55 protein-coding genes, 1 pseudogene and 1 riboswitch (1 of these 57 cut by a window edge) are annotated in these 57,397 nt (G+C 53.6%); of the genes and pseudogenes, 30 read left to right on the top strand and 26 right to left on the bottom strand.

Annotated features, from left to right (window positions below):
• Positions 1-393, bottom strand: partial view of a Na+/H+ antiporter NhaA gene (locus RJ38_RS00425; RefSeq protein WP_039016930.1) — the 5' portion only. Its footprint begins 924 nt before the window's first position; the window shows 393 of its 1,317 coding nt (coding positions 1-393); the start codon lies at positions 391-393; its stop codon lies off the left edge, out of view.
• Between the two features lie 439 nt (positions 394-832).
• On the opposite strand from RJ38_RS00425, the gene RJ38_RS00420 reads away from it, so the two are divergent.
• From RJ38_RS00420 to RJ38_RS00410, 3 genes are read left to right on the top strand one after another with little or no spacing between them, the layout of a single operon-like run.
• On the top strand, positions 833-1,432 hold the full coding sequence (locus tag RJ38_RS00420; RefSeq protein ID WP_052245095.1) for a uracil-DNA glycosylase family protein: 600 nt from the start codon (positions 833-835) through the stop codon (positions 1,430-1,432).
• A 37-nt stretch (positions 1,433-1,469) separates the two neighbouring features.
• The gene (locus tag RJ38_RS00415; protein ID WP_052245094.1) at positions 1,470-2,306 is read left to right on the top strand and encodes an SseB family protein; all 837 of its coding nucleotides are present in this window, start codon (positions 1,470-1,472) and stop codon (positions 2,304-2,306) included.
• Positions 2,307-2,366: 60 nt separating this feature from the next.
• Entirely contained in the window at positions 2,367-2,855 is a 489-nt protein-coding gene (locus tag RJ38_RS00410) for a hypothetical protein (RefSeq protein WP_238321610.1), read from the top strand.
• Between the two features lie 6 nt (positions 2,856-2,861).
• Here the strand turns inward: RJ38_RS00410 and RJ38_RS00405 are convergent, their stop codons facing one another.
• The 6 genes from RJ38_RS00405 to RJ38_RS00380 all read right to left on the bottom strand — a co-directional run bounded on the left by RJ38_RS00405 (position 2,862) and on the right by RJ38_RS00380 (position 9,445).
• Positions 2,862-3,806 (bottom strand): 2-hydroxyacid dehydrogenase, encoded by a 945-nt coding sequence (locus RJ38_RS00405; protein WP_039016928.1) that lies wholly within the window; start codon positions 3,804-3,806, stop codon positions 2,862-2,864.
• A gap of 18 nt (positions 3,807-3,824) precedes the next feature.
• Positions 3,825-4,964 (bottom strand): rod shape-determining protein RodA, encoded by a 1,140-nt coding sequence (gene rodA, locus RJ38_RS00400; RefSeq protein ID WP_039016927.1) that lies wholly within the window; start codon positions 4,962-4,964, stop codon positions 3,825-3,827.
• Complete coding sequence (mrdA, locus tag RJ38_RS00395) at positions 4,961-6,880, bottom strand: penicillin-binding protein 2 (protein WP_039016926.1); 1,920 nt, start codon at positions 6,878-6,880, stop codon at positions 4,961-4,963. Before mrdA ends, rodA begins: the two co-directional genes overlap by 4 nt.
• Positions 6,880-7,416: a hypothetical protein gene (locus RJ38_RS00390; RefSeq protein ID WP_039016925.1), complete on the bottom strand. Its 537-nt coding sequence runs from the start codon at positions 7,414-7,416 to the stop codon at positions 6,880-6,882. Before RJ38_RS00390 ends, mrdA begins: the two co-directional genes overlap by 1 nt.
• The gene (gene mreC, locus RJ38_RS00385) at positions 7,409-8,335 is read right to left on the bottom strand and encodes a rod shape-determining protein MreC (RefSeq protein ID WP_039016924.1); all 927 of its coding nucleotides are present in this window, start codon (positions 8,333-8,335) and stop codon (positions 7,409-7,411) included. Before mreC ends, RJ38_RS00390 begins: the two co-directional genes overlap by 8 nt.
• Before the next feature lie 72 nt (positions 8,336-8,407).
• Positions 8,408-9,445, bottom strand: a complete 1,038-nt coding sequence (locus tag RJ38_RS00380; RefSeq protein ID WP_039016923.1) for a rod shape-determining protein — start codon at positions 9,443-9,445, stop codon at positions 8,408-8,410.
• Between the two features lie 268 nt (positions 9,446-9,713).
• On the opposite strand from RJ38_RS00380, the gene RJ38_RS00375 reads away from it, so the two are divergent.
• Both RJ38_RS00375 and RJ38_RS00370 read left to right on the top strand, forming a co-directional pair.
• Positions 9,714-10,625: a sterol desaturase family protein gene (locus RJ38_RS00375; RefSeq protein WP_052245093.1), complete on the top strand. Its 912-nt coding sequence runs from the start codon at positions 9,714-9,716 to the stop codon at positions 10,623-10,625.
• Between the two features lie 2 nt (positions 10,626-10,627).
• Entirely contained in the window at positions 10,628-11,122 is a 495-nt protein-coding gene (locus RJ38_RS00370; protein WP_039016922.1) for a DUF2141 domain-containing protein, read from the top strand.
• 95 nt (positions 11,123-11,217) lie between these two features.
• Here RJ38_RS00370 and RJ38_RS00365 read toward each other — a convergent pair whose 3' ends face one another.
• Positions 11,218-12,795, bottom strand: a complete 1,578-nt coding sequence (locus tag RJ38_RS00365; RefSeq protein ID WP_039016921.1) for a 2-isopropylmalate synthase — start codon at positions 12,793-12,795, stop codon at positions 11,218-11,220.
• A 278-nt stretch (positions 12,796-13,073) separates the two neighbouring features.
• Positions 13,074-14,648: a hypothetical protein gene (locus tag RJ38_RS00360; protein WP_052245092.1), complete on the bottom strand. Its 1,575-nt coding sequence runs from the start codon at positions 14,646-14,648 to the stop codon at positions 13,074-13,076.
• Positions 14,649-14,855: 207 nt separating this feature from the next.
• On the opposite strand from RJ38_RS00360, the gene RJ38_RS00355 reads away from it, so the two are divergent.
• On the top strand, positions 14,856-16,514 hold the full coding sequence (locus RJ38_RS00355; RefSeq protein ID WP_039016947.1) for an NAD+ synthase: 1,659 nt from the start codon (positions 14,856-14,858) through the stop codon (positions 16,512-16,514).
• Here the strand turns inward: RJ38_RS00355 and soxR are convergent, their stop codons facing one another.
• Positions 16,515-16,976, bottom strand: coding sequence for a redox-sensitive transcriptional activator SoxR (gene soxR, locus RJ38_RS00350; protein ID WP_039016920.1), 462 nt, complete (start codon positions 16,974-16,976; stop codon positions 16,515-16,517).
• Positions 16,977-17,066: 90 nt separating this feature from the next.
• Between soxR and RJ38_RS00345 the strand changes: the two genes are divergently transcribed.
• From RJ38_RS00345 to RJ38_RS00330, 4 genes are all read left to right on the top strand, one after another.
• Positions 17,067-17,450: a VOC family protein gene (locus RJ38_RS00345; protein WP_039016946.1), complete on the top strand. Its 384-nt coding sequence runs from the start codon at positions 17,067-17,069 to the stop codon at positions 17,448-17,450.
• 118 nt (positions 17,451-17,568) lie between these two features.
• Entirely contained in the window at positions 17,569-18,897 is a 1,329-nt protein-coding gene (gene gltX / locus RJ38_RS00340) for a glutamate--tRNA ligase (protein WP_039016919.1), read from the top strand.
• The gene (locus tag RJ38_RS00335; protein WP_039016918.1) at positions 18,890-19,141 is read left to right on the top strand and encodes a CBU_0592 family membrane protein; all 252 of its coding nucleotides are present in this window, start codon (positions 18,890-18,892) and stop codon (positions 19,139-19,141) included. The genes gltX and RJ38_RS00335 overlap by 8 nt, the downstream gene beginning before the upstream one ends.
• A 115-nt stretch (positions 19,142-19,256) precedes the next feature.
• Positions 19,257-20,666: an MATE family efflux transporter gene (locus tag RJ38_RS00330; RefSeq protein ID WP_039016917.1), complete on the top strand. Its 1,410-nt coding sequence runs from the start codon at positions 19,257-19,259 to the stop codon at positions 20,664-20,666.
• On the opposite strand, the gene RJ38_RS00325 is transcribed toward RJ38_RS00330, so the two are convergent.
• The 8 genes and pseudogenes from RJ38_RS00325 to RJ38_RS00290 all read right to left on the bottom strand — a co-directional run bounded on the left by RJ38_RS00325 (position 20,667) and on the right by RJ38_RS00290 (position 28,887).
• Positions 20,667-21,257 carry a gamma-glutamylcyclotransferase family protein gene (locus tag RJ38_RS00325; RefSeq protein WP_039016916.1) on the bottom strand — a complete coding sequence of 197 codons (591 nt, stop codon included), beginning with the start codon at positions 21,255-21,257 and terminating at the stop codon, positions 20,667-20,669.
• Entirely contained in the window at positions 21,254-21,979 is a 726-nt protein-coding gene (locus RJ38_RS00320; RefSeq protein WP_052245091.1) for a type 1 glutamine amidotransferase, read from the bottom strand. The genes RJ38_RS00325 and RJ38_RS00320 overlap by 4 nt, the downstream gene beginning before the upstream one ends.
• A gap of 14 nt (positions 21,980-21,993) precedes the next feature.
• Positions 21,994-23,361, bottom strand: a complete 1,368-nt coding sequence (locus RJ38_RS00315; protein ID WP_238321609.1) for an NAD(P)/FAD-dependent oxidoreductase — start codon at positions 23,359-23,361, stop codon at positions 21,994-21,996.
• The gene (locus RJ38_RS00310) at positions 23,348-24,688 is read right to left on the bottom strand and encodes a type I glutamate--ammonia ligase (RefSeq protein WP_039016944.1); all 1,341 of its coding nucleotides are present in this window, start codon (positions 24,686-24,688) and stop codon (positions 23,348-23,350) included. The genes RJ38_RS00315 and RJ38_RS00310 overlap by 14 nt, the downstream gene beginning before the upstream one ends.
• A 12-nt stretch (positions 24,689-24,700) precedes the next feature.
• Positions 24,701-25,498 (bottom strand): annotated as a pseudogene (locus RJ38_RS00305) (ABC transporter permease); the annotation flags it as partial.
• A complete protein-coding gene (locus tag RJ38_RS00300) occupies positions 25,495-26,610 on the bottom strand; it encodes an ABC transporter permease subunit (protein ID WP_238321608.1) in 1,116 nt (371 codons plus the stop codon). The pseudogene RJ38_RS00305 and the gene RJ38_RS00300, both read right to left, overlap by 4 nt.
• Before the next feature lie 2 nt (positions 26,611-26,612).
• Positions 26,613-27,740: an ABC transporter ATP-binding protein gene (locus RJ38_RS00295; protein ID WP_039016914.1), complete on the bottom strand. Its 1,128-nt coding sequence runs from the start codon at positions 27,738-27,740 to the stop codon at positions 26,613-26,615.
• Between the two features lie 67 nt (positions 27,741-27,807).
• Positions 27,808-28,887, bottom strand: coding sequence for a polyamine ABC transporter substrate-binding protein (locus RJ38_RS00290; RefSeq protein ID WP_039016913.1), 1,080 nt, complete (start codon positions 28,885-28,887; stop codon positions 27,808-27,810).
• A gap of 175 nt (positions 28,888-29,062) precedes the next feature.
• Between RJ38_RS00290 and RJ38_RS00285 the strand changes: the two genes are divergently transcribed.
• From RJ38_RS00285 to RJ38_RS00270, 4 genes are all read left to right on the top strand, one after another.
• On the top strand, positions 29,063-29,722 hold the full coding sequence (locus tag RJ38_RS00285) for a GntR family transcriptional regulator (protein ID WP_039016912.1): 660 nt from the start codon (positions 29,063-29,065) through the stop codon (positions 29,720-29,722).
• Between the two features lie 95 nt (positions 29,723-29,817).
• The gene (locus RJ38_RS00280) at positions 29,818-31,212 is read left to right on the top strand and encodes a glutamine synthetase family protein (RefSeq protein WP_052245090.1); all 1,395 of its coding nucleotides are present in this window, start codon (positions 29,818-29,820) and stop codon (positions 31,210-31,212) included.
• Between the two features lie 55 nt (positions 31,213-31,267).
• Positions 31,268-32,665, top strand: a complete 1,398-nt coding sequence (locus RJ38_RS00275; RefSeq protein WP_039016911.1) for an aspartate aminotransferase family protein — start codon at positions 31,268-31,270, stop codon at positions 32,663-32,665.
• A 5-nt stretch (positions 32,666-32,670) separates the two neighbouring features.
• Positions 32,671-33,966, top strand: coding sequence for an NAD(P)/FAD-dependent oxidoreductase (locus RJ38_RS00270; RefSeq protein ID WP_039016940.1), 1,296 nt, complete (start codon positions 32,671-32,673; stop codon positions 33,964-33,966).
• A gap of 281 nt (positions 33,967-34,247) precedes the next feature.
• Here RJ38_RS00270 and metG read toward each other — a convergent pair whose 3' ends face one another.
• Both metG and RJ38_RS00260 read right to left on the bottom strand, forming a co-directional pair.
• A complete protein-coding gene (gene metG, locus RJ38_RS00265; RefSeq protein ID WP_039016910.1) occupies positions 34,248-35,978 on the bottom strand; it encodes a methionine--tRNA ligase in 1,731 nt (576 codons plus the stop codon).
• 75 nt (positions 35,979-36,053) lie between these two features.
• A complete protein-coding gene (locus tag RJ38_RS00260) occupies positions 36,054-37,283 on the bottom strand; it encodes an MFS transporter (protein ID WP_039016909.1) in 1,230 nt (409 codons plus the stop codon).
• 293 nt (positions 37,284-37,576) lie between these two features.
• Here RJ38_RS00260 and RJ38_RS00255 point away from each other — a divergent pair, with 293 nt between their 5' ends.
• The 7 genes from RJ38_RS00255 to RJ38_RS00225 all read left to right on the top strand — a co-directional run bounded on the left by RJ38_RS00255 (position 37,577) and on the right by RJ38_RS00225 (position 43,930).
• Positions 37,577-38,620 carry an aldo/keto reductase gene (locus RJ38_RS00255; protein ID WP_039016939.1) on the top strand — a complete coding sequence of 348 codons (1,044 nt, stop codon included), beginning with the start codon at positions 37,577-37,579 and terminating at the stop codon, positions 38,618-38,620.
• A 57-nt stretch (positions 38,621-38,677) separates the two neighbouring features.
• The gene (locus tag RJ38_RS00250) at positions 38,678-39,586 is read left to right on the top strand and encodes a beta-keto acid cleavage family enzyme (RefSeq protein ID WP_039016908.1); all 909 of its coding nucleotides are present in this window, start codon (positions 38,678-38,680) and stop codon (positions 39,584-39,586) included.
• A gap of 22 nt (positions 39,587-39,608) precedes the next feature.
• A complete protein-coding gene (locus RJ38_RS17875) occupies positions 39,609-39,950 on the top strand; it encodes a hypothetical protein (protein ID WP_052245089.1) in 342 nt (113 codons plus the stop codon).
• An 18-nt stretch (positions 39,951-39,968) separates the two neighbouring features.
• Entirely contained in the window at positions 39,969-40,307 is a 339-nt protein-coding gene (locus RJ38_RS00240; protein WP_039016907.1) for a hypothetical protein, read from the top strand.
• A 24-nt stretch (positions 40,308-40,331) separates the two neighbouring features.
• On the top strand, positions 40,332-41,774 hold the full coding sequence (locus tag RJ38_RS00235) for a carnitine 3-dehydrogenase (protein ID WP_039016906.1): 1,443 nt from the start codon (positions 40,332-40,334) through the stop codon (positions 41,772-41,774).
• Entirely contained in the window at positions 41,774-42,544 is a 771-nt protein-coding gene (locus tag RJ38_RS00230; RefSeq protein ID WP_039016937.1) for an SDR family oxidoreductase, read from the top strand. The genes RJ38_RS00235 and RJ38_RS00230 overlap by 1 nt, the downstream gene beginning before the upstream one ends.
• A 75-nt stretch (positions 42,545-42,619) precedes the next feature.
• Entirely contained in the window at positions 42,620-43,930 is a 1,311-nt protein-coding gene (locus RJ38_RS00225) for a replication-associated recombination protein A (RefSeq protein ID WP_039016905.1), read from the top strand.
• Here RJ38_RS00225 and RJ38_RS00220 read toward each other — a convergent pair.
• The 4 genes from RJ38_RS00220 to fabA all read right to left on the bottom strand — a co-directional run bounded on the left by RJ38_RS00220 (position 43,927) and on the right by fabA (position 47,504).
• Positions 43,927-44,832, bottom strand: a complete 906-nt coding sequence (locus RJ38_RS00220) for a serine hydrolase domain-containing protein (protein ID WP_039016904.1) — start codon at positions 44,830-44,832, stop codon at positions 43,927-43,929. The genes RJ38_RS00225 and RJ38_RS00220 overlap by 4 nt on opposite strands.
• A 62-nt stretch (positions 44,833-44,894) precedes the next feature.
• Entirely contained in the window at positions 44,895-45,683 is a 789-nt protein-coding gene (locus RJ38_RS00215; protein ID WP_039016903.1) for an enoyl-ACP reductase FabI, read from the bottom strand.
• Between the two features lie 6 nt (positions 45,684-45,689).
• Positions 45,690-46,916, bottom strand: coding sequence for a beta-ketoacyl-ACP synthase I (fabB, locus tag RJ38_RS00210; protein WP_039016902.1), 1,227 nt, complete (start codon positions 46,914-46,916; stop codon positions 45,690-45,692).
• 78 nt (positions 46,917-46,994) lie between these two features.
• Positions 46,995-47,504: a bifunctional 3-hydroxydecanoyl-ACP dehydratase/trans-2-decenoyl-ACP isomerase gene (gene fabA, locus RJ38_RS00205; protein ID WP_039016901.1), complete on the bottom strand. Its 510-nt coding sequence runs from the start codon at positions 47,502-47,504 to the stop codon at positions 46,995-46,997.
• A 164-nt stretch (positions 47,505-47,668) separates the two neighbouring features.
• On the opposite strand from fabA, the gene irrA reads away from it, so the two are divergent.
• The 3 genes from irrA to RJ38_RS00190 all read left to right on the top strand — a co-directional run bounded on the left by irrA (position 47,669) and on the right by RJ38_RS00190 (position 49,289).
• Positions 47,669-48,109 carry an iron response transcriptional regulator IrrA gene (irrA, locus tag RJ38_RS00200; protein WP_039016936.1) on the top strand — a complete coding sequence of 147 codons (441 nt, stop codon included), beginning with the start codon at positions 47,669-47,671 and terminating at the stop codon, positions 48,107-48,109.
• 78 nt (positions 48,110-48,187) lie between these two features.
• Positions 48,188-48,718: a GNAT family N-acetyltransferase gene (locus tag RJ38_RS00195; RefSeq protein WP_039016900.1), complete on the top strand. Its 531-nt coding sequence runs from the start codon at positions 48,188-48,190 to the stop codon at positions 48,716-48,718.
• 97 nt (positions 48,719-48,815) lie between these two features.
• Complete coding sequence (locus tag RJ38_RS00190) at positions 48,816-49,289, top strand: tRNA (cytidine(34)-2'-O)-methyltransferase (protein WP_039016899.1); 474 nt, start codon at positions 48,816-48,818, stop codon at positions 49,287-49,289.
• Here RJ38_RS00190 and RJ38_RS00185 read toward each other — a convergent pair.
• Both RJ38_RS00185 and RJ38_RS00180 read right to left on the bottom strand, forming a co-directional pair.
• Positions 49,286-50,704: an MFS transporter gene (locus RJ38_RS00185; protein ID WP_039016898.1), complete on the bottom strand. Its 1,419-nt coding sequence runs from the start codon at positions 50,702-50,704 to the stop codon at positions 49,286-49,288. The two genes, RJ38_RS00190 and RJ38_RS00185, sit on opposite strands and share 4 nt — an antisense overlap.
• 75 nt (positions 50,705-50,779) lie before the next feature.
• Positions 50,780-51,652 (bottom strand): glycosyltransferase family 2 protein, encoded by an 873-nt coding sequence (locus RJ38_RS00180; protein WP_039016897.1) that lies wholly within the window; start codon positions 51,650-51,652, stop codon positions 50,780-50,782.
• A 97-nt stretch (positions 51,653-51,749) separates the two neighbouring features.
• Between RJ38_RS00180 and miaB the strand changes: the two genes are divergently transcribed.
• From miaB to RJ38_RS19365, 6 genes are all read left to right on the top strand, one after another.
• Entirely contained in the window at positions 51,750-53,072 is a 1,323-nt protein-coding gene (miaB, locus tag RJ38_RS00175) for a tRNA (N6-isopentenyl adenosine(37)-C2)-methylthiotransferase MiaB (protein WP_039016896.1), read from the top strand.
• A gap of 137 nt (positions 53,073-53,209) precedes the next feature.
• A complete protein-coding gene (locus tag RJ38_RS00170; RefSeq protein WP_238321606.1) occupies positions 53,210-54,277 on the top strand; it encodes a PhoH family protein in 1,068 nt (355 codons plus the stop codon).
• The gene (gene ybeY / locus RJ38_RS00165) at positions 54,274-54,762 is read left to right on the top strand and encodes an rRNA maturation RNase YbeY (protein WP_039016895.1); all 489 of its coding nucleotides are present in this window, start codon (positions 54,274-54,276) and stop codon (positions 54,760-54,762) included. Before RJ38_RS00170 ends, ybeY begins: the two co-directional genes overlap by 4 nt.
• 40 nt (positions 54,763-54,802) lie before the next feature.
• Positions 54,803-55,687, top strand: a complete 885-nt coding sequence (locus tag RJ38_RS00160) for a hemolysin family protein (RefSeq protein ID WP_039016894.1) — start codon at positions 54,803-54,805, stop codon at positions 55,685-55,687.
• 66 nt (positions 55,688-55,753) lie between these two features.
• A complete protein-coding gene (gene lnt, locus RJ38_RS00155; RefSeq protein ID WP_082005575.1) occupies positions 55,754-57,238 on the top strand; it encodes an apolipoprotein N-acyltransferase in 1,485 nt (494 codons plus the stop codon).
• A gap of 33 nt (positions 57,239-57,271) precedes the next feature.
• Positions 57,272-57,321: riboswitch (SAM-SAH riboswitch) on the top strand.
• Between the two features lie 7 nt (positions 57,322-57,328).
• A partial coding sequence (locus tag RJ38_RS19365; protein ID WP_156121673.1) for an S-adenosylmethionine synthetase N-terminal domain-containing protein occupies positions 57,329-57,397 on the top strand: 69 nt, incomplete at its 3' end.

Raw genomic sequence — 57,397 nt, 5'->3', positions numbered from 1 at the left:
AAGGTAGACCGCGATGGGGCCAAGCATGCCGCCGAGCGTTGCAAACAAAGGTGTTGCCGCTTTTTTGCCACGTAGCGAACCATTCTTAAGGATCACCGCTTCCCAAACTTCTTTGGCCGCAATCGCGAAGAAGAAGGCCATAAGCACGTCGTTAACCAAGTAATGGAACGTTAGAACGCGAGACACGTCACCGATCTCTGTGATGTGGAAGTCTTCACCATATTTATAGACCCATTTGCTGGCGTCCGTACCGACCCAATCGTTGAACCAAATCGGATATTCGACCACATGGTGGTAGCTGTGTGGATCGATATTGGCCCAAACCAAAGCGATCAGTGCGCCCAAAATGAGAAGGACGGAGTAATTGATGACGAAATTCCAAACACGATACATGTGAGCCGCGATCCCTGATGTTTTTGTTTCACAGGATGTAATTGAAATTGACGTTCGGAACAAGAGAAAGCCAATGAAAGACGCATTGATTTTACAATTTTGTAAGCAATTGTTAATGAATTAACGCGCAATCCGAAGCAACAAGATATCGTGAAGATACTAGAAATGCAGGTTGCTAGGGCTAACAGATTCGCCGGAATTCATTGTGAACATGTTCTGATTGTTGGATGAGCGCGACCATTCACCATGATCAACCCCGCGCAATTTGAAACACTGATTTTCAGGGATCTGCGGGGGGCGTTTCATCGTTTGTTGCAAATAAATGTAAGAGAATTCGCCTTATTCTATGATTGTTAAATACACCGGGGCTTCGATCACTATTGCGTTCCTTCTGGCGAAAATGGCTGGGCCTATGGGGGCAGGCTTGTATAGTTGAGGCATGACCGAAACATGCTCTGACCTAATGACCGACCTGCAATCCTGCACAATCTGTGTCGACCGATTCGCGAAAACCCATAGTGCCCATACGCCACGTCCTGTTACTTGGTTTAATCCGGCAGCGCGGATTTTAATTGCGGGTCAGGCACCGGGAATGCGGGTGCATAAATCTGGCCGCCCGTTTAGTGATCCATCCGGCGACAGATTGCGTGATTGGATGGGCGTAGATGAAACGGTATTTTACGACCAAAATCGCATTGCGATTGTGCCCATGGCGTTTTGTTTTCCAGGATATAACGCTGCGGGATCTGATCTTGCGCCGCCAAAAATATGTGCGCAAACATGGCGTGACCGCGTTCTGGCGCAACTGGTAAGCATTGACCTTGTTTTATTGATCGGTGGATACGCGCAAAAACACCATTTGAAAAAGGCGGCATCAGGTGGTGTGACACGCACGGTAGAGGCGTGGCGCGACCATGCGCCTGCGATCTTTCCCTTGCCTCATCCGTCTTGGCGCAATACCGGTTGGTTGAAAAAACACCCTTGGTTTGAGACAGAACTTCTGCCAGTTCTGCGCCAAAATATTAACGATCGGCTGTGAATGCCGCACACGCCAGTGAAAATCAGTGAAAGCCAGTATGATGACCGAAACGCCCCCCGTGCCAGAAGTAGACCTGACTTCTTTGGATTTGGCCTATCATGCGATGCAATCCGCACCAGATGATGAGAAAGCCCGTCTCAGGTTTTATGCCGAATTCGCGGACACGCCTTTGACCTTGCTGCTGACCGAACCCGCAGGTGACGACAGCATTTCGCCGCAGATGTTTGAAACCGAAGAGGGATCATTCGTCTTGGCCTTCGACACGGAAGATCGGCTGGCAGATTTCGCCCGGTCCCTAGATGGGGCAGCTGCGGAATATGCACAGATCCCCGGCCGTGGCTTGGCGTCAATGCTGGTTGGTCAAGGCGTGGGGATCGCGCTTAACCCAGGCGTGGCCCCGTCGGAATTTTTATGCACGCCTGAGGCAATAGAGTGGCTGGTTGCAACTGTGTCGCAGGCCCCCATTCAGGAGGAGGCCCAACCTGGTGACATTGGTGCCCCGGGCGAGATTGCTGAGGATTTATTGGATGCCATGGGGCGCGCCATGGGACATGCGACTGGGTTTGCGTCAAGCGCGTATTTGGTCAAAGCGACCCATCGTGGTGGGCAAGAAGGCTTGATGTTAGCCCTGCTGGATGTCGCACCTGGGGCAGAAGCGGCCTTGGCTGGTGCCGTAAGCACGGCGGTACAGTTCTTAGGGGATCAAGATCTGCGCTTGGATGTCGTCTTCCCAGAAAAGGCCAGCCCGTTCGCAGCACAAGTCGCGCAATGTGGCACCGAGATCGCGATCCCTGCACCGATTGATATGACCAGCGAAGCAGCCGGTCCGACAGCTCCCGGCATGGACCCAGAGCGCCCTCCAAAGTTGCGATGACTTAAAAAACACGATCAGGCATCAATATTCTATACAACTCTGGGGCGTGGCGGGGTAGACTTGCGTAAACCGCGCCGCATCTGGGTCGTTAACCAGGCGGACACTGATTTACACGACCGTTTTGTGGGTCAAGAAAGTGGAAGAGTCATGTCACTGGAAAATGCACTGCAGACGTCGATAGAAACCATCCCGGAATGTCTGGCGGCAGGATATATCGACATGGAATCGGGCATGTTGCTGGGTGTGCAGACCACTGAAACGCAGCCGGATGACGTGTTGGAGGCATTGGCCACAGCCACGGCGGACTTGTTTCAGGGGCAAAGCATTTCTGAAATAGAGGCCAAGTTTAAAGCTGAATCTGGCCACGAAGGTGACGGACATTACTTTCAAGAAATAATCGTATTCAGCGAAAATCTGCTGCATGTGTTCATGCGCACCAAGATGTATCCTGAACATGTGATCTGCTATATTTGCCGCAAATCGGCCAACCCCGGGATGGTGTTGGCCAAATCCAAAATGAACCTCGAGCGCGTCTCCGCTGCGGTTTAATCGCGTTTAATACCCGGTTTTGCGATCAGCTAGATAAAGAAACGCCTCACCCTGTTCGCCACGACGCACGTTCTCGGCGATCACTTCTGCTGAACTGTCGATGCGGGTCTCTGCAGCCATATGCGGGGTGACGGTGACATTTGGGTGGGTCCAATAAGGATGCGTCCCTGGCAAAGGTTCCACGCGAAATACATCTAGCGTTGCATGGGCGATCTTGCCGGTGTCTAGCGCCTTCAGCAATGCATCGTCGTCAATCAATGGGCCGCGCCCTGGATTGATGATAAAGCTTGCATCGGGCATGAGGGCCAAAGTTTCCGCATTGATAATGTTTTCTGTCTGCGCAGTATTCGGCAGCAAAAGCACCAAAATCTCGGATCGTTTAAGTGCGTCGCGCAGGCCATCCGCGCCAGAGAAACAGGTGATGCCTTCGATGTCTTTTAGGCGCCGTGACCATCCTGCCACGTCGAAGCCGACTTGACGCAGCATTCGTGCGCATGCGCTGCCCAATGGGCCCAGACCAAGAACAGTCACTTGGCGATGACGTGCGAGGGGGGGCGTTTGCGGGGCCCAAACACCGTTTTGCCCCAAGATTTGCGCATCCATTCCAAGGTGGTGACGCAAAGTGTGGCCTGTCACCCAGTCTACCATGCCTTCTTCCAGGCCACGGTCAACCATGCGGCATAAGGGTTGTGTCAGTGTCGGGTTGTTGATGACGCGTTCTACACCGGCCCAAAGGCTCAGGACTGCCTTGCATCGGGTATAAGGCGTGAAATCCTGCACAACGCTATTGGGGGACCAGACCATATAATCAGTTTCCGCAGCTGAAAAATCGGCGGATTGAGAATTGGAAAGGTTGAAGTCAATGCCTGCCTTACCCAAGGCTGTGGCAAGGGCGGCCTCATATTCGGACCAATCAGATTCTTTTGCGGCGAATAGAATGTTTACGGACATGAGAGATCCTATCTTAGGTTATCTAGGGCGGTGGACATGGGCGCTTTGAACGAAACCGAAGGCAACCAAAATGACCAACATTGCGGAGCCTCCGTAGCTGACAAGTGGCAGGGGAACGCCAACAACAGGTGCGATGCCCATGACCATGGACATGTTGACAGCAAAGAACAGGAAGAAGGTCGCCGCAACGCCAATTGTCATCAATGATGCGAAACGGTCTTTGTTTTGTAAGGCTGAGGTGAGGCAAAACATCAAGACCAGGAAGTAAAGTCCCAGCAAGGTGATGCCGCCAACAAAGCCGAACTCTTCGGCTAAGGTGGTGAAGATAAAATCGGTGTGTTTCTCCGGCAGAAAGTTCAACCGACTTTGTGTGCCTTGCATATAGCCACGCCCGGTCCAGCCCCCAGATCCCAAGGCGATCTTGGATTGTGTGATATGGTAACCATCGCCCAAAGGATCGCGAGAGGGATCCAAAAATGTATCAATGCGTCGGTATTGATAGTCCTTCAGAAACTGCCATTCTGTGCCACGGGTTTTGAAAACGGCGGTGATAATCCCGATGGCAGATCCGATCACGCCAGCAAAGTACCACAGGCTGACACCCGCGGCGAACATCACAATCCCGCTGCCAGTGATCAGCAAAATGGCGGTGCCCAGGTCGGGTTGGCGCAAGACAAGCGCAACAGGAATAAGCACCAAAATAACTGGTACAAGCACCCAAACCGGGTGGGAGGTTTTTCGAATATCAAGCCAATCGTAATAGGCCGCGATCAACAAAACCAAGGTGATTTTCATCAATTCAGACGGCTGTAAGCGCATGAAGCCGAGGTTGATCCAGCGTTGTGCGCCCATACCAACCTCGCCGAATAATTCGACGGCGATCAGCAATAGAAGCGAAATCAAATAGGCTACAGCGGCCATGTTGCGCCAAAACCAAACCGGGACCATGGCGACGAAAAACATTGCAACCATGCCAAGGGCAAAGCGTTTCATCTGCGGTTCGGCCCAGGGGGTGAAAGACCCGCCCGCTACGGAATAGAGCATCAAAAACCCGACCCCACAAATCGTGCTAAGCAGAACGATCACTGGCCAGTTGAGATATAGGATTTTACGCAGGCCAGTTGGGGTGTGTTGGATTTGATATTCAAGATAGCTCATGCGCGGCTGCTTTCATTGCGCAATGCATCGAAATCACGCAGCTCTAAGTCGTCTTGCATTCTTTGGGCATTTCCACGCGCCGCCGCCGGATAAGCGGCCAGAGGGGGATAGCCGCCATACATAGCGTGCAATAGGATATCACGTGCGACAGGTGCGGCCGCCTTTGAGCCGCCGCCACCATGTTCAACCACCACAGACACTGCATATTTCGGGGCATCAAAGGGCGCAAAGCCCACGAACAATGCATGATCGCGCTGTTCCCACGGAACATTGCGGTTGTTTACGCGGTTGTTAGACACCTGACTGGTCCCGGTTTTTCCGCCAAGCCGTTTGCCGTCTTCGGTGATACGAGACGCAAACGCCGTGCCGCGCCGGTTGTTCGATACGGAATACATGCCTTGTCGCACCGCGCGCAAATGGTTCTCGTTCAGCTCCAGTGAGGGGCTGTCGAGCAAAGGTACTTCGGTTGAATTTACTGATTTAACAAGGCGCGGGACAATGGCGCGCCCGGTCGCCAATCGCGCGGTCATCACGGCCAGTTGCAAGGGCGAAGCCAGAACAAACCCTTGCCCGATCGAGGCGTTTAAGCTGTCGCCGATCACCCACTCGGCACCACGACGCTCTAGCTTCCATGCTTTGTCAGGTGCCAGCCCCGATGACACGGCGGACATGGGCAGATCATAGCGTTCCCCAAGGCCAAGGCGTCGCGACATTCGGCTGATGCGTTCAATACCAACCCGCTCAGCAAGGTCGTAATAATAGACATCACAGCTGTTTCGCAGGCTGAGATTTAGGTTCATATGGCCGTGGCCAGAATGCTTCCAGCAGTGGAAACGTCGCCCGCCAACTTCAACATAACCGCCGCAACGCACAGTTTCTTCCGTGTCGATCAGGCCCGCATCAAGTGCGGCCAATGCGGTTACCATTTTGAAAGTCGATCCGGGGGGATAAGCACCTTGAACCGCTTTACCTTGCAATGGGTTCAACGGATTTCCGGTCAATTCACCATAGTCCGCAGTTGAGATGCCACGCACGAATTTATTCGGGTCGAATGTTGGAACAGATCCACAAGCCAGCAGATCACCCGTTTCGACATCAATCACCACCGCTGAGGCACTTTCACCTGCCAAGCGTGCTTGGATGAAGTTTTGCAACGGTGCGTCAATGGTAAGCTGAACATTCGCGCCGGGATTGCCTTCTCGACGGTCCAGTTCCCGAATGACGCGCCCACCGGCGTTCACTTCGTTGCGGACATTCCCTGCGGTCCCACGCAATTGCAGTTCTAGCTTATTTTCAGCACCTGATTTCCCGATTTGAAACTTGGGGATTTGTAACAGCGGATCTTTGTCGTCAATGCGTGACAGATCATAATCCGAAACGGGGCCAACATAGCCGACCACATGACACAAGTCATCTGCCGCGGGGTAATTGCGCGACAGGCCAACTTCTGGGGTGATCCCAGGCAAGGCTGGACCGTTGACAGCAATCGCGGAAACTTCTTCCCAGGTCAGGCGGTCAGCGACGGCGACGGGCACATGGGGCGCGCGGTCCATCACAGCTTTGAGGGCCTTGGCGCGCGCCGCGTCGTCCATAGGGATCAGTTTGGATAGCTTTTCAAGTGCTTCGCTGGGGTCGCCTGCATCTTCGCGCACCATGACAACACGGTAGTTCTGTTCATTGGTCGCCAAGGGGATGCCATTGCGGTCCCAAATCAAGCCACGCGCCGGGGCAATCAAACGATCCTTGATCCGGTTTTCATCCGCCAAAAGACGATATTGATCGGCTTGATCCACTTGTAAATAACGCATGCGCGCGGCCAGCCCGCCGCCAAAGGCCAGCCAGGCCGTGCCCAACAGCAGGCTGCGTCGGGTGATGCCGCGGGTGCTTTCTTCATTGTCACGTGGGGGCCGACGCATCAGATAGATCCCCCATTTTCACGATCACCAGGGAACAGATATGTGACATTCAATACGAACTGGCAAAACAGCACCGTAAAGGGATAAGCCAAAGCCGTCGCGAGAACCTGCCAAGCGGCAAGATCAAAGGGGGGCGGTGTGATCATAAGGATTTGCAAGGCAAAACGTGTTCCCAAGGCGACGGCAATAATGACAACCAAGGTGACGGCCCATTCCAAGACAAAGGGGAATTCTCGCATGAATTGACTGCGTGAACGTAAAAATTCGCAAGCGACAATCATCAAGGCGACCCCAAGTCCAGGCGGACGTTGCAGCAAAATATCCGCGAGAAAAAATAAGACTGCGATGGATAGAACTGGGATCTGGTCTGGGCGACGCACAACCCAAGCGAAGGTCAAGGCGATCAGAAGATCTGGCGCAGGAATACGGGTGGGGATCGTCTGCATTGGGATAAGTTGGGCAAAGATAATAATTGCGCAAATAGCAAGATACAGGATGCGCCAACTCCAGAGATGTAAGCTGACGGGATCAACCATTGTCGCCCTCGCCATCAAGTGGGATCGTGGTTCCTGTCTCATCCACTGCCTGCGCGTCCATTGGATGTAAGACAAGTGCTCCGGGGTCGGTTAGGGGGGCGCTTTCATGCAAGCGGATCACGCGCAGGAACTGAAGACGTTCATAATCAGCTGCCAAGAGAACACGCAGACGTCCGCTGGGGGTTTCGGTGATCTGGCCGATCAACAGACCTGCGGGGAAAACGCCGCCATCACCCGATGACACAACGCGATCGCCTGGACGCACAAGGTCGGGCTTGTCTAAAAGTTCAATTGCGGGGGCAGGGGTGTTGTCTCCCGCCAGTAAAGCGCGCTGACCAGAGGGCTGAACCGTAATCGGGATACGGCTGTTTGAATCGGTCAGCAGCAAAACCCGCGAACTTCGGCTTCCAACACCAGAGATACGACCAACCAAGCCCAAGCCATCCATGGCAGCCCAACCATCTGTGATGCCATCGCGCTCACCCACATTCAAAAGCACAGATTGATGAAATGGCGACCCACTGTCGGCCGTCACCACGCCTGTCACCCATGTCAGTTGTGGATCAAGACGGACTTTGTTCAAATCAAGCAGACGAGCATTGCGTTGATCAAGCTGTAACGCGGCTTCTTGCCAGACCCGCATTTCTTGCAGCTCATTGCGTAATTCTTGGTTTTGCTCATACAGACGTTTATAGCTTTGAAGGTTTGCGACCATTTCGGAAAAACCAGTCGCGGGCGCCATGGCCCAATCCATGTTGGGCAAAATGGCATCGGTAATCTGTGCCCGCATACGTTCCACACGAGGGCTGTCGATGCGCCAAACAAGGAAGACCGCAAGCATGACGATAACCAACATACCCACAAGGATACGCCGTACAGGACGACCATAGTTTTCAGATTGGGCGCGTTCCCTAGCCACATGTGTCTCCTGGCTTTTATCCCGAAGTGATCATTCTACGGCGGGTGTGTGGGGGCATGCCCCCACAGAAGATTAGCTGTCGTAATCGATGACGTGACGCAATTGCTTTTCGTATTCCAACGCTTTGCCTGTGCCAAGGGCAACACAGTTCAGACATTCATCTGCAACGGATACGGCAAGGCCAGTTTGCTCACGCAGGGCCAGATCCAAAGACCCAAGCAAAGCCCCGCCACCCGTCAACATGACACCGCGATCAACAATGTCTGCTGCCAAATCTGGCGGTGTTGTTTCAAGCGCTGTCATCACGGCTTCGCAGATTTGTTGTACTGGCTCTGCAAGTGCTTCAGCAACTTGGGCTTGGTTGATCTCAATTTCTTTTGGCACACCTGATAGAAGGTCACGCCCACGGATCTGCAATGCAGCCCCGCGACCATCGTCGGGCATACGCGCCGTACCGATAGATGTTTTGATACGTTCTGCCGTTGCTTCACCCACCAAAAGGTTTTGTTGACGACGCAGATAGCTGATGATGGCCTCATCCATACGGTCACCACCAACGCGCACGGAACGCGCATAAACGATGTCACCAAGAGACAGAACCGCAACTTCAGTTGTACCACCACCGATATCAACAACCATATTACCAGTTGGATCAGTGATTGGCATGCCGGCACCAATGGCGGCTGCAATCGGTTCGGCAATCAGGCCCGCGCGACGTGCGCCAGCGGATAGAACAGATTGACGGATCGCGCGTTTTTCAACGGGGGTTGCGCCATGAGGCACACAGACGATGATCTTTGGCTTGGAAAACGTGGTGCGCTTGTGAACTTTGCGGATGAAATGTTTGATCATTTCTTCGGCGGTGTCAAAGTCCGCAATCACGCCTTCGCGCATCGGGCGAATGGCCTCGATGCTGCCAGGAGTCCGACCCAACATCAGTTTCGCATCTTCACCAACGGCCAGAACCTTTTTCACGCCATCTTTAACGTGATAGGCCACAACGGAAGGCTCTGACAAAATCACGCCCTTGCCTTTGACATAGATCAGCGTGTTCGCTGTACCCAAATCAATGGCCATATCCGATGAAAACAAGCTGTTAAGTAATCCCATGTTACGTGTGATCCCTGAAATACAATTTTTACGCGCAGACTCGGCTGCTTTTGCGAAGAGTTTATGCGGCGTTGCTGGCCTATAGTAAAGAGTGTGCAGGTGTTAATGCTGGCTCAGGCGCGGGAAATCGCCCGTTTCACCCTCAATTCATAGATATGGCAGTAGAAAAGATGCACATTGAGGGCGTTGCGCAAGATCTGTCCATACCTTGGCAAGATTTATCCAGGCCAGATGTCTAGATGAGGGCAAAGACACAAAGGAACGTCACATGGCTGATATTTTTCTACGCCCTATACCGGGCTTTGCATTGGAAACCTGGGAACGGCTGATCGGAGATTGGTTTTTTGTCTTCGCGTTGGGTTTTTTGGCGTTTGAATTGATCCGCTATGCGCTTCGCGGGAAATTGTCCAAAACCATGGCTGGGGATACGGTGACCAACTATATCACCTTGGCTTTATTCATCGGCGTGAACACCCTGTTGTTCGCGACATTCTATGTTGGGGTGTATTTTTACGCCGCAGAATTTGCGTTGTTTAACATCCAAACCAACATTGCCACGTTGTTGATTTGTTTGATGTTGGCGGATCTTGCCTATTATTGGGAACACCGCATTCTGCATCGGATCAACTTCCTGTGGGCGACACATTCAGTGCATCATTCAAGCCCGTTCTTCAACATTTCAGTCGCCTATCGCCATGGGCCGCTTGATGGGTTTTGGCCGTTGTTTTTCCATCTTCCCTTGGTGCTGTTGGGGTTTGATCCGCTGTTGGTATTGGTGGTTGAACTGCTTGTGCAGCTTTTTCAAACGATTTTACACACAGAAACCATAGGCAAGCTTTGGAAGCCTATTGAACTTATCTTCAATACGCCCAGCCATCACCGCGTACACCATGGGTCCAATCGCAAGTACCTAGATAAGAATTATGCGGGGATCTTTATCATCTGGGATCGTATGTTTGGCACCTTCGCTGAAGAGATCGAAGAAGTGAAATATGGCCTTACCCGTCCCATCGATAGCGTGAACCCATTTGTCGCGTTTTTCCACGGTTTCCAACGCCTTGGAAAAGAGGTCGCACAGGCTGACGGGTTGTATAACAAGATGGGACATCTGTTTGGACCTCCGGGCTGGCGTCCGAAAAAGAAACCAACTGCGACACCACCAACAGATGCGGGAGAATAACAATGCCATCTAATGCGAAACGCCTGTCTGCAGCTGCAGCCACGATCATATTAACCTTGGGTGGGGCGTCTCTTGCGTCGACCCTGACCTATGAGATTGAAGCAGTCGAAGCCTCTACAACGGGTACTGAGAACAGTGTTGGGTATCAAATCAACATCCATGACGTGCGTTCAGATCAGGGCAATCTGCTGATCATGGCATTTGACAGCGAAGATGCATTTGACGCGCTCGATTATACGCGTGCAGCGGGTTACCTTGAGATCTCAGCCGCCGCCACGCCATTGCGGGTTGATTTCCCGGGTTTGACCACGGGGTATACGGCGTTTTTTGTCATTCATGATGAAAACGAGGACTATGATTTGAATTATGATGGGGACACGCCATCCGAAGGCTACGCCGTATCAGGTATCAACGACCCCAATGGGGTCCCCGCGTTTTATTCTTCGGCAGTGCCGCCACAGGTTCACAACCTGAACTTGCGATATTGGCAGGACTAAGTCCGGCAACGCAGGCCTTGAGCGAACCAATGCAAATGACAAAGGCGCCACTCGTGAATGGGTGGCGCTTTTGTTTGTTTATAGTCTAACGATACTTAGACGGTGTCAGTCATGGTGATGGTCTTAACATCTTCACCAGGAGCACTGGTTTCGCGACGTGTCACCAAACGGTTCAGCGCATTCACATAGGCCTTGGCCGAGGCCACAACCGTATCCGTATCTGCGGATTGACCCGTGGCGATGCGGCCATCTTCTTCCAGACGAACAGAAACCGTGGCTTGGGCGTCGGTGCCTTCAGTGACGGCATGAACTTGGTATAATTGCAGGTTCACATCATGTGGGAACAGTGCTTTGACCGCGTTAAACACCGCATCAACTGGCCCGTCACCCGTGGCCGTTACCTGTTGATCCTGCCCGTCAATTGTCAGGGTCAGATCCGCAGATTGTGGCGCTTCGGTGCCACAAATTACACGCAGAAATTTCACCTGGATATGTTCGTGTACGGCTTCAGATGCTGAATCGCGCATCAGGGCCAGAACATCATCGTCGTGCACTTCTTTCTTGCGGTCCGCCAATGCTTTGAAACGCACAAACACGTCTTTCAGCTGGTTGTCGGCAACCTCAAAGCCAAGTTCCGCCAGTTTCGCACGCAGGGCCGCGCGACCAGAATGTTTGCCCAAGGGCAGGGATGTGCCAGACAGGCCCACATCTTCGGGGCGCATAATTTCAAAGGTTTCTGCGTTCTTCAACATGCCATCTTGGTGGATGCCACTTTCATGCGCAAAGGCATTCTTACCAACGATGGCTTTGTTATATTGAACCGGAAATCCTGACACAGTCGCCACGCGGCGCGAGATTTGCATCAAGCGACGTGAATCCACACCTGACGTGAAAGGCATGATGTCATTTCGTACTTTCAACGCCATGACGATTTCTTCCAGCGCGGTATTGCCCGCCCGTTCGCCCAGTCCGTTGATGGTACATTCGACTTGACGCGCGCCGGCTTCCACCGCGGCCAAGGAATTTGCCGTCGCCATGCCAAGATCGTTGTGACAATGGGTGGCAAAGATAATGTCGTCGGCACCTGGCACACGTTCCAGCAACATGCGGATCAGCTCTGCACTTTCACGAGGGGCGGTGTATCCGACGGTGTCAGGCACGTTGATCGTGGTCGCGCCGGCTTTGATTGCGATCTCGATGGTGCGGCACAGATAGTCATCTTCCGTGCGGGTCGCATCCATCGGGGACCATTGCACATTGTCGCAAAGATTGCGGGCATGCGTTACGGTTTCATGGATCTTATCCGCCATCTCATCCATCGTCAGATTGGGGATAGCGCGGTGCAGGGGGGATGTGCCGATGAACGTGTGGATGCGGGGTTGGGCTGCGTGTTTCACGGCCTCAAAACAACGATCGATGTCCTTAAAGCTGGCACGCGCCAGACCACAAATTACTGAATTTTTGGAATTGCGGGCAATTTCGCTGACGGCGTTAAAGTCGCCTTCGGACGCAATGGGGAAACCAGCTTCGATGATATCAACGCCCATGTCGTCCAGCATCCCGGCGATTTCAAGCTTTTCATCGTGGGTCATGGTTGCGCCAGGGCTTTGTTCACCGTCGCGCAGGGTCGTGTCAAAAATCAATACGTGATCTTGGGTGGATGTATCAGACATGGTTGGGTCTCTCAGGTCGGGCCGCAGGTTATTTTTGAATATACGGGAGAATCAGTTTCTTCTGTGAAGTTCAGCGCTGTGTACCCTCTGAGCGATCGCGCCGAAAGGCACGCTCAGAGGCGACTAAGGAGAAGAAGAGCAGATAGCGCACGTGCAGACCGCGCAGAGGCGCGGGGCAGGGTGTCAGTATGTGCTTTGGTCAACATGATGTGGATCATAGCCGCAGATTTGGATTTGAAAAGAGGGTTTCAGACAAAAAAACAGATTTCACTGATTTGTCAGTTTCCAGTTCCCGCATCTGCACCCGTTTCAGTTTCCGTCTCTGTGCCCGTCTCTGTGCGGGTCTCCGCAGGGGCGTCTTGTGTTATCGCGGCTTCAGTCTGACCCGTCACAGGCAGCACATCATTTTCCCAAACGCCCCCCGCCACGCCGCCACTGGCATATAGCAAAACCCCTCGGCCATGGCGTTTGTTTGCTACAAATGCCCCGTCATAAACATCGCCATTGGCATGGGTCAGTGTTCCTTGACCCTCGATCTTACCGGCAAGCCACTGCCCATCGTAATGATACCCATCTGGCACATTCAACTCGCCATGACCCTCAGGTAAATCATTGACATGTTCACCCGTATAGACGGTTCCATTGGCAAATGTCGTGACACCAAGGCCCGTGCGATGCCCCGCAATCCAACTGCCTTCATAAGCGAATTGACCGGGGACATTGATCTTGCCTTGCCCATGGGGGCGGCCGTCGCGAAACCCACCGACATAGGTAACGTCATTGCTGTAAGTCGCAGTGCCTTCACCATCGATAAGCCCGTTTTTCCAAGCCCCTTCATAATGCCCGCCACCGGGGTATTCGATACGTCCGGTGCCATGGGCGACACCTGCAGTAAGATCACCACGATAGATTGATCCGTCGGGATATGTCACCACGCCCGCCCCCATGATCTGGCCTTCAGACCATAGGCCTGCATAGCTATAACCATCATTCAAGGTCAGGGTGCCTTGGCCGTGACGTTCATCGTTTGCATAGGCACCGACATAGGTTTCACCGCTGGATGTGGTCATGACAGCTTCGCCGCTGCGCCGCCCCTTGTCGAAAGCCCCAACAAAGACGTCACCGTTCTGATAGGTTAGGCGCCCCGCACCCTGCATTTGGCCGTCTTCCCAATTGCCGCTATAATGCAAGCCATCACTGGTTGTGAATTCGCCCGCGCCATGGCGTTTGTTGTGGGTCAATTCGCCTTCATAACGCGCACCACTGGGGTAGGTCACTTTGCCTTCACCTTCACGGCGTCCCTCGACCCATTCGCCTTGATATGTAAACCCATTGGGGTTGCGCAATGTGCCCAGGCCGTGGTGTTCGGATCGTTGAAATCCACCTTCATAGACAATCCCATTGGCATAGATCGCGATGCCGTTGCCTGTGAATTCCCCCTGGTGCCAATCACCTTCATATGAACTTCCGTCGGGCAGGGTGAGTTTGCCGAACCCATCGGGCAGACCTGCGGTGAATTCCCCGGCATAGACTGCGCCATCAACATAGGTCATTTTGCCTTGACCCGCGATGGTGCCTTCATTCCATTGTCCGGTGTATTCAAAGCCAGACGGCAGGGAATAGCGACCTTGCCCATGGCGTTTGCCTGCGCGCTGCGTTCCCTCATATGTGCCGCCATAATCGTCTTCGCTGCGAATGGTTTCTAACGCCGTGATTTCCACCTGTTCGGTGGTGGTTTCTGGGGTGTCTTGGTCGAAACCAGGGGTGCCCCAATGTGAAACGCTAATTACGATCGCGGGTACAATCACAGGCAAAATGCGCAAACGAAAGTAAAAACGGTGCGTGTTGGGCATGTGGAGCTCCGGCGTAAGGTCGATTGGGGCGCAAATATCGCGCGCTTTGGCAACAGGTTAGCCTCGGGGGGGCGGGCTTACAACAACATAGGGCGGAATTTCAGCTTTTGTGACACCTCGGTTTTCAGCCTTGGCAATGGGGTGGTTTCTATCGCTGAAATCTCTGATATGAAGCGCATAGATCCCCGCGAATATACGGAGCAAAACATGGCAGATCGTTTCAAGCTTACGCTGGCACAACTTAACCCAACAGTTGGCGCGATTGACGCAAACGCGGATAAAGCGCGTTTGGCGTTTGCTGAAGGCAAAGCGGCTGGCGCAGATATGGTCGCCCTGCCTGAGATGTTCATTTCCGGGTACAACGCCCAAGATCTGGTCATGAAGCCTGCGTTTCAAGCCGCGTGTATGGCGGCGGTTGAACAGCTTGCTGTGAACTGTGCTGATGGCCCTGCGCTGGGCATTGGCGGGCCATATGTGGAAGACGGCAAGCTGTTCAACGCATATTTCATACTGAAAGCTGGCAGCGTCGTTTCCCGTGTTTTAAAGCACCACCTGCCCAACGAGACTGTATTTGACGAAGTCCGGATCTACGACAGTGGCCCGCTTGGCGGTCCGTATTCCGTGGGCAACACCCGGATCGGTACGCCGATCTGTGAAGATGCGTGGCACGAAGATGTGGCTGAAACATTGGCGGAAACTGGCGCTGAATTTCTATTGGTTCCAAATGGTTCACCCTATTTTCGCAATAAGATGGACGTGCGTTTCTCCCATATGATGGCGCGTGTCACGGAAACTGATTTGCCGTTAATCTATCTTAACATGGTGGGCGGCCAGGATGATCAGGTCTTTGATGGTGGCTCGTTCGTGCTGAACCCAGGCGGCGAAGTCGCTTTGCAGATGCCTGTTTTTGACGAAGCCATCGCACATCTTGATCTGGAACGCACCGATGATGGTTGGCGTGCCGTGAAATCTGACCTTGCGACGTTACCCGATGAATGGGAACAGGATTACCGCTGCATGGTTGAAAGTCTGCGTGATTACATGGGCAAGACCGGCTTTAAGAAAGTGCTTCTGGGGCTATCTGGCGGGATTGATTCCGCCATTGTCGCCACCATCGCTGCAGATGCGCTGGGCCCGGAAAACGTGCGTTGCGTGATGTTGCCGTCTGAATACACCTCGCAAAGTTCGCTTGATGACGCCAAAGACATCGCCACCCGTCTGGGCTGCCACTATGATTTCGTGCCGATTGCGGAAGGTCGTGGTGCGATCACCAATACCCTTGCCCCGCTGTTTGCAGGACTTGATGAAGACGTGACCGAGGAAAATATTCAGTCTCGCCTGCGTGGCCTGCTTCTGATGGCCATGAGCAATAAGTTCGGTGAGATGCTGTTGACCACCGGTAATAAATCCGAAGTCGCCGTTGGTTATGCTACGATTTATGGCGATATGTCAGGCGGTTACAACCCGCTGAAAGACATGTACAAAGTGCGCGTCTTTGAAACCTGCCGCTGGCGCAACGCCAATCACCGCCCCTGGATGGCGGCCCCGGCGGGTGAGGTCATCCCGGTGTCGATCATCGACAAGCCGCCGTCAGCTGAATTGCGTGATGATCAGAAAGACAGCGATTCACTGCCCCCCTATGAGGTGCTGGATGCAATCCTTGAAGGGCTTGTGGATGATGAGAAATCCGTGGCTGATTTGGTTGCCGAAGGCCATGACCGGGCAACCGTGAAACGGATCGAACATCTGATCTATATTTCGGAATACAAACGCTTCCAGTCCGCGCCAGGCACCCGTCTGACCCAAAGCGCCTTCTGGCTTGATCGTCGGTATCCGATTGTCAGCCGTTGGCGCGATAACGCCTGATTATTCAGCGATTTCAGGACTGTCCCCAATCAGATATCGCGCGCCCACTCCATTGTGGCGTGCGGTATCTAATGGATTGTAAAGTTGACATTTTTTCAGGCTGAGACAGCCACAACCAATACAACCATCCAGCTTATCGCGCAGGCCCTCTAGGGTTTTGATCCGTGCATCAAGATCAGCGCGGAAGTGACGGCTGATCTTGGTCCAATCAGCTTTGGTGGGGGTGCGTTCCTCGGGCAGGCGGGACAGTTGCGCAGCAATCTCTTTCAGTGAAAAATCAAACTGTTGCGCGATCTGCACAAAACTAAGCCGCCGAATATCTGCACGACGAAACCTGCGTTGACCACCGGCGTTTCGTTCAGAAAACACTAGCCCCTGTTCCTCGTAATAGCGGATGGCAGATACGGCCAGGCCCGTGCGTTTTGCCAGTTGCCCGATGGAAAGAAAGTCGCGGTGATGCATGATCTGACCTTTTAAATTTTTCGCTTGATCTCAAGTTAACTTGAGCAATTACAAGCTAAAAATCAAATGAAATCAAGGATGGAAAATTCAATGTCAGAAGCAATACTGGAACACGTCAACATCACTGTTAAAGATCCCGAGGCCACAGCCGCGATGCTCCACAATCTGTTTGGCTGGCATATTCGCTGGCGGGGTGATGCGAAATATCAGGGCACGACGCTGCATGTGGGCGGAGCGGACAGTTACATCGCGGTCTATAGTTCCGGCGGCAATGATCCTGTAAATTTCGACCGCTATAAAACCCCGGGCTCCATGAACCATATCGGGGTTGTAGTGGATGATCTGGATATGGTCGAAACAAAGGTCAAAGCCATGGGGTTTACCCCGCATAACCACGGTGATTATGAGCCCGGCAAGCGGTTCTATTTCGATGATGCAGATGGGGTCGAGATCGAAGTGATCAGCTACGCCTAAACTGAAAAAACCGGTGCAAAATTGGGACGATTGGGCGTTGAAACTGGACATTTGGGCGCGGGTGTGAGAGACCACGCGCGACCTGATATTCTGTCAGGGATCAGAGGAAACGTATCAGATGACAACCACCCGTTTTGCACCGTCGCCCACCGGCTATATTCATATCGGCAACCTGCGCACCGCACTTATGAATTACCTGATTGCACGACAGAACGGCGGCGAGTTTATTCTGCGCCTCGATGACACGGACCCTGAGCGTTCCAAAGAAGAATATGTTGATGGCATCAAAGAAGACCTGACCTGGCTTGGTCTGACTTGGGATCGCGTTGAACGCCAATCAGATCGCTTGGATCGTTACAATGAGGCGATGGATCAACTGCGTGCCTCTGGCCGTTTGTATGAATGCTTTGAGACCCCGGTTGAACTGGACCTGAAGCGTAAGAAACAGCTGAACATGGGCAAGCCGCCTGTGTATGACCGCGCGGGTTTGAACCTGACGGGTGCGGAAAAAGACGCGCTGCGGGCGGAACGTGGCAATGGGCATTGGCGCTTTAAGCTCGACCTTGAACGGATCGAATGGAAAGACGGCGTGCTGGGCGATATTTCGATTGATGCCGCTTCGGTGTCTGACCCGGTTTTGATCCGTGCGGACGGGCAATTCCTGTATACGCCGGCCTCTGTTTGCGATGATATTGACTTTGGCGTGACCCATGTTGTGCGTGGTTCTGACCACGTGACCAACACGGCGACCCAAATCCAAATCATCAAAGCGCTGGGCGGTGCGGTGCCAGAATTTGCACACCATTCCTTGCTGACGGATGCGGATGGCGGGGCCTTGTCCAAACGTCTTGGCACATTGTCTTTGCGTGATCTGCGCGCGGCAGGGATTGAGCCAATGGCGATGCTGTCACAGCTTGCGCGCCTGGGCTCTGCTGACCCGGTTGAGCTGCGGTCCCAGATGCAAGAATTAGTGGATGGTTTCGATATTTCGAAGTTCGGATCTGCGCCTACCAAGTTTGACGTGGAAGACCTGAAACCACTGACCGCAAAGGTGAACCACGGGCGTGATTTCGCAGAAGTTTCTGACAAGATCGCTGAAATTGGTGTTCCAGCTGACAAGGCCGAGGCGTTTTGGACCTTGATGCGCGAAAACATCACGGTGCTGGCTGATCTTGAGGCCTGGTGGGTTTTGTTGCGCGATGGTGCCGATCCGGTGATTGAAGATGAAGATAAAGATTTCGTCGCAGAGGCCTTGGCGATGATGCCTGCTATGCCCTTTGACGAGACATCCTGGGGCATTTGGACCAAAGCCGTGAAAGAGGCGACTGGTCGCAAAGGACGTGGGTTGTTTATGCCGTTGCGCAAAGCGTTGACCGGCCAAGCACATGGGCCTGACATGGGGCAATTGCTGCCGCTGATGCAGGTGATCCGCGCGAAAAATGACTGAATTTGCGCTGCATGATGCGATTGGTGTTTGCGGCACATTGATGGTTGGGCTGGCGTATCTGGCGACACAGATGCGCTGGCTGAACTCGGATGATTTGGCGTTCCCACTGGTGAACCTGGGCGGGTCTGTGTTGATCAGCTATTCGCTGTATCACAACTTCAACCTGGCTTCCGCCTTGATGGAAGGGTTCTGGATCGCGATCAGCGTGCTGGGCATTTGGCAATACATGCGGACACGGCGTTAGTTTCCCATGTGAAAATACACAAATAGAGATATCCTGCGTGCTCTCTGTGCATTTACGCAGGTTTTCTTTTTGGGGCTGCATGCTCACAATACCGTGATCAGCGACAGGAGCCGCCATGACCACCGATACCGCATCTGATAATGCTCAGGCCAAGTTTTTGACGGGCAGCCTTTTCCGGCACGTCACCACCATGTCGCTGACCGCTTCCATCGGGTTGATGGCGATTTTTCTGGTCGATTTCGCGGATATGGTTTTCATTTCCATGCTGGGCAAGGCTGAGCTGGCCGCGGCGGTGGGATATGCGGGGGCGATCCTGTTTTTCACCTCATCCTTCGGGATCGGCATGTCGATTGCGGCGGGGGCGTTGGTCGCGCGTGCTTTGGGCGCGGGGGACCATCAAATGGCCAGCCGCCGCGCGGCCAGCGCAATGCTATATGGGGTCGGCGTCGGGGCATTGTTCGCGCTTGCGATCTGGATGAACCTGCATTTTCTGGTTGGTTTGATGGGGGCCACGGGCGAGACCCAAGATCTGGCGGTCAGTTATATGCAAATCATTGTTCCCGCTTTGCCTTTGCTGATCATCGGCATGGTCGGTGGTGCGATTTTGCGGGCCCATGGGGCGGCAAAACGGGCAATGTTTGCAACCATCTTGGCAGGTGTCGTGAATGCCGTTTTAGACCCAATCCTGATCTTTGGTTTGAACCTTGACCTGACGGGGGCGGCCCTTGCATCGGTTGCGTCACGTTTTGCGATTGCGGCGGCGTCTTTATATCCTATTTTCAAATATCACGGCGGCTTGAATAAACCCACATCTGAGGAATTCCGCGAAGACTTTCCGGTCATCTTAACCATCGCGATTCCAGCGATTCTGACCCAGTTTGCAACGCCCCTGGGCCAAGCGTTTGTCACGCGTTCCATGGCGGCCTACGGCGAGGCGGCGGTCGCTGGGATGGCGATTGTTGGTCGCTTAACGCCGGTTGCCTTCGCCGCTGTTTTCGCGTTGTCCGGTGCGATTGGACCGATCATTGGGCAGAATGCAGGGGCTGGAAAGCAGGATCGTGTGCAACAAGCGTTTATTGAAGGGTTGAAATTTTTGGTGCTTTGGATCGCTGCGATGTCGGGCCTGCTTTACCTGTTGCGTCCCCTGATTGCCGGACTGTTTGCAGCCGATGGCTTGACACTGACGCTGGTCTATTTGTTCTGTGGCCCACTGTCGTTGATGTTCTTTTTCAACGGCGTGATCTTTGTCGGCAACGCGGCGTTCAACAACCTGGGTCACCCGTTCTATTCCACATGGATCAACTGGGGCCGCCACACTTTGGGCACGATCCCCTTTGTTTGGGTTGGTGCCGCATGGTTCGGGGCACCTGGCGTGTTGATTGGACAGGCCGCCGGTGGGGTGATCTTTGGCGCGATTGCTTTTGTCTTGGCAAGACGGGTGATGGGGCAGAACATAGCCCCTGCAAAGCCCTCAGAATTTTCGCGTCAGGCGCGGCTTATGGCACTGTTTTCATTGCGCCGCTGATCACCAAAGCGGAAAGTCTGCCGGCATGACACGCGTCTGGCCCATTGCGGTCAGGCGTGAGTCGGTATCCGCTTGCAGGGCTGGATCACAAAGCTGTGCACGCGGGTAAATTGGCGCACCACGATCATCCAGAAAACTGCCGGTCCAGTTATGCGTGGTGGCAAAGAAATGGTCGGTGCCAGCCGGGCCGAAGACATCAGAATACCCTTGGACCACCACGTCGAGATAGGACAGAAGGATGGGGTTTTTCGCGCTGGCAGGCTGTTGTCCATCCGGGGCGACGGAATACACCACAGTCAGGCTGTTGGGCGGCATATCCTTCATATCATGGGATAATTCCGCACCCAGTGGGAGGCGCTGATAGGCGGCCTCACGTTGATCAAGGGCAGCCCAACCCTGATCAGGAACCTCTGCGATCAATCCGTCAATTGCGCTGGTCTCATCCGGGATCACCGACAGAAATGGCAGGGCGCGCACAGGGGTTGCGACCCAGGCCCGTTTCCACCCCTGAAGCCGGGCAGGGGCGTGATTTTGATGGTCATGCGTGCCTTTATGAACCAGCGATCCGTAGCCGAAAAAGAAGCGTTTCATAGGTGATCCAAATGCGTGGCAATCATTTCCGCAAGCGAAGACGCTGTGACGTCGCGGGCCATGTTCTCTTGCCCCTGATCCGCGTCTTTTTCGGATAAAACGGTACCACGACGACTTTCGATCAGCGCGCTGGCATAGTCTTTTGAGAACTCCGGGTGGCCCTGCACGGTTACGGCAAAACCCGGGTACCACAGGGCGGCATGCTCGCAAAACTCAGAGCTCGCAATGGTTTGGGCACCTGCGGGCAGAACTTCCACCTGATCCTGGTGATAGGCCTGCAAATTCAGACTGTTAGGTGTTTCACCCAAGGCTTCAGGCCAAGCGGATGTGTCATAGACATGCGGGCCAACACCCCAGCCTTTGCCCGATTTGCGTACTGTGCCACCAAGGGCCTGGGCAATCAATTGATGGCCGAAACAAATGCCGATCATTAGGGCCTTTTTGGCCTTCGCATCGCGGATCAGCTCTTCCAATGGGGCGATCCATGAGTGATCTTCATAAACGCCGAATTTCGATCCGGTAACGACCCAAATATCCGCCGCGCTGCCGTCGGTTGGGATGTCGCCTGACAGGATCGGGTAGAAGGTGAATTCGGTGTCGTATTTCGCAGACAGCGGCGTCAGCCAGCTTTCCACCATAGAGGGGTAGTTACCGAAATCAGGGGCAAGCTCTTCTGGGGGCAGGCCGGTTTCCAATACACCGATTTTCAGGGTTCTGGTCATGGTGGGCTCCGGTCTTATGGTCCATCCTGGAAGCTGTACCAGCGATAGAGAAGTGGTAGAATATGACGCCGATAACGCCCAAATGGGAAAGCCGCAAGGGGCTGGTCTAGGAAATCTGGCGCGGTGGTGGCATGGGGTTGATCTAGCAATTTTTCAGCGATGAGTTTGCCACAATAGCTGCCCATTGCAACGCCATTTCCGTGGTAACACATAGCGGCGTAAGCGTTGGGCAGTTCGGGCAGAGGGCCTGCGAAGGGCACGAAGTTACGCGCGCCGGCAATCAAGCCAGACCAGAAATAGGGCGTGCCGATATGGGACCAGGCCGGAAACATCGTTTCAAAATGCTGGCGTGTGGCGGCTTCTGCGGCGGCGAAAGCGTCGGGACTGGCGCTGGTTGCGCCGCGCATGCCGAACAACATGCGATTGTCGGGCAGCAGGCGGAAGTAATGCAGTAGATTGCGGGTGTCGTAACACATTTGACGCGATGTCCAACCCTGTGCGGCCAGCTCGTCTTCCGTCAGAGGGCGGGTGACGAGGATGTTGGACTGCACCGGAAGGTAGCGTTTTTTCAACTGCTTGGGTAGATTGTCCCTACTGTAACCATTGGTTGCGAAGATGACTTTTTTGGCACGCAGAATGGCCTGAGGCGTGCGCAAAACATGCAGGCCGTCTTTGTATTCCGCATTAATCACCGGGCTGTCGCCGTGGATCTTTGCACCAGATTTCGCCACAGCGTTCGCGAGGCCAGATGCATATTTCAACGGATTTAGGGCAAAGCCGACAGGGATGGTGAGTGCGCCCACAAAACCAGGTTGCTTGGCATTGACGCTGGCGCACATGCCCTGGTCAATCATGGCGTCCGCAGAATAAAGTGGGGCGTGAATGCCGTAAGTGTCTTTGATCCAAGCCTGTTCATGTTGCAGGCCAGCAAAGGCTTTCGGCGTATGGGCGAGGATGGTTTCACCGTCAGAATGGCGATCCACATCCAAGCTGTGATCCTGCAAAAACTGATCCACATGATCAACAGATGCACGTTGGGTTTGCGCCCAAGACGCCGCATCTGATGCGCCGAACATCTTGGCAATATCAGCATCATCCGCGTGTGCCCCGCCAAGGCAACAAAACCCGCCATTGCGCCCTGAAGCACCCCATCCGGGTTGGTGGGTATCAAGGACGACGACGTCTTCGCCAGCAAGACGCAGGGCGGCGTGTAAGCCGGTATAACCTGCGCCGATAATGGCGATGTCACAGGTCTGATCACTGGCCAGTGCTGGGAAATGCGGCGCGTCAAATGTGGTGCGCCAATAGTTGTTTTCATGGGGCAAGGGGCCATATGCCTCTGCCTCATAAATCCGGTTTAGATTGGCATCAGAGGCGGCCAAGATAGACCTCATATTCCACCTGGGTCAGGCGGGTTGTTATCTTGCTGATCTCATCGCGCCGCAGGGTTGCGTATAGTTTCGCATATTCTGCGCCGAAGATCTCTGTGGCGATGTTTGAGGCGGCGAAGCGATCCACGGCGTTCAACCAATCATGGCCCAAGGGTGTGGATGGCGTGGCCTTGGGGTCATCAAGAGACAGGGGTAGTTTTGGTTTGGTTTCAATGCCATGCAACATCCCGCCCAAGATCGCGGCAAAGGCGAGATATGGGTTCACATCCGCGCCGGAAATTCGATGTTCCAGTCGCGCGCCGGGGCCTTTGGTGGCCGGAATACGCACGGATGCGCCGCGATGGTCCAAGGCCCAATCTGGCGCTGTCGGGGCAAAGCTGTTGGGTTGAAAACGGCGATAGCTGTTCATGTGCGGCGCGAACACCGCCTGTAGATCAGCCATGGTCGACAGCACACCTGCAACGGCGTTTTGCAGGGTCTCGCCCATACCATCATCTGCGGAAAACACGTTGTTGCCATCGCCATCCACAACAGAGGTGTGCAGATGCATGCCGTTGCCTGGAAATTCGGCATAGGGTTTCGCCATGAAGCTGGCTTCCATGCCGTGACGGGCCACAACCGCGCGCACCAAACGACGGAAAAGAAGGGCTGTGTCGGCGGCGCGCAAGACGTCACCGGTGTGGTGAAAGTTGATTTCAAACTGACCCGGGCCATATTCGGCGATCAGCGTATCCGTGGCGAGGCCCTGTGCGGAACAGGCCGCCTGAATTTCGGTCAGGATGTCTTCTTGGCGATCCAGAACCTCAAGGTCGTAATTCTGCGCGTCCGGCGTGTGGGCCGGGGGCTGTGGGGCGTCTTGTGCCGTGTCGCGCTTGCGAAATATGTAGAATTCCAATTCGCTGGCGACGACGGGAAACATACCTTTCGCGGCGAAACGGTTTAAGACTTTCTTAAGGATACCACGGGGGGACAGCGGGTTGCTGTCTTGGCCTGGTTCCACCATTTCCACCAGCATTTGCGCCACATTGCCCTTCGCCCAAGGGACAGGCGCAAGGCTTTCTGTGATGGGGATAAGATGCCCGTCAGGGTCACCGGCCACGATGCCAAGACTGGTTTCTTCCACCTCTTCGCCCAAAATATTCGGGGCGTAGGTGGACAAAGGCAGGCGTACGTCACCCTTGGCAAATTTCCCGGTTTGATCACCGGGCAGCCATTTGCCACGCAGGATGCCGTTCAAGTCGCACAGCATCAGCTCGATCCGATCCGGCACGCCGTAGGTTGTGGTGTATCCGTCGAAGGATTTGTCGAAATCAGACATCTTGTGCGGCCTTTGTTCAGCGCGTTTTTTGCGGGCGGCGGATTGTTTGGCGGAAAGTGACGCTACAATCACGCCGATCGCCACGATAGAGATCATAATGGTGGAGAGCGCGTTGATTTCCGGGGTGACCCCTCGGCGTACACGGCTGAAAATCTCAATCGGCAGGGTCGAAGCACCGGCGCCTGAAGTGAAGCTGGCGATCACGAAGTCATCCAGCGACAGGGTGAAGGCCAAAAGCCAGCCCGAAATCACAGAGGGCGCGATGATTGGCAGAGTCACCAGGCGGAAGGCTTCGAACGGGGTGCAGCCCAGATCAAGCGCGGCTTCCTCCAAGGATTGATCAAAACTGACCAGACGCGAAGACACCACAACCGATACGTAACACATTGAAAATGTCGTGTGCGCCAGGATGATCGTGAACAATCCGCGATCAACGTTTAGCGCGATAAACATCAATAACAGCGACAGGCCGGTGATCACTTCGGGCATCACAAGCGGGGCGTAGATCATGCCGGAGAACAAAGTGCGCCCCCGGAACTTCCCACCACGCACAAGGATCCAGGCAGCCATTGTGCCAAGGACTGTCGCAAGTGTCGCTGAGGCAACGCCAATTTTCATCGTCGCCCATGCTGCTTTGAGGAAGGCCTCGTTTTGCATCAATTCGCCGTACCATTTGGTCGAGAACCCCGCCCATACCGTGACAAGACGGCTTTCGTTGAAACTGAAGATGATCAGCAACAGAATGGGCAGATAAAGGAAGGCAAAGCCAAGGGTCAGTGAGGTGACATTGAACCATGATAAACGTTTCATAGGCCGGCCTCCTGGTTTTTTTGCTGGTTGCGCTGGAACAGCACGATGGGGATGATCAGGATCAACAGAAGGATGACAGCAACAGCGCTGGCAACGGGCCAGTCTCCGTTTTTCTCAAACTCTTCCACAAGGACTTTGCCGATCATCAAGGTGTTTGACCCCCCCAGAAGTTCCGGGATCACATATTCGCCAAGTGCGGGAATAAAGACCAAGAAACAGCCCGCGATCACGCCGGGGCGCGACAGGGGCACCGTCACCAGCCAAAAGGCAGATGTACGGGTGCACCCCAAGTCAATCGCGGCCTCATTTAGGCTTTCGTCCAGCTTTTCAAGCGTCGCGTAGATCGGCAGCACCATGAACGGCAGATAGGTGTAAACGATGCCAATATAGACGGCGATATTGGTGTTCAGAATGACCAAGGGTTCATCAATGATTCCAAGCGCCATGAGGATCTGATTGAGATATCCCGTCTGGCTGAGGATGCCGCGCCATGCGTAGACCCGGATTAGGAAAGACGTCCAGAAGGGCAAAATCACAAGCATCATCAGCATGGGGCGATATTGCGCGGGTGAACGCGCCATGGCCCAGGCGAACGGAAACCCAACAGCTAGGGTTAAGCATGTCGAAAACAATGCGATTTTCAGGCTGGATAGATAAGCCGTGTAATAGAGATGGTCTTGCAGCTCAACAAACCCAGACAAAGAGGGGAAGAACCATGACAGAGCGATGGTGCCAAGAATGACCAGAACGGCGGCGGCAGCAAGGCCCAGCAAAAATGCGGCGAGACGATCAGAGAGTGACCCGTCAGTTTCCCCACTGAAGGCCGACCGGAGCCTCGGGTAAAACAGAAAGATCAGTGCGGCGAGTAGGGCAATACCGGAGAGAACCGCAATCACGGCACCAGCGCCAATCAGGCGATAGTTTTCGAAACTCAGCTGTGTGATCAGGTGCCAAATGCCTGTCTCTGGATCATATTGCGGCATATAGCGCGGAATCGCGAGGGCGTATTCCGACAGAGAAATTTTGAAAACGATTGCAAAGGGGATCAGGAACAGCATCAACAGCCAGAGATATGGCGGCAGAATAAGGGCGGTGCGGCGCAGGATATTCATGGTTATTGCGCCAATACGACACCGGCGGTGTCAGTAAAACTAAGGTAAACTTCGTCTTCCCAGGTGAAGCTGCGTCGCGAAATTCTGCGGTTGTTGGCGGCCTGGGCTTTGATCACTTCACCGGTGGCCAGCTTAACGTAATAGGTCGAAATATTGCCCAGATAGGCAATGTCCAGAACGGTGCCTTTAAGCACGTTCGCGGCATCGGGTTTATCAGCGGAAACCGCAATTTTTTCAGGGCGGATCGCATAGTGAACTGCGCCGCGTAGTTCGGTGCCGCAGGATGTGTTGATCTCGGGCTGACCTTCGCCCCAAGCAATGGTGCAGCCCGCGTCGGTCTTAGATGCATGCCCTTTCAGGATGTTCACATCGCCAATGAAGTCAGCGACATAGGTCGAATTTGGGTTTTCATAAATACGGTCTGGCGTGTCGACTTGAACCAATTTTCCGTGGTCCATCACAGCAACGCGGGAGGCAACTGTCATGGCCTCTTCCTGATCATGGGTCACGATGACAAAGGTGGTTCCCGTGCTTTCTTGGATATCCATCAGTTCGAACTGGGTTTCCTGGCGTAGTTTTTTATCCAGCGCACCAAGGGGTTCATCCAGCAGCAGAAGTTTCGGGGCACGGGCAAGTGCGCGGGCCAGTGCCACACGTTGACGCTGACCACCTGAGATCTGATCGGGTTTGCGTTTGGCAAATTTACCAAGCTGCACAAGACGGATCATTTCATCAACTCGGGCGTCGACATCGCCTTTTGCCATGCCGTCGCGTTTCAGGCCAAATGCAATGTTGTCGGCGACGGAAAGATGCGGAAACAGCGCGTAGGACTGGAACATCATATTGGTGGAACGTTTGTTTGGCGGGACCGGGGCGATGTCCTGCCCGTCCAGAATGATGGTGCCCTCCGTCGGGTTTTCAAAACCCGCAAGCATCCGCATCAATGTGGTCTTGCCGCAGCCCGAGGGGCCAAGCAGGGCGAAGAATTCGCGTTCGTAAATTTTCAGGTTAAGATTGTCGATCGCGGTGAACTCGCCAAACCGTTTTGTCACGTTCTGAAAATCAATCAGTGGCGTTTCTTCCGCGTTTTCCCAAGGCGCAAAATTGCTGTCGATGGTCTGTGTATTCATAACTTTCCCTCCCCGATAGTACAGACGCGGCCGGTGTCCGCCCGCGTCAATTTTTTACCAATCTGGCTTAGACGCCAGATTTAATTTTTGTCCACAGACGTGTCACAACGCGCTGAACGCGGGCAGGGTAGGAGTTCTTAACATATAGGTTTTCCAAGGTTGCTTCATCCGGATAAACCGCTGTATCAGCGAGGATTTCTGGATCGACGAATTCCTGTGCTGCTTTGTTACCATTGGCATAGTTCACATAGTTCGTTGCGGCGGCGATGTTCTGCGGATCCATCAGAAAGTTGATGAATTTATGTGCGCCTTCTGGGTTTGGGGCATCCACTGGAACGGCCATCATGTCGAACCACATTTGCGCGCCCTCAATCGGGGCGTTATAGGCGATTTCGATGCCATTTTCGGCCTCTGCTGCGCGGTCACGTGCTTGGAGTACATCGCCGGAGAAGCCATAACCGACGCAGATGTCGCCATTTGCCAAAGCATTGATGTATTCCGAGCTGTGGAATTTTTGGATGTACGGGCGCACTGCGGCAAATACAGCTTCAGCTTTTGCGAGCACTTCAGGGTCGTGGCTGTCAGGATCTTCGCCAATATAAATCAACGCCGCTGGGATCATTTCGTCTGAAGCATCAAGCACTTGAACGCCACATTCCGCCAGCTTTTCCATGTTTGCAGGATCGAAGATCAGGGCGAGGGAATTGATAGGGGCATCTTCGCCCAACAATTCACGTACCTTGCCGACATTCACGCCAATACCGGTGGTGCCCCAGAGATAATTCACCGCATGTTCACTGCCTGGATCATAAGCTTCTGTGCGTTCCTTGATGGCATCCCAAAGGTTAACGCTATTGGGAAGTTTAGCAAAATCAAGGGGCTGAAATGCGCCTGCCGCGATTTGACGTTGCAGGAAAGTTGCGGAAGGAACCACAACATCATAGCCCGAACCGCCGGCCAACATTTTGGTTTCGAGCAACTCGTTTGAATCGAACACGTCATAGACTAGGTCAATGCCGGTTTCGGCTTCGAATTTTTCCAGGACGGATTCGTCGATGTAATCGGACCAGTTGTAAACGCGAACTTCTTCAGCATATGCTGTGGTTGCGCCCATCGCCAGTACCAGAGGCAGTGTTAGTTTTTTCATGATTTGGTCTCCCGTTCCCAAGGTAATTGCACCTTTGATCAAGGATATGATCAAATTTATTGATTCGGCGCAACAGGAGACGTAAAACAGTTGGGAGGCAAGGGAACAAGTGCCGCCAATCTGGGGGCTCTATCTTTTGTAGACACTGGGAGAATCCCCAGTCAGGAGAGGCGACGTGGAGCAAAGAAAAATCCCAGAACACGAAGCGATTTATCTGCGCATTCGTGAAATGATATTGTTTGGGGTGCTTGTGCCGGGGCAACCTGTAACGATCCAGGGTCTTGTGGAAACTCTTGATGCGGGGACAACGCCTGTGCGCGAAGCCTTGCGCCGTTTGACGGCTGAAGGTGCCTTAGAGGCAAAGGGAAATCGTCGCATTACGGTGCCCCAGTTGAATATTTCACAAGTGGAAGAACTATATTTTGCAAGGCTTTCCATTGAACCCAAGCTTGTGCAAATTGCCGTGCCGCGCATTGGTTCTGAAGAGATTTCTAGTTTACGTGGCATTGACAATAAGCTGAACGAAGCGATCTCGCTTGGGGATATCGAAGGCTATTTGAAGTATAATTACCGTTTTCATTTTGCGCTTTATGAAGCTGCAGGGGCGGGAATTTTATTGACTTTGGCGCAGTCACTTTGGCTTCGGGCGGGCCCATCATTGAGGGTTGTGTTGACGCGATACGGCGCAAGCGCTTTGCCCGATCAACATGACGTCACCATTCGCGCCCTTGAAACCCGGGATCTGCAAAAAGCTTGTGGTGCAATCGAAACCGATATTCGTCAGGGCATGGATCAGGTGCGTCAGGTGTTGGTTTTTGGTGAAACTTCATCCTGAATCGGCCTCGTGGATTGACAGGCCTAATATTTTGATCATATTTTTGAATCACCGGGATATCCCTCTGGATAGGCCCTGAAATCAGGATAAAACCCATGGCTAAACGCCCCACACCCGCGAAGAAAACCACGATACCCTGGATTGAAACCCTGCCAGCGGCCTTTTTAGAATATCTTGGCGACCGGCGTTTGGATGAAGTAGAGATCATCACGCCAGACCTTGTGGGCATGTCGCGCGGTAAGGCGATGCCATCTTACAAATTCGACCCCGATGGGACGTTTTTTCTGCCGATATCTTTGTTTTATCAGACAATTTCCGGTGAATACGTCGATATGGAGATCGAGAACCAATGGCTTGAAAAAGACATTGTTCTGCGCCCCGATATGAATACCTGTACGGCAGTGGCATGGGCCGAAGATCCGACGTTGCAATTGATCTGTGATCTTGAAACGCGAGATGGTGAACCCTTGGGGATTGCGCCGCGCAACGTGTTGAAACGTGTGCTGAAACTTTATGCTGATAAAGGTTGGACGCCGGTTATCGCGCCAGAAATCGAGTTCTTTCTGACCAAGCCCCACACGGATCCAAATGAAGACATTGAGCCACCGTTGGGGCGCACGGGCAGACGTTCGGCGTCACGCCAAGCCTATTCGATGGATGCTGTGGATGAATACGGCGATGTGATTGATACTATTTATGATTTCGCTGAGGCACAGGGCCTTGCGATTGATACGATCATCCAAGAAGGGGGCGCTGGTCAGATTGAGATTAACCTCATGCACGGCGATCCCTTGAACCTTGCGGATCAGGTGTTTTTCTTCAAGCGTTCCATTCGGGAAGCTGCGTTGAAGAACGGAATTTTTGCAACCTTCATGGCGAAACCAATGCGGGACGAGCCAGGGTCTGCGATGCATATTCACCAATCAATTGTGGATTCGGCGACCGGTGCGAACATCTTCTCGGATGCAGATGGCAACCCAACCGATTATTTCCATCATTTCATCGGTGGATCGCAGAAATATTTGGTTCATGCGGTGCCATTGCTTGCGCCTTATGTGAATTCTTTCCGCCGGTTCAGCAAAGAAGGCATGAGCGCCCCAACCAATGTCGAATGGGCGGCTGACAACAGAACAACGGGCATCCGCATTCCAAATTCTGGGCCCGAAGCGCGACGTGTGGAAAACCGTGTGATTGGGATCGATACAAACCCCTATCTGTCCATCGCGGCCAGTCTTGCTTGCGGCTATCTGGGCATGATTGAGCAAATCGTGCCGCGTGACCCTGTTAACCATGAAATTTATGAAGGCGGGGCGGAATTGCCCGGCAGTTTAACCAATGCGCTTGATCTGTTTGAAGAAGATACGGCGCTGCGCGACGTGCTTGGCGAGGAATTCTGCCAGCTGTATTCCGACATCAAACGCGCGGAACTTGAAGAATACCAACGCGAGATTTCCCCTTGGGAACGTCAGCATCTGTTGCTGAACGCGTGACCCGATACACCTATACAACACACTGAAATACCTCTGTTTTTGTAGGAGAAAACCTATGACTAAGATCTCAAACCATCTGCCGACCGCAGACCTTCAGGCGCTTGATGCCGCCCACCACCTGCACCCGTTTACCGATGGCGCAGCGCTTGAGAAGAAAGGCGCACGTATCATTACGCGGGCAATCGGCGTGACCTTGACCGATAGCGAAGGCAATGACTATCTGGACGCGATGGCGGGCCTGTGGTGCGTTAACATTGGTTACGGCCGTGACAGCATCGCAGATGTGGCTGCGCGCCAGATGAAAGAACTGCCCTATTACAACACGTTTTTCCAGACGACCCATGTGCCCGTGATTGCGCTTTCCAGCAAGCTTGCGGAATTGGCACCGGGTGATTTGAACCACACGTTCTTCTCTGCGGGCGGGTCAGATGCGAATGACACCAACATCCGTCTGGTGCGTCACTATTGGGCGGCCAAGGGCAAGCCTGAAAAGAAGGTGATTATTTCACGTCACAACGCCTATCACGGCTCGACCATGGGGGGCGCAAGCCTTGGCGGTATGAAACCAATGCACGCACAGGGTGGTTTGCCGATCCCGGATATTGCCTTCATTGATCAGCCGAATTGGTACGCAGAAGGTGGCGACATTGATCCTGCGGAATTCGGCTTGGAACGTGCGCGTCAGTTGGAAGCAAAAATTGCGGAACTTGGCGAAGATAAAGTTGCGGCCTTTATCGCGGAGCCTGTGCAAGGTGCAGGCGGCGTTATCATTCCACCAGAGACCTACTGGCCTGAAATTCAACGTATTTGTGACGCGCATGACATCCTGTTGATCGCTGATGAAGTGATCTGTGGCTTTGGTCGCACCGGAAATTGGTTTGGATCTGAAACCTTCAATATTCGCCCAGATGTGATGACAATCGCGAAAGGTCTTTCGTCTGGTTACGCGCCAATTGGCGGGTCCATGGTGACGGATGAGGTCGCGAAAACCTTGAATGAAGGTGGCGATTTTAACCACGGGTACACCTATTCTGGTCACCCGGTTTCCGCCGCCGTCGCGCTTGAAAACCTGCGTATTTTGGAAGAAGAAAACATCGTTGAGACCGTACGCGATGTGACTGCGCCCTATCTGGAAGAGAAATGGATGCAACTTGGCGATCACCCATTGGTCGGCCAGGCTGGCATTTGTGGTATGATGGGATCCATCGCGATGACGCCGGATAAAGCATCGCGTGCGGCCTTTGCCGGTGGTCCGGGCCAAATCGGCCTGATCTGTCGCGACCACTGTTTCAATAACGGCTTGGTGATGCGTCACGTTGGGGATCGCATGATTATTTCTCCGCCGCTTGTGTTGACCACAACTGACATCGATACGCTGATTGATCGTGCCTCAAAAGCGCTGGATCTGACGCTTAAAGACGCGACGGATCAAGGTCTGATGAAGTCGGCCTGATGGCGCTGAATCTACTCACTGCAAATGACAGACCCGGGGAATATCCCGGGTCTTACTATGCCGCGACCGCCGACCAATTGGCGCCTTTCCAATCTGCTCAGGGCGCTTTGAAAACCGATGTTTGCGTGATCGGCGGCGGTTTCACAGGCTTGTCTGCGGCGTTGCATCTGGCGCAGGCTGGCTATGATGTTGTGCTGCTTGAAGCGCAGCGTGTTGGCTTTGGCGCATCGGGGCGCAATGGTGGCCAGGTTGGTACAGGCCAACGGGTTGAGCAGGATGCGCTGGAACAGATGGTGGGTTTGCCTCGCGCCCGCGCGCTTTGGGATCTGGCTTGCGAAAGTGTGTCTTTGACCAGAGGTTTGGCGGAAACGGGCGGGGTCACGTTTCACGAAGGTATTATCCACGCCGACCACAAGCCAGGGTTTGTGCCAGAGCACCATGAATATGTCGACAAGCTGCGCGATGAATATGGTCATGATCAGATTCGGGCCTTGTCGAAAGATGAGTTGCGCGAATTGGTAGGATCACCTGCCTATCACGGTGGTTCCATCGACATGGCCGCGGGGCATTTACACCCGCTGAACTATGCGCTTGCGCTTGCGCGCGCCTGTGTTGAGGCCGGTGTGCGCATCTATGAAAGCAGCACAGTAGATGAGGTGGTTGAGGGCACGCCTACCATTGTGAAAACGGATCGGGCCCAGGTGACGGCCGATTATGTGCTATATGCCTGCAACGGATATTTGGGGAAGTTGCAGGGCAAAGTTGCCGCCCGAATGATGCCGATCAATAACTTCATCGTTGCCACCGAGCCCCTGAGTCCTGAGGCGCAGGAAGGCCTGATCAAAGGTAATCATGCGGTGGCGGACAGTAAGTTTGTGGTGAATTATTTTCGATTTTCCGATGATGGTCGGATGTTGTTTGGTGGGGCGGAAAGTTATGGGTATCGTTTTCCCAAAGACATACGCGCGCTGGTTTCAAAGCCAATGTTGGAGATTTATCCGCAGCTGCATGGCATTAAGCTTGATTATGCTTGGGGGGGGACTTTGGGCATCACGATGAACCGCATGCCTCATTTTGCGCGACTGTCTGGGAATATACTGTCGGCTTCTGGGTATTCAGGCCACGGTGTCGCGATGGCAACCTTGGGCGGGAAGTTGGCGGCAGAAGCGATCCAAGGACAAGCGGAACGGTTTGACTTCATGGCGGATGTGCCGACACCGCGGTTTCCAGGAGGGGCGGCATTTCGCAGTCCGATGCTCGTGCTTGCAATGTTGTGGTATTCTTTACGGGACAAATTGTAACGCGTGACCCGAGTGGGGGCCAGCCCCCACACCCCCGGGATATTTGCGCTGAAAAGAAAGAGCATGTTTACCCGTGATTAACCTTGCTGTGAAAAAGAGGACATGCGGTACAGGCTGGGAAGCCGATGGCCGTCTGATGAGAAAGCACACTGCGATTGGTTTCGCAGGGTGTTCTATTTTCTTTTCAGCTTAAATATCCATACGCTGCCCGTAGGGCAGCGCTACGCCCAACCAATGAGATCCCGGCTGTGCCGGGGTTGAATGGGCGGGAGCGCTTGGTTTTAGTCGCGGGTGCCTGAGAATTTCTCCTGCCAGATCTCACGGTCTTCGTCCGTGATTTTGGCGAAAAGAACTTCGGGAACTTCAAATGCGTGACCAGCAAGCAGGGTGTTCAGTGCCTCGGATACATCGCTTGGCCATGAATTGTCTTCGGTCTTCATCGCCGACAACATTTTTTCCGAGGCATCTGGGATGAATGGTGCGGACAAGACTGCGTAGAGCCGGATTAGATTTAGAGCAAAACGTGTTTGCATGGCAGCGAGGGCGGGGTTTGTTTTGAAGTTTGTCCAAGGGGCGGCGGCTTGTAGGTATTCATTGCCGAGGGCCCAAATCGCACGCAATTCCTGTGCAGATTTACGCACCTCCATTTTGGCCATATTATCTTCATAGACCCTAATTTTGAGGGTCAGCTCAGCGATCAATTGGGTTTCTTGTTCCGAGTCTTGATAGGCAAATTCTGGGGATGCAGGAACTTCTTCGCCAAACTTAGAACGACAGAATTTTGTAATGCGAGACACAAAATTGCCTAGGACGTCCGCAAGATCTTTGTTCACATCCGCTTGGAATGTTTCCCAAGTGAATTCACTGTCAGAGCTTTCCGGCGCATGTGACAAAAGCCACCAGCGCCAGTAATCCGCAGGCAAAATTTCAAGCGCCTGATCCATGAAGACACCACGTCCGCGTGAGGTCGAGAATTGCCCGCCGTCATAGTTCAAGTAGTTGAATGATTTGATGTAATCCACCAATTTCCACGGCTCGCCCGAACCCATGATCGTGGAAGGGAAGGACAGGGTATGGAAAGGCACATTGTCCTTGCCCATGAACTGGAAGTATTTCACATCTTCCGCGCCCTTGTCCTCACGCCACCAGCGTTGCCAAGCCACGTCGTCTTCGCCATTGGCGTCGGTCAGCTCTTTGGTGGCTGCGATATATTCGATGGGCGCATCAAACCACACATAGAAGACTTTGCCTTCCATGCCGGGCCAGTCCTCAGTGCCTTTTTTGACCGGAACGCCCCAATGCAGATCACGGGTGATGCCACGGTCTTGCAGGCCATCGCCGTCATGCAGCCATTTCTTCGCAATAGAGGTCGTCAGAATTGGCCAGTCATGCTTGCTGTTGATCCAAGCATCCAGTTTGTCTTTCATCAAAGATTGGCGCAGGTGTAGGTGCTTTGTCTCACGCACCTCCAGATCTGTCGCTCCGCTTTCGGTGGAATAAGGGTTGATTAGATCGGTTGGATCCAGCTGCTTGGTGCAATTGTCGCATTGATCGCCGCGCGCACTGTCATAACCGCAATTTGGGCAGGTGCCCTCAATATAGCGGTCGGGCAGAAAACGACCATCGGTGGGGGAATAAACTTGTTCCTCGACCACCTCACGGATGTAACCGTTTTCGGCCAGCTTCCCAGCGAAATGCTGTGTTAGAGCATGGTTCTGTGGGCTTGAGGACCGGCCGAAATTGTCAAAGCTCAGCCGGAAACCTTGTGCGATTTCGGCCTGAACTTCATGCATTTCAGCGCAAAATTCATCCACAGGTTTGCCTGCTTTCGCAGCAGCAAGTTCCGCAGGCGTACCATGTTCATCGGTTGCGCAAATGAACATCACCTCATGGCCCCGGCCACGCATGTAACGTGCAAACAGATCAGCAGGAAGCTGGCTGCCCACAAGATTGCCAAGATGTTTGATCCCATTGATATAGGGGATCGCGGAGGTGATAAGAATACGGTCCATGGTCTGCTTTCATGCGTCTGGTTTGTGTCTCAATACCCTATGGGCCGGGCCTGCACCAGTGCCTGATTGGGCCGGTTATTTACGTTTGTCGTCCCTGTGACGGCCAAGATAGCGCCCCATGCTGAGTGATGTACGAGGGGAATATCGATACGGCGTACGTTCGGTCTTGGTTGGGCGGGCATACATCCGAGTCAAACCGAAAACTATCAGAGCCAAATGGCCACAGGCGACAAAGCTGAACAGGGCGGTCGGGCCATAAAACTCGATCAGAGTGGATGCCACCCAGGGGGCTGCGATCGCACCGACGGCAAAGAAAAACATCAGGGCCGCGGACAGTTCAACGCGTTGATCACCGGTCGCAAAGTCATTCGCATGTGCTGCAGAGACCGAAAAGATCGGGAAAGACGTAAACCCGAAGAACCCGGCGGCCAACATCACACCCAGCGTGCCCGTGTTGCTTACAGCCATTGTGGTGCCGCAAGATACAACCGCTGCGGCAGACAGCCAGATCAGTACCCAGCGGCGGTCATATTTATCCGCAAGCCAGCCCATCGGATACTGTGCCAGCGCGCCACCTGCGACGAAAGAGGCAAGGAAGAACGCGATTTGTCCGATTTCAAGCCCTACCTCTTGGCCATAAATCGGCCCGACCATACGGAATGATGCAGACGACAGGGCAGCAACGATCACCCCTGCAACCGCCAGTGGCGAACAGGCCCAAGCCAGTTTTGGTCGCAAGCGTGGCGCATCTGGAGTTTGCGGCTGGCTGGCTTTTGTCAGGGTCAAAGGTAGAATTGACGCACAACACAAGAGGGCCAGCAGGTTATAAGACACATACCAAGCGGGGGGCAGAACTGCGATAATCAACTGCGCGCCAAGGGATGCGCCCATATCAACGATCCGGAAGGTGCCCATGGCACGGCCTCGGTTTTCATTGGTGACTTTGTCGTTTAGCCAAGCCTCGACCACGGTATAACATCCTGCAACACACAAGCCGGTTGCGATGCGGAAGGCAGCCCAGAATAACGGGTCTTCAGTAAGCGTGTGGCTGATCAGCCCCATGGCGCCAAGGGCTGTGAATGCCGCAAAAGCGCGCGAATGCCCGATGGATCCCATCAGGCGTGGTGCCCACCAGCAACCAATGAAAAACCCCAAGAAGTGGGACGATCCCAATAGACCAATTTCCTGTTTGGAAAACCCCAGAGCAAACCCCGAAAGCGCATCAAGCGGACCCACGCCGCCAGATGAAAGCTGCAGGAAAATCACTGAAAGAAAAAGGGCGGCAAAGGAAATAATCAAACGCATAAGAAAGCCAGGGCTACAGGCCGGCGTACCGGCAATCCCTTAAGCCTCGCAGAGTTCCACAAGACATCCCAGAGGAAATCGACGAATTTGTGTCGTTTTTGGCTGCACCGTTGATATATGACGCTGGCTTAGCGGTGATGCGGGGATGCGCCCCCTCAGGGGCGCTGGGCCCAACCGATGAATTTCCGGCATTGCCGGGGATGAATGGGCGGGAGGGTTTGGTTCACAAATCGCTTGCGGCGTTGCCATTGTGCAGCCACTCTGATGGCGAACATATTTCTGGATATAACAAAATGCGCAAAGTTGAACTTGGACAAACCAGCCTGATGGTCAGCGAGCTATGCCTCGGATCTATGACATGGGGCACGCAAAATACCGAAGTCGAAGGTCATGGTCAGATAGATACATCTCTGGATCATGGTATCAACTTTATCGACACGGCCGAAATGTACCCGGTGAACCCGATCAGCCCAGAAACGCAGGGCGACAGTGAACGGGTTATGGGCAGCTGGTTTGAAAATACCGGGCGTCGCGATGACGTGATTTTGGCCACGAAACATTCCGGTGAGGGGCTAGCCCATGTGCGCGATGGTGCGCGTATTTCGTCCAAGACGATCTTTGATGCGGTCGAAGGATCGCTTGCCCGGTTAAAGACTGATTATATTGATCTTTACCAATTTCATTGGCCCAATCGCGGCTCAATGGCGTTTCGTAAGAACTGGACATATGATCCCGGAACCCCTGACAAAGCGGGCATTCGTGCCGAAATGGAAGATGCGCTCGGGGCGCTGCAAAAGCTGGTGGATCAAGGGAAAATTCGTCACTTTGGCCTGTCCAATGAAAGTGCCTGGGGCACGTCGCAATGGCTGCGGATATCTGAAGATATGGGGTTGCCGCGTGTCGCAGCGATTCAAAACGAATATTCCCTGTTGTGCCGGATGTATGACACTGACCTCAGCGAACTTTCCGTGCAGGAAGGCGTGACTTTGCTGGCGTTCTCGCCACTGGCTGTGGGGCTTTTGACGGGGAAATATCAAGGCGGTGCCATCCCCAAGGGATCACGTCGCACCTTCGTGGATAGCCTTGGCGGGCGGGTTACAGATCGTGTTTTCCCGGCTGTTGATGCGTATCAGGCCATTGCGGATCGCCATGGTTTGGATCTTGCACAAATGGCGCTGGCGTGGTGCCGAACGCGCCCCTTTAAGGTCTCAGCGATTTTCGGGGCGACCACGCAGGCGCAGTTGAAAAATACATTGGCCAGCCAAGATTTGGTTCTCAGTGATGACGTCATCGGTGAAATCAATTCGTGCCATATTCGACACCCAATGCCGTATTAAGCACAGCAGCCCCACCAGAATCCCGGTCAGGTGGGGCAGACTACAGGGAGTAACTTCATGCCTTTGACCATGAATAAAGACGTTTTCATCACCGCGGCCATCACCGGTTCCGGTTCCACACAAGATCGCAGCCCCCATGTGCCGCGCAGCCCCAAGGAAATCGCCGACAGCGCGATTGAGGCCGCAAAAGCTGGTGCTGCGATCGTGCATTGCCATGTGCGCGACCCGGAAACCGGTGCGCCATCACGCAAGACGCAATATTACCGCGAGTTGACGGACCGTATCCGCGAATCTGAGGTCGATATGGTTCTGAACCTGACCGCAGGCATGGGCGGCGATATCGTTTTTGGCGGCGTCGAAAACCCGCTGCCTGCTGTGGCTGGCACTGACATGGTTGGCGCGACGGAACGCATGGCGCATGTGATCGAATGTCGCCCCGAAATCTGCACGTTGGATTGCGGCACCATGAACTTCGCCGAAGCAGATTACGTCATGACCAACACGCCCGGGATGTTGCGTGCCATGGGTACAATGATGACCGAAGCAGGCGTAAAACCTGAAATCGAAGCTTTTGACACGGGCCATCTTTGGTTTGCCAAGGAATTGGTGAAAGAAGGCGTGCTGGACAGCCCCGCACTGGTTCAACTTTGCATGGGTGTGCCGTGGGGCGCGCCGAATGATCTGAACACTTTCATGGCGATGGTGAACAATGTGCCGGATGACTGGAACTGGTCGGCGTTCTCATTAGGCCGCGATCAGATGCCTTATGTGGCGGCCTCTGTTTTGGCGGGCGGCAACGTGCGTGTTGGTCTGGAAGACAACCTGATGCTTGGACGCGGTAATCTTGCCACAAACGAACAACTGGTGTCTCATGCGAAGGGTATCATCGAAAGCCTTGGCGCGAATGTTATGGGGCCGGATGCCGTGCGTGAAAAACTGGGACTGGTGAAACGCGCACCGGTTTAAACCAACCTTTAGGAGACAAGAAATGTGGAAATTTGTGATGATGATCGGAATGACTGCGGTTCTTGCCTCCTGCCAGCCAGTGGAAACACCTCAGGTTGAGATGAGCACACTGACAGCAGCCGAACGCGCTGCCTGCCACGCGGATTACGGTGAAGTGGAAACAGCCCCGTTTGGCAATGAGATCTGCGTGCGTCCGGCCATTGATGGGGGTGACGTCTGCACCTCAAGCCGATCCTGCGAAGGCCTGTGCTTGGCGATTGAAGAAGACGGCGAAAAAAGCGGCTATTGCAGCGAAGACAGCATACAGTTTGGCTGCTTTGAGGTCTTTGAAGACGGTGATGTTGCGACGCTTTGTATTGATTGATGATGGGGTAGGATACACATGTTTATCGGAATGGTGTCTGTTCTGTCGGGGTTGATCGCTGCTTTGAGTGCCTACCTACAGATCAATGCGCGTTGGTACAAAGGTGTCTTCGCCGTGCTTGGGTTGATTGCCTTGGGTATTGGATGCCTTTTCCCCGGTGTTGGGATCGTAAGTGAAACAGAATTACCGCCAGTTGTTTATCTTGCCATCGCGGCATTCTGGGGGGCGATCGCGGTTGGTTTTGGTGTTTCAGTTACGTTGATGGCACGGGACTTTGCTGCGCCAAGAAGAATAGTTGGATGGGTATTCGTAACAGGTGCTGTTTTGGTACCCATCTGGATGAGGGCTCTTGTCTGAGTGCACTGAATAAGGAAATACGAAATGACAAAAATTGCTGCGATAATTGGCGGTGGTGTGATTGGCGGTGGCTGGGCTGCGCGCTTTTTGTTGATGGGCTGGGATGTTCAGGTCTTTGACCCGGATCCCGAAGCCGAACGCAAAATCAGCGAAGTTCTGGCCAATGCGCGCAGATCCTTGCCGGGCCTGTCTGACGTGGCGATGCCAGCGGAAGGCAAGCTGACCTTCCATGCCGAAATCAAAGATGCGGTAGCAGGTGTGGCTTGGATCCAGGAAAGCGTGCCGGAACGCCTTGAGATCAAACATAAGGTTTATGCAGGCCTGCAAGAACATGCGCCCACGGATGCGATTATCGGGTCGTCTACCTCGGGGTTTAAGCCTTCTGAATTGCAAGACGGCATGGAAAATCCGGGTCAGATCGTCGTCGCCCATCCCTTCAATCCTGTGTATTTACTGCCCCTGGCTGAATTGGTCACAACCGAAGCGAACCCAGTTGAAACCGTTGATGGTGCCAAGGAAATCTTGGCCGCGATTGGCATGCACCCGCTGCACCTGAAAAAGGAAATCGACGCTCATATCGCGGATCGTTTCCTAGAGGCCGTCTGGCGCGAGGCCCTTTGGTTGATCAAAGATGGCATCGCCACCACCGAAGAAATTGATGACGCGATCCGTTACGGGTTTGGCTTGCGGTGGGGGCAAATGGGTCTGTTTGAAACTTACCGCATCGCGGGCGGCGAAGCGGGCATGAAGCATTTCATCGAACAATTTGGCCCCTGTCTACAATGGCCTTGGACCAAGCTGATGGATGTGCCGGAACTGACGGATGAGCTGATCAATATGATCGCGGATCAGTCTGATGCGCAGTCGGGTCACTATTCTATCCGCGAACTTGAACGTATCCGTGATAACAACCTTGTCGGCATGATGCGCGCCCTGAAGGCACAGGATTACGGGGCCGGGGCGCTGCTGAATGCGCAGGACAAACGTCTGGCCCAGGCGATTGACATGTCTGGTCTGATCACCACAGTCAGTCGCGCGGTGCCGCTGGATTGGACCGATTACAATGGTCACATGAATGAGGCCCGTTATCTGCAGGCCTTTGGGGATGCCACCGATAAATTCATGGAACTGATCGGCTGTGACGCGGAATATATTTCCTCCGGGGGCAGCTATTTCACCGCAGAAACCCACATCCGTCATTTGAATGAGGTCCACGCCGGTGCCAAGATCCAGGTGCGCACGCGGTGTTTACTGGGCGAAGGCAAAAAGATGCATCTTTGGCATGAAATGGTTGAAGGGGATCGTCTGCTGGCCACTGGTGAACATATGTTGATCCACGTCAGTCTTGAGACCCGTAAGGCGTCCGACCCTGCACCACATATCGCGCAAAAATTGGCGACTATTGTCGCGGATCACGCCAAACTGCCTATGCCCGAAGGTGTTGGCAAAGCAGTGGGTAAGAAATGATGCATGACCCCAATAAACCACGTGTTTTGATCACCGCCGGGGCCTCTGGCATCGGGCTTGCCATGGCGCAGGCTTTTGATGCGGACGGCTATGAGGTTTGGGTGACGGATGTGAATGAGGCGGCGCTAAATGCGCTGCCTTCGCATTATCACGGACACTTGGCGAATGCCGCATCTGAAGGTGACATGAAGGCGGTATTTACAAAAGTCGAAGCGGCGGGTGGGCTTGACGCTTTATGTGCCAATGCGGGCATCGCGGGCCCGACTGCGGCGGTGGAAGATGTGGAACTTGCGGATTGGCAGCAATGCGTATCCGTGAATCTTGAGGGCGCGTTTTTGGCCGCCAAATACGCAGCACCTCTGATGAAAGCTGCTGGCAAGGGCGCGATTGTTGTGACGTCATCTACGGCGGGTATTTATGGATACCCTTTCCGCGCCCCTTATGCGGCGGCGAAATGGGCGATGGTCGGCTTGACCAAAACGCTTGCGATGGAACTTGGCCCCTATGGCATCCGCGCCAATGTCATCTGCCCGGGATCGGTGGAAGGCCCACGCATCGAAGGTGTGTTGGAACGCGAAGCCGCGGCCAAGGGCATGACCCGCGATGAGGTTTACGTGGGCTATGCGGTTGGGACATCCATGCGCAGTTTTGTTGAGGCCGAAGACATCGCGAATATGGCCGTTTTTCTTGCGTCCCCAAAGGCGCGTTTGGTGTCAGGTCAGGTGATCTCTGTCGATGGACACACGGAAAACCCTGATCCGAAAATCTGATCTTGCTTTGGTGGCGTCTGATAAAGCGGCATGCTAGGTCTGGGGCGAAAGCCCCGGATGATGAAAGCAATGTGAATGTCTGATCTGTTTGATGCTGGCCAGGAGACCGGCCATAAACCACTGGCGGCAATCCTGAGACCGCGGTCCTTGGATGAGATCATTGGCCAAGATGGGTTGACCGCTGAGGGATCTATTTTGCGGCGCCGGATCACGGCCGGGCAATTGGGCAGTGTGATTTTATACGGCCCGCCGGGTATTGGGAAAACCTCGATTGCACGCGCAGTCGGCGAAATGTTGAACAAGGAATTTCGCCAGCTTCATGCAACCCGCGCAGGTGTCAAAGATATCCGACAGCTTGCGGATGAAGCCCGCATGCATCCATTGTTGATCTTTGTAGATGAGGTGCATCGTTTCTCAGCGACACAGGCTGATGATCTACTGGCAATCTGCGAAGAGGGCACAGCGGATTTCATTGGGGCGACCACGCAAAACCCATACACTGCATTGCCGAAAGCGTTGGTGTCGCGTTCTACGGTTTTGAAGCTTGAACCGATCTCGATTGAAGATATGGAAAAGGTGATTACGCGAGGGCTGGATCATCTTCGCACCACTGGCATTGATGTGGATATCACCCCGCTTCACCTGCGTCTGATTGCTGGACGTTCTGGCGGGGATGCGCGACGTGCTTTGATGACACTTGAAAGCCTTGTCGTTGGTCATGCGCCGGGCGCGGCTGTATTGATCACAGATAAAATGATTGAGGATGCCTATATCGCGGCACCGATCAATCATGATCGGTCTGGGGATCAGCATTATGACGTGATTTCTGCTTTCATTAAGTCCATGCGCGGCGGGGATGCGGATGCGACGCTGTATTGGCTTGCGCGGCTCATCCACGGTGGCGAAGATCCGCGATTTATTGCGCGACGCATTATGATCCAGGCATCGGAAGATGTCGGACTTGCGGATAACACAGCGCTTCAAACGGCGGTTGCTGCGGCTCAGGCTGTTGAGATGATCGGCTATCCAGAAGCGCAGATTATTCTGGCGCATGCGGCCTTACATGTGGCACGCGCCCCTAAATCCGGGTCAGCCAATCATGGGATTTCCTTGGCGCTTCAGGCGGTTGCAAACGAGGCCCCGCTGTCTGTGCCTTTGCATCTGCGTGACGCGCATTACGCCGGGGCGGCCAAGCTTGGGCACAGCGGATATCGCAGCCCTCATAAGACCGAAAGCGGTTGGGTTGATCAAGATTATGCGGCCGGGATTGATGTGGGGCAGTTTTATCAAAGTGATGCGCGGATGTCGCCAACCTTTGAGAAACGCGCTGATGAATATTGGGAACGCATTACGGGGCAGCCAGTTCCTAAGCGCGACATGCGTTAGTCTGTTTGGCGCGTGGCGCCCACGCGCAGGGCGATTTCAACAGCTGCATGTTCGGCGCGACCTTCGTCAGTGTCAGAGGTGAAGCTGGCCACTGTGACGGGATCCGACATGTCTGGGAAGTGGTAGACCGCGTTGACGCAAAACGGCCCGCCACCAGAATGGCCAGTTGTGGCGCCGGCAGCTCCGCTTTCGCCTGACATCAGCCCAAGGGCATAGCCGCATTTGGTCCAAGGGCGTCCAGGCAGTGCACCACCTAAGATCAGTGTTTCTTGCATTTGAGCGAAGCTGTCGCGACTGAGCAACCTGCCTTGGAACAGTGCATGCAACATATGCGCGGCATCTTTTGGAGTGCCGAACAGGCAGCCGTGATAAACCCAACGCGGATCATATGTTTTTGCCGCGTCCCAATGGAGGGCGGTGAAGTCAGCTTGCGTCGTGGCGAGTTTGATATTGCTTAAACCAAGGGGTTGAGTGATAAATTCGGAAATGACATCGTCCAAGGGCATGGCAGTGAGGGCTTCGATTTTTTCACGTAGAAACATGTAGCCGATGTTTGAATAGGACCAGCCATGGCCGGGCTCATATATCAATCCATTGGGCAAGGATAGCTCAAGAATTGTATCACGGGACCAGGGGATGTCTCCGTTGGCGACAGCAGTATGATATGCCTTTAGGTGGCCATAGTCGGGCAGTCCAGCATTGTGTTGCAGCAATTGGCGGAAGGTATATGGGTGGTCTGTGGCGTGAGCGTCCAGATCAAGGTGCCCCTGCTCTGCGAGCTTAAGCATGCATATCGCAATAGCGGTTTTGGTGAAACTCCAGTAAGGAAATAACGCGTCGGACTTGCCAAAGGATCCCTGTTGCCCGCTAGATGATATCCAATGAGAATGAACTTCGGGCATGGGTGTCGTTTTCCTACAAAGAAAACGTCCCGGAAACTTTGAAAGTTTCCGGGCGCGTCAGTTTACAGGTTTTCGCTTTGGGGCATGGCTAGAACGTGGTAGCCGCCATCAACCGTAATGATCTCACCCGAGGTGCATTTACCATAGTCAGAGGCCAAATACACAGCAGTGCCGCCGATGGATTCTAGCGTTGCGTTGGCGCGCATTGGGGCATTGGCTTCTGTGTGGCGGAAGGTTTTACGTGCCCCACCAATAGCTGCACCAGCAAGGGTTTTCATCGGACCAGGCGAGATCGCATTGACGCGAATACCCTCTGGGCCAAGATCATTTGCCAAGTAGCGTACAGAGCTTTCCAAGGCGGCCTTTGCAACACCCATGACGTTGTAGAATGGCGTCACGCGATTGGACCCTTGATAGGTCATCGTCAAGATTGTGCCGCCATCTGTCATCATTGGGGCAGCGCGCTTTGCCACCTCAATCAGAGAGAAACAGCTGATACACATAGAGTTTTTGAAGTTCTCGCGTGTGGTATCGATGAAGCGACCTGTCAACTCGTTCTTGTCGGAATAGGCGATGGCATGCACGAGAAAATCAAGCTTGCCCCATTTTTCCTGCAAGACAGCGAAAGCGGCATCCATCGATGCTTCGTCATTCACATCAACGTCAACCATGATGTCAGACCCGACACTTTCGGCAAGCGGTTGAACCCGCTTACCAAAGGCGTCGCCCTGATAGGAAAACGCAAGTTCCGCGCCTTGTGCTGCCATCTCGCGGGCAATGCCCCAAGCGATGGAACGCTCGTTCGCGACACCCATAATCAGGCCGCGTTTTCCTTTTAGCAATTCAGACATATCAATTTACCCGTGGTATTTACTCATGGCGACAGTGCCATTGGTGCCGCCAAAGCCGAAGCTGTTGGAAATCACCGTATCAATTTCTGCGTTTTCCACGAACTCGGTTGCGATCTCGTCTGGGCGGATCGCCGGGTCGAGTTCTTCGATGTTTGCAGAAGGTGCAATGAATTTATTTTCCATCATGATGAGGGAATAGATCGCTTCCTGCACACCCGCGCCGCCAAGGCAGTGACCGGTGACAGATTTTGTGGATGTGATCGGTGGCACATTGCCTTCGCCAAACACACGACGCACGGCTTCAACTTCGGTCACGTCACCGGCTGGGGTGGATGTGCCGTGGGCGTTGATATAGCCGACTTTGCGATCGCCAATGGTGGACATGGCAAGGCGCATGGAACGTTCCCCGCCTTCACCAGATGGGGCAACCATATCGTGGCCGTCAGATGTCGCGCCGTAACCGGTGACTTCTGCGTAGATCTTCGCGCCGCGTGCCAGGGCGTGGTTCAACTCTTCCAGAACGACAACACCGCCGCCGCCAGCAATCACGAAACCATCGCGGTTTGCGTCAAAGGCACGAGATGCTTTTTCCGGCGTGTCGTTATATTTGGAAGACATAGCGCCCATCGCGTCAAACAAACAGGACAAGGTCCAGTCAAGTTCTTCGCCGCCACCCGCAAAGACGATGTCTTGTTTGCCGAATTGGATCTGTTCAACACCGTTGCCCATGCAATGCAGCGACGTGGTGCAGGCGGAAGTGATGGAATAGTTCACGCCCTTGATCTTAAACGGCGTTGCAAGACAGGCAGAGTTCGTGGACGACATGCAGCGGGTCACCATGAAAGGCCCCATACGCTTTGGTGCGCCTTTTTCTTTCACGATGTTATGCGCTTGGAAGAAATTCGATGTGGACGGACCGCCAGACCCCATAACCAGACCTGTGCGCTCGTTGGAAATATCGCTTTCCTCAAGGCCAGAATCTTTAATGGCTTCTTCCATCGCGATGTAGTTATACGCCGCACCGGGACCCATGAACCGCAGCTGACGTTTGTCGATGTGTTCTTTGATGTCGATTTGTGGCATGCCGTGGATCTGGCTGCGGAAACCGTTTTCGGTGTATTCTTCGGCTTTCACAATGCCGGATTTCCCGGAACGCAGGGCTGCGGTGACTTCGGAAATGTTGTTCCCGATGGAGGACACAACGCCCATCCCGGTGATGACTACTCGGCGCATGGGCGCTCTCCTTATTCAAAAATCATGGCCCGCATTTCTACTGGGCCACGTCATATATAGGGTGGAATTCCGAAAAGCTTAGCTTTCCGAAAGGGCAACTTTCATGTCTTTGACTTGGTAGATCACTTCGCCGTCGGCTTCTACGATGCCATCCGCAACACCCATGGTCAGGCGGCGGGTCTGGATCGCTTTGGTGAAATCAATCTTATAGGTCAGCATCTTACGGTCAGGGCGTACCATGCCGGTCAGCTTCACTTCGCCAACGCCAAGCGCGTATCCGCGACCCAGCCAACCACGCCAGCCAAGGTTAAAGCCGGTCAGCTGCCACAGACCATCAAGGCCAAGACAGCCAGGCATGATCGGGTTTCCTGGGAAGTGGCAATCAAAGAACCACAGGTCCGGGGTGATGTCGAACTCAGCAACAATATGACCTTTGCCATGCGCGCCACGATCACCGGAAATCTCGGTGATACGGTCCATCATCAGCATGGGGGGCGCGGGCAGCTGGGCGTTGCCGGGGCCAAATAGTTCGCCACGGGAACATTTCAGAAGGTCTTCTTTGTCAAAGCTGCTCGGGTATTGGGCCATTGATGCCGGTCCTTTGTATTTCCTGTTGGTTACGTCCATTTAACAGAGCCGCCCCTTCAAGAGCAAGGGCAGTGGTGCCGTTACGGCACATATGCGGCGAATATGTTTGAATTCCCCACGGCTTTCGCGCTATATGAGAACAACTCGCAAAGAAGATTATGACCATGACAGCGCAAATCCCGCCTGAAGCAAGACAAAGCGCCCTTGATATCAGCACCACTTGGTTGTCCCAAGCAGGGCTGCGTCCCACCCGTCAGCGGGTGAATTTGGCGACTTTACTGGTGGGCGATGGCCAAGATCGTCACGTCACAGCGGAAAGCCTGTATGAGGCGTCGCGGTCCTCAAGCGATCCTGTGTCCTTGGCGACGGTGTACAACACGTTGAAAGCCTTCTGTGATGCGGGCGTTCTGCGTGAAATCACGGTGGATGGGTCGAAATCGTATTTTGATACCAACCTGACAGACCATCCGCATTTCTATTGGGAAGACGAAGCCCGCTTGTCCGACGCCCCCGCAGAACAGCTGGTCTTGGCCCGCGTACCAGATGCGCCGAATGGCATGGAAATTTCCAAAGTAGACGTCGTGATCCGCCTGCGCGGGAAGTGATGGCTTCTATCTGTTGTCTCTGGGGCGCTTTCTTGGTGAAAACCTCAATATTGCATGGATAATTTATTAGGATATCCGATGGGCGACATTCGTTCCGGGAATATTATACATACCCAGAGATTGCGGTTGGTGCCGTTTTCGACGGAGCACCAAGATGCGCTGTATGAAATGGATTCAGACCCTGACGTCATGCGCTATCTTGGTGATGGCTCGGTGAAAACACCTGAAGAGACCGCCGCTGGAATTGAGCGGGTGCAAAAACGATGGCGCAAGTTGGGTTACGGGTGGTGGGCCGTTTTTGAGTGTGAAACCAACGAAATTATTGGTGCCGCCTGCTTGCAAAATCTCGCAAATCAAGATGAAGCGCCTTTAGAAATTGGCTGGCGGTTAAAGCCAAGTGCCCAAGGCAAAGGTTTTGCGACAGAAGCCGGTTTCGCTGCAATCCGGTTTGCGTTTGAGGAAATTGGCACTGACTATTTGGTCGCGGTTGCAAATCCTCAAAACTACGCCTCGCAGCAGGTCATGGAACGGCTGGGGATGCGCTGCATCGGAGTCGAGGAACATTACGCAGAGCCGTGTGTTGTTTATGAGCTACACAAAGCGGACTGATCTTGACGTTTTGGCGCTGTAAATGATCCGAAGTTTAGGATAACAGAACCTGCGCAATGAACACCGCTGTCATGCGTTATTGAGAAAGCCAAATCTAATGTCCGAACCCCAAATGAAAGTTATCATTGTGACGCCTGAGATCCCTTATAACACCGGGGCGATTGGACGGACTTGTGTGGCCTTGGGGTTGGAGCTGATCTTGATTAAGCCGCTGGGGTTTTCGCTTGATGAAAAGACCGTGAAGCGGGCAGGTGCGAGCTATTGGAAGCATGTGCAGTTGACGGAATATGACGATTGGCAAAGCTTTATGGATGCCCGTAAACCAGATCGCGATAGCCTGTATTTCTTTGAGGAAAATGGCGCGCAGACGATTTATGACGCGGATTACAAGCTTGATGGCTATTTAGTGTTTGGCTGCGAATCCAGCGGCATCCCGCTTGAAATCCTAGAGGGAATGAATGATCGCCTGTTCAGCCTGCCCATGCGCAATCCAGTCGTGAAATCTCTGAACCTGGCCAATGTGGCGACCGCCGTGATTTATCAGGCGATGCGCCCCGTTTTGGGTGGTTAGACAGTTTTGTCAGGTCGTAGGAACATCACCATCGCCACCAATCCAATCGCAATCAATGGGAGGCTGCCGGCAAAGACGCTATGTGACACTAGGCGCAGGGTCTCAGGGTCCGCGTCAATTGCAAAGCCTGACGCATTGGCAAGAATACCGCAAACTGCAGCGCCCACGGCGTAACCAAACCGGGCAACTGTCGGCAAGGCACCTGTGACGCGCGCGCGCTCAGCTTCGGGAGAGACGCTGATGAGGCGGCGTTGGATAAAGGTGTAGGCGCTGCCAAAGCCGAGGCCTTCGATCCAGGCTAAGACACCGATCACCCACAGCGGACCATCAGCGGCAAAGACCAGGAAGCCGACGACCGACAGCGCGACGAGGGAAAGCCCCCCAGCGATCCAGTAGGGGTCTTGGCGTTCCGGTGCGCCGGACACCAAGATTGCCGCAATGGTCCATCCAAAAGATGCGCCCGCCAAAATATAGCCGATGACAACGGGGGACGTGTTGTGCAAGCCTGACATGAGAACCGGTCCGTAGCTCATCAATCCCATGACACCCGCAGAGATCGACACCCACATCAACAACGCGGCACCCGCGCGGTTGTTTAGGCGAAAAGCGTTCTGGGGTAACATGCGGCTGTCGCCTGCGCGGGCATCAAGTTTCAGAAACAAAATGAGCAAGGCGAAGGCTGCGATCATCAGAAGCGGCGTCAAAGGAAAGGACACCCGAATGCCAGCGGCGGCAACCGTTGTGATGCCAACGGTCAACAGGGCGAGGCGACGCACAGGGAGAGTGATAGGACTGTCTGTCGCTTCGGGCGTGTTGCTGATCCCGGGGGTTTTCCAGATCCAGATCGAAAGACCGAGGGCTTGGATCAGGAAGAAAGCAAAGCCCCAACGCCATGTGAAATATTGCACGAAGAAGGCCCCAACGAGTGGCCCGATAAAGGCAGAGGCCCCCCAAAGCGCTGACACAACCGCAATGACACGAGGTTGCAGGCGAGGTGCAAATAAAACTCCAATTGCAATAAAGGTCATGGCGGTTAGGCCGCCGCCGCCCAATCCTTGCAACACCCGCCCAACCAGAAGAATCGGCATGTTAGAGGCAACCATGGATGCGGCACATCCAAAGGCGAAGACCAAGGCACACAGCGCCATAATGTTGCGCATTCCATAGCGCATCGTGGCAATTGCCGCAGAGGCACCGGCCAAGATAGATCCGATTTCATAGGTTGCGATGGTCCAAGACACGAAGCGGTCTCCGCCGATGTCGGTCAGGATATCGGGGATCATCGTGGCCAACAGCAAGCTGTCGGCAGCGTGAAGCCAGACCCCAAGTGAGACGATCATCAGTTGTAGTGCATATTGGCGCGTTAAGATTTCGCGCCAACTGACATGAGCGGAGGGACTATTGCTGGACGTCATATTTATATTCCCGTGATTCGAGGTTCGGGAACAGTGATAGAACCTCAAGGGGACTTGAGGGCAAGGGGTGATTTCTTAGAACCACTGCCCTGGTTCCATGAGGCCCAAGTCCAACAATTGTTGACTGTTCCATTCCAGCTTAACCGAGTTATGCCAACTGAATGTTTTGATGGCACCGCGGCTTCCCGGGTTGGCGCGCAGGGCTTTTGCAGCACGAAACGAGCAGATGGTGGCCGTGATATTGTGATGCCATTCACAGGAATATGTATTGTATTCCTCGTCGTTAAAAACATGGCCCGGCAAGAGCTTCAAGCCTGCTGCGGATGCAAAAAGAGCGTTGCGCCCAATGGTGCGTTTGAGAAAGGGAACATGTTCTTCGAAACGCCAACGTAAGCCACCATAAAAATCGAGCTGACGGTCCTTTTTCTCATAATTGTTTTGGGCATCTTCACGGGCCAACGCGTAATACCCGGTTTTGTCAAACCACGCATCTTCACAGGCGACACCAGATGGGTGCTGGTTGAGGTCACTTGCATAAAGATCAATGACATAGGTCAGCATGGACGCGCGACGTTCTTCAGTGTGGAATGCCAAAAGTTCGGTGACGCTGCGGGTTTCCATGAAGGGATACATCAGATATTCGGCGTTGTAGCAATAGTACAGCCATGTTCCGGGACGGGTGGCGGCCGCGATGCGGTTTACTGCGTCTTCGGTTGCGTCATCTGCGAAGGCATCCCAGTTGATCACATGTACATCTTTGCAAAGCGCATCTGCGATGTGCAAAGATGCTGGCTTGAGCACGAGGATAGCAGAAAAACCAAGCTTTTTATGGTGTTTTATGGTGCTTTCGATTTCAACCAAATCTTCGATCAGCAACGGCGCGATCGGGCCTTTTGCCAAGGTTTCTTTGGCGGTGTTCAAAAATGTGTTAATACTATCGTAAATCATGTGCCCTCACTTGGCGTGAAAATCCCTTAAAACGGTGGATATTGCAAGCCTCTCTCTGCCGCTGTATGTGTGCGGCAACAAACGTGGGACCTTTCTGATGTCAGAAAAGAAAAAACTCTTCATTAAAACTTGGGGCTGTCAGATGAATGTCTATGACAGCGAGCGCATGGCCGAAAGCCTTGGGCATGAAGGATATGAGGCCACTGAACAGGTGGAAGACGCAGATATGATTCTGCTGAACACCTGTCACATTCGTGAAAAAGCGGCTGAAAAGATCTATTCTGAGTTGGGGCGTTACAAAGGTTTGAAGGCCGCGAATCCCGACCTGAAGATCGGTGTGGCGGGCTGTGTGGCCCAGGCTGAGGGTGAAGAAATCATCCGCCGCCAGCCCATGGTTGACCTGGTTGTCGGTCCGCAGACCTATCACCGTCTGCCGAAAATGATGGAAACTGTGAACAGGGGCGAAAAGGCACTTGATACGGATTTCCCGGAAGAAGACAAATTTGAACATCTGAACAAACGTCCCAAAGCGAAACGCGCCCCGGCTGCGTTTTTGACGGTTCAAGAAGGTTGCGACAAATTCTGCGCCTTTTGTGTCGTGCCTTATACGCGCGGTGCCGAAGTGTCGCGTCCTGTGGATCGTATTATTCGTGAGGCCAATGATTTGGTGGAACGTGGCGTGCGTGAAATTTCTCTGCTTGGGCAAAACGTGAATGCTTATCACGGGCAGGGCGCAACGGGTACAACGGGGCTTGCGGGATTGATCGGTGAATTGGCGAAAGTCGATGGCCTGGCGCGCATTCGCTATACGACCTCGCACCCCAATGATATGGAAGACGCGTTGATCGCGGCGCATGGGTCATGTGACAAACTGATGCCATATCTGCATTTGCCTGTGCAATCTGGCAGCGATAAAATCCTAAAACGCATGAACCGCAATCACACCGCCGAAAGCTATATCAGGGTGATTGAACGTTTCCGCGAAGCGCGTCCCGATATCTTGCTGTCCGGTGATTTCATCGTTGGTTTCCCAGAAGAAACAGATCAGGATTTTCAGGACACGATGGATCTGATCCGCGAAGTGCATTACGGCCAGGCCTATTCCTTCTGTTATTCGTCCCGCCCAGGGACGCCTGCTGCGGAACGTGCATTGGTTGATCCATTGGTTGCGAAAGAACGTTTGCATCAGATGCAGGCCCTGCTGACACAACAACAGATGCAAACCCAAGAAAGCATGATCGGGCGTACCGTAAGTGTGATGTTCGAAAAAGCGGGGCGTATTGAAGGGCAAATGATCGGTAAGTCTGGCTATCTGCACGCGGTTCATGCGGATGCGAAAGATGTGAAAATTGGTGATATTCGCGACGTGAAGATCATCGCGACTGAGAAAAACTCGCTTACTGGGGAAATCCTGCCCTAAATATTTGTGGCATTTCCGTGAAGATTGAAATCAATTAATCCGTCGTGACTTGCGTTGCGGCGGTCAAGTTGCGACCATCGGGACAAATGCTGGATTCGGTCCGGCTGTCATCAGGGAAAATACAGAACGGAGCCACTTTGGGAACTGAAGACCTGAACATCGAAGCTGAAACTGCCGTGCAGCCTGCGCAGACACAGCTGGAATATCCTGACAATCACCTGTTGATCGAGCTCTGCGGTGAATTTGACAAAAACCTGACCCAGATCGAAAGCACCTTTGGGGTGCAGATCATCCGCCGTGGAAATCAGCTTGTGTTGCATGGCAAGGATTATGAACGCGCCAAGACCGCAGACATTTTGAATGCGCTTTATGCACGTCTTGAGGCCGGCCGTTCTGTCGAAACCGGGGATATTTCTGCGGAAATTCGCATGAGTGGAGACAATGGCGGGCATGAAAATGCGCCAGATGACCAGCTTGAGATGTTCAAAGGCGGTCGCGTCGAAATCCGCACCCGTAAGAAAACCGTTGAACCGCGCACAGACGCGCAAAAGGCATATGCCCAAGCATTGTTTGAAAACGAACTGGTCTTTGGTATTGGTCCTGCTGGAACAGGCAAAACATATATCGCTGTCGCGGCGGCCGTGTCGATGTTTGCCGATGGCCTGGTTGATAAGATCATCCTGTCGCGCCCCGCAGTTGAAGCCGGTGAAAAGCTTGGCTATCTGCCAGGTGACATGAAAGACAAGGTTGACCCGTTTATGCAGCCTTTGTATGACGCGCTGGGCGACTTCCTTCCTGGTAAGCAAATGGCGAAGCTGATTGAAGAAAAGCGCATCGAAATCGCGCCTTTGGCTTTCATGCGGGGACGTACGCTTTCCAATGCTTTTGTGGTGCTGGATGAGGCGCAAAATGCGACCGCCATGCAAATGAAGATGTTCCTGACGCGTCTTGGCGAAGGGTCGCGTATGGTCATTACGGGCGACCGATCACAGGTTGATTTGCCGCGCGGCGTGACATCTGGTTTGCACGATGCGGAACGTCTGTTGAAACATATCGATCATATCTCGTTCAACTACTTCACCGCGAAAGATGTGGTGCGCCACCCGCTGGTTGCGAAGATTATTGAAGCTTATGACGCGGCTGATCAAAAGGCTTTTGCAAAGCGTGAGGCGAAGAAAATCGAAGCGCAGAAGGCAAACCAATGATCACCGATGTGATTTGCGAAGACCCGCGTTGGGATGATGCAGGGCTTGAGGATCTCTCTGAAATCGCAGCTGCAGCGACATTGACCCGCCTGGCGTTGGAAGGTGACTGGGAAGTTGTGGTCATGGGGTGTGATGACGAGCGAATTTCAGTCTTGAACGCGGATTTTCGTGAGAAAGATAAAGCCACAAATGTACTGTCTTGGCCGTCAGAAGAACGTGCGGCTGAAAAGGCCGGTAATCCGCCCCTGCCGCCCAAAGGCCCGGACCCGGAATTGGGTGATATTGCGATTTCTTACGACACTTGTGCGCGTGAAGCAGCTGAGTCTAAGAAGAAATTTGCCGATCATGTGACCCATTTGGTTGTTCATGGAATCTTACATCTGTTGGGTTATGATCACATTGACGAAAAAGATGCGGCCCTAATGGAGGGGCTAGAGACAGAAATACTTGGCAATCTTGGCATTGCTGACCCATATACAATATAGACGCGCGTTTTGCGTCATTTGAATGACCCGGAAAGGACCAATGGGCGATACAATCGAAGGATCCTCTATCGCTGCGCAGCGCGCGCAGGAAGATGATGAACCAGGGCAAAACGGATTTTTCCGCAAGCTCTTAGCAAATTTTTCCCAACCAAATGACACAGCCCCGGCTGTCGAGGAACCCATTGGTGCGGTGACAGATGTTTCTGCGGCACATGGTATGTTGAATCTGCGACGCATGCGCCTTGAAGATGTGGCAATCCCGCGTGTTGAGATCATCTCTGTGTCGGACGACATTTCCAAAGACGAATTGGTTGAGGTATTCCGTGAAAGCGGTTTGAGCCGTTTGCCGGTGTTCTCCGGTACATTGGACAAACCTGCGGGCATGATCCATTTGAAAGATTTCTCACTGAAACATGGATTTAATGGGCCTTCCAAGAACGGCGAATTCTCGTTTGAAAAACTGATGCGCCCGCTTTTGTTTGCGCCCCCCTCTATGCCGATCGGTATCTTACTGCAGAAAATGCAGACCGAACGTATCCATATGGCATTGGTCATTGATGAATACGGTGGCGTCGACGGATTGGTGACGATTGAAGATTTGATCGAACAGGTGATCGGGGAAATCGAAGACGAACATGACGCGGTGGAAGGACAGCTGTGGTTTGAAGAAAAGCCAGGTTGCTATGTTGCCGAAGCGCGCGCTCCGCTGGATGAATTTGAGGCGGCGATTGGTTTAAATCTAAGCGCCGAATTGGATGATGAAGATGTGGATACATTGGGCGGCTTGGTGTTCGTTTTGTTGGGGCATGTGCCAGGGCGCGGCGAGATGATCCGTCACCCTGCTGGCCCGGATTTCGAGGTGATCGATGCCGATCCGCGCCGCATTAAACGTGTGCGCGTGCACTTGCCGATGAAGAAAGCCTAAGCGACCGTGGGGGCGATCAACGGAAAAATTGGGGATGCATTAGCGCGATTATCCTGGCGAACCCTTATGTTCATCAGCGCCCTGATTGGGGCGGTCATGGCATTGGGACAAGCACCGTTTGGCCTGTGGCCGTTGGCGCTGGTTGCTTTGGTTATGGCTGCGATTCTTCTTGAAGTCAGCGGCACAACTCGCCGCGCGGCTTGGTTTGGTTGGGCATTTGGCGGCGGATATTTTGGCGTTTCGTTAAGCTGGATTGTTGAACCATTCTTGGTTGATATTGCGCGTCACGGTTGGATGGCGCCTTTTGCATTGTTCTTTATGGCTGGCGGGCTTGCCTTGTTTTGGGCGGCGGCGTTTGGCCTTGCGCGATGGTTGGGCGGGCAACGACTGGCAGCTTTGGCATTGGTCGTGACGTTACCCGCCCTGGAGCTGCTGCGCGCCTATGTCTTCACTGGGTTTCCCTGGGCAATGCCGGCCTATATTTGGGTCGGGCTTGCGCCGATGCAGTTGGTCGCGTTGATTGGTCCACATGGGTTGAATATGTTGACGGTTTTGATGACTGCTGGCGTTTGGGGCATGAGCGGCATTAACCGTTATTGCGCAGTGGTTTTGGGGGTATTGGCATGGGGAACTGCCCCGGTTTTGGCGATGTTTCCAGTCCTTCCCGCGTCCCAAGCATCTATCGAATCCGTAACCTTGCGCTTGTTGCAACCAAACGCGCCGCAACATCAGAAATGGGATCCTGATTGGGTCCCTGTCTTTTTTGAACAAAATCTGAGATTTACGGCGGAACTTGGGGCAGATGGAAGCCGCCCGGATGTGATCATCTGGCCTGAGACGGCCGTACCAACATCACGACTTATGAAGGATGAATACGTGATCGAGTTGGTTCGTGATGCGGCCCAAGGTGTTCCCGTGATCTTTGGGATTGGTCACCAGCGAGACGGCGGTTTTTACAATTCGATTGCCGTGATGGATCGCTGGGGCACGCTGACACAAACATATGATAAGATGCATCTTGTTCCCTTCGGTGAATATGTGCCTTTTGGTGATGTCATGGCGCGATTTGGCATTTACGGGTTGGCGGCCAATCAAGGGTTTGGCTTCACCCCTGGGCAAGAGCGTCAGCTTTTAGATCTCGGCGATGCGGGGCAGATATTGCCGCTGATTTGTTATGAAGCCGTGTTTCCGCAGGACGTAAATGCTGCGCCGGATGGCGCTGACTGGATTTTGCACCTCACCAATGATGCCTGGTTTGGGTCTGTTTCGGGGCCATGGCAGCATTTGGTTCAAGCGCAGTTTCGGGCGGTCGAACAAGGGCGGCCCTTGGTGCGAACCGCAAATACGGGCGTGACTGCAGTGATTGATGCGCATGGCGTTATCCAAGCGCAAATTCCATTTGAGACGGCTGGTTACTTGGATGCGGATTTGCCAACTGAAACCGTCGATACCCTGTACCGACAAACCGGTGACTGGCCCATTATCGCGATTTTGTGGCTTTTGGGGTGCGCGTTAACACTATCTAGACACCAGTCAGGTAAAGGCGATTGACGCAAACCTATTGCAAGAATAGGGCCTGTCCATCGACCGCCACAACGGCTTCCTGAAGTGGTGGATTTATTTGTACTGGAGCAACATCAAATGAGTCGTGATAACTATACTTTTACTTCGGAATCCGTTTCCGAAGGGCATCCTGACAAGGTCTGTGAC

Origin of the sequence: Halocynthiibacter namhaensis, from assembly GCF_000812685.1 — a bacterium.
Classification (GTDB): domain Bacteria; phylum Pseudomonadota; class Alphaproteobacteria; order Rhodobacterales; family Rhodobacteraceae; genus Halocynthiibacter; species Halocynthiibacter namhaensis.
Note: the sequence above shows the minus strand (reverse complement) of the source record. Positions and strands in the feature narration are given on the sequence as shown.

Bases quoted from the DNA above. Each gene is read 5' to 3' on its own strand.
- RJ38_RS00420 (WP_052245095.1), top strand. From the start codon at position 833: ATGACCGAAACATGCTCTGACCTAATGACCGACCTGCAATCCTGCACA.
- RJ38_RS00415 (WP_052245094.1), top strand. From the start codon at position 1,470: ATGATGACCGAAACGCCCCCCGTGCCAGAAGTAGACCTGACTTCTTTG.
- RJ38_RS00405 (WP_039016928.1), bottom strand. From the start codon at position 3,806: ATGTCCGTAAACATTCTATTCGCCGCAAAAGAATCTGATTGGTCCGAA.
- rodA (WP_039016927.1), bottom strand. From the start codon at position 4,964: ATGAGCTATCTTGAATATCAAATCCAACACACCCCAACTGGCCTGCGT.
- mrdA (WP_039016926.1), bottom strand. From the start codon at position 6,880: ATGCGTCGGCCCCCACGTGACAATGAAGAAAGCACCCGCGGCATCACC.
- RJ38_RS00390 (WP_039016925.1), bottom strand. From the start codon at position 7,416: ATGGTTGATCCCGTCAGCTTACATCTCTGGAGTTGGCGCATCCTGTAT.
- RJ38_RS00380 (WP_039016923.1), bottom strand. From the start codon at position 9,445: ATGGGATTACTTAACAGCTTGTTTTCATCGGATATGGCCATTGATTTG.
- RJ38_RS00375 (WP_052245093.1), top strand. From the start codon at position 9,714: ATGGCTGATATTTTTCTACGCCCTATACCGGGCTTTGCATTGGAAACC.
- RJ38_RS00370 (WP_039016922.1), top strand. From the start codon at position 10,628: ATGCCATCTAATGCGAAACGCCTGTCTGCAGCTGCAGCCACGATCATA.
- RJ38_RS00365 (WP_039016921.1), bottom strand. From the start codon at position 12,795: ATGTCTGATACATCCACCCAAGATCACGTATTGATTTTTGACACGACC.
- RJ38_RS00360 (WP_052245092.1), bottom strand. From the start codon at position 14,648: ATGCCCAACACGCACCGTTTTTACTTTCGTTTGCGCATTTTGCCTGTG.
- RJ38_RS00355 (WP_039016947.1), top strand. From the start codon at position 14,856: ATGGCAGATCGTTTCAAGCTTACGCTGGCACAACTTAACCCAACAGTT.
- soxR (WP_039016920.1), bottom strand. From the start codon at position 16,976: ATGCATCACCGCGACTTTCTTTCCATCGGGCAACTGGCAAAACGCACG.
- RJ38_RS00345 (WP_039016946.1), top strand. From the start codon at position 17,067: ATGTCAGAAGCAATACTGGAACACGTCAACATCACTGTTAAAGATCCC.
- gltX (WP_039016919.1), top strand. From the start codon at position 17,569: ATGACAACCACCCGTTTTGCACCGTCGCCCACCGGCTATATTCATATC.
- RJ38_RS00335 (WP_039016918.1), top strand. From the start codon at position 18,890: ATGACTGAATTTGCGCTGCATGATGCGATTGGTGTTTGCGGCACATTG.
- RJ38_RS00330 (WP_039016917.1), top strand. From the start codon at position 19,257: ATGACCACCGATACCGCATCTGATAATGCTCAGGCCAAGTTTTTGACG.
- RJ38_RS00325 (WP_039016916.1), bottom strand. From the start codon at position 21,257: ATGAAACGCTTCTTTTTCGGCTACGGATCGCTGGTTCATAAAGGCACG.
- RJ38_RS00320 (WP_052245091.1), bottom strand. From the start codon at position 21,979: ATGACCAGAACCCTGAAAATCGGTGTATTGGAAACCGGCCTGCCCCCA.
- RJ38_RS00310 (WP_039016944.1), bottom strand. From the start codon at position 24,688: ATGTCTGATTTCGACAAATCCTTCGACGGATACACCACAACCTACGGC.
- RJ38_RS00300 (WP_238321608.1), bottom strand. From the start codon at position 26,610: ATGAATATCCTGCGCCGCACCGCCCTTATTCTGCCGCCATATCTCTGG.
- RJ38_RS00295 (WP_039016914.1), bottom strand. From the start codon at position 27,740: ATGAATACACAGACCATCGACAGCAATTTTGCGCCTTGGGAAAACGCG.
- RJ38_RS00290 (WP_039016913.1), bottom strand. From the start codon at position 28,887: ATGAAAAAACTAACACTGCCTCTGGTACTGGCGATGGGCGCAACCACA.
- RJ38_RS00280 (WP_052245090.1), top strand. From the start codon at position 29,818: ATGGCTAAACGCCCCACACCCGCGAAGAAAACCACGATACCCTGGATT.
- RJ38_RS00275 (WP_039016911.1), top strand. From the start codon at position 31,268: ATGACTAAGATCTCAAACCATCTGCCGACCGCAGACCTTCAGGCGCTT.
- metG (WP_039016910.1), bottom strand. From the start codon at position 35,978: ATGGACCGTATTCTTATCACCTCCGCGATCCCCTATATCAATGGGATC.
- RJ38_RS00260 (WP_039016909.1), bottom strand. From the start codon at position 37,283: ATGCGTTTGATTATTTCCTTTGCCGCCCTTTTTCTTTCAGTGATTTTC.
- RJ38_RS00255 (WP_039016939.1), top strand. From the start codon at position 37,577: ATGCGCAAAGTTGAACTTGGACAAACCAGCCTGATGGTCAGCGAGCTA.
- RJ38_RS00250 (WP_039016908.1), top strand. From the start codon at position 38,678: ATGCCTTTGACCATGAATAAAGACGTTTTCATCACCGCGGCCATCACC.
- RJ38_RS17875 (WP_052245089.1), top strand. From the start codon at position 39,609: ATGTGGAAATTTGTGATGATGATCGGAATGACTGCGGTTCTTGCCTCC.
- RJ38_RS00240 (WP_039016907.1), top strand. From the start codon at position 39,969: ATGTTTATCGGAATGGTGTCTGTTCTGTCGGGGTTGATCGCTGCTTTG.
- RJ38_RS00235 (WP_039016906.1), top strand. From the start codon at position 40,332: ATGACAAAAATTGCTGCGATAATTGGCGGTGGTGTGATTGGCGGTGGC.
- RJ38_RS00230 (WP_039016937.1), top strand. From the start codon at position 41,774: ATGCATGACCCCAATAAACCACGTGTTTTGATCACCGCCGGGGCCTCT.
- RJ38_RS00225 (WP_039016905.1), top strand. From the start codon at position 42,620: ATGTCTGATCTGTTTGATGCTGGCCAGGAGACCGGCCATAAACCACTG.
- RJ38_RS00220 (WP_039016904.1), bottom strand. From the start codon at position 44,832: ATGCCCGAAGTTCATTCTCATTGGATATCATCTAGCGGGCAACAGGGA.
- RJ38_RS00215 (WP_039016903.1), bottom strand. From the start codon at position 45,683: ATGTCTGAATTGCTAAAAGGAAAACGCGGCCTGATTATGGGTGTCGCG.
- fabB (WP_039016902.1), bottom strand. From the start codon at position 46,916: ATGCGCCGAGTAGTCATCACCGGGATGGGCGTTGTGTCCTCCATCGGG.
- fabA (WP_039016901.1), bottom strand. From the start codon at position 47,504: ATGGCCCAATACCCGAGCAGCTTTGACAAAGAAGACCTTCTGAAATGT.
- irrA (WP_039016936.1), top strand. From the start codon at position 47,669: ATGACAGCGCAAATCCCGCCTGAAGCAAGACAAAGCGCCCTTGATATC.
- RJ38_RS00195 (WP_039016900.1), top strand. From the start codon at position 48,188: ATGGGCGACATTCGTTCCGGGAATATTATACATACCCAGAGATTGCGG.
- RJ38_RS00190 (WP_039016899.1), top strand. From the start codon at position 48,816: ATGTCCGAACCCCAAATGAAAGTTATCATTGTGACGCCTGAGATCCCT.
- RJ38_RS00185 (WP_039016898.1), bottom strand. From the start codon at position 50,704: ATGACGTCCAGCAATAGTCCCTCCGCTCATGTCAGTTGGCGCGAAATC.
- RJ38_RS00180 (WP_039016897.1), bottom strand. From the start codon at position 51,652: ATGATTTACGATAGTATTAACACATTTTTGAACACCGCCAAAGAAACC.
- miaB (WP_039016896.1), top strand. From the start codon at position 51,750: ATGTCAGAAAAGAAAAAACTCTTCATTAAAACTTGGGGCTGTCAGATG.
- ybeY (WP_039016895.1), top strand. From the start codon at position 54,274: ATGATCACCGATGTGATTTGCGAAGACCCGCGTTGGGATGATGCAGGG.
- RJ38_RS00160 (WP_039016894.1), top strand. From the start codon at position 54,803: ATGGGCGATACAATCGAAGGATCCTCTATCGCTGCGCAGCGCGCGCAG.
- lnt (WP_082005575.1), top strand. From the start codon at position 55,754: ATGTTCATCAGCGCCCTGATTGGGGCGGTCATGGCATTGGGACAAGCA.